We start from the raw sequence: 57,671 nt of genomic DNA, 5'->3' as shown, positions 1-57,671 counted from the left end.
ATATGACAAGCCGATGATCTACTATCCGCTGTCGACGCTGATGCTGGCAGGGATTCGTGACATCCTTGTGATTTCGACACCAGAGGACACCCCACGCTTTGCCGATATGCTCGGCGACGGCAGCAGATGGGGACTGAACCTGCAATACGCGGTGCAGCCGTCGCCGGACGGCCTTGCGCAAGCATTCATCATTGGGCGGAACTTTATTGGTAAAGATGCTTCGGCGCTAATTTTGGGCGACAACATTTTTCATGGCCACGATCTCGTCGGTCAGCTCGCGCGCGCCCGTGCAAAAGAAGGAGGCGCGACGGTCTTCGCGTATCACGTGCACGATCCCGAGCGTTACGGCGTAGTGGAATTCGACGAGAATTTCCGCGCTTTGTCGCTGGAGGAGAAGCCCAGGCAACCTCGATCGAACTATGCCGTGACGGGACTTTATTTCTACGACGACCAGGTGTGCGATATCGCCGCGGACATCAAGCCCTCCGCTCGTGGCGAGCTCGAAATTACCGACGTCAATAAGCGCTATCTCGAGAAAGAACAGCTCGAGGTCGAGATCATGGGTCGTGGATATGCTTGGCTTGATACCGGCACGCACGATTCCCTGCTGGAGGCAGCTAGCTTTATCGCCACGCTGCAAAGCCGCCAGGGCCTGATGGTGGCATGTCCTGAGGAAATAGCCTTCCGGAACAAGTGGATCTCGGCTGACCAGGTTGCGGAGTTGGCGCGCCCACTATCCAAGAACCGTTATGGTGCCTACTTGATGCAGATTATTTCGGAGTCGATCAAATGAGCCTCATCGCCGTGCGTACCGACATTCCAGATGTGTTGATTATCGAACCGAAGGTGTTCGGCGACGAGCGTGGGTTCTTTTTCGAGAGCTTCAACGCACGCCGGTTCGCCGAAGCTACTGGTGTAGACCGTCCCTTCGTACAGGACAACCATTCCCGCTCGAGTCGCGGCGTGCTGCGCGGTTTGCATTATCAGATCCACCATCCTCAGGGCAAACTAGTGCGGGTCGTTGTGGGTGAAGTATTTGACGTGGCGGTGGATATCCGCCAGGGGTCACCAACCTTCGGGAAATGGGTCGGTGTCATGCTGTCCGCCGAGAATAAGCGGCAGTTGTGGGTCCCGGAAGGGTTCGCTCATGGCTTCGTCGTAACGTCCGAATACGCTGAATTCCTGTACAAGACGACCGACTACTGGTTCGCCGAGCATGAGCGGTCCATCGCATGGAACGACCCTGCGCTTGCTATTTCTTGGCCGGATCATATCGAGCCAACGCTGTCGGCGAAGGATCGGGAAGGGGCAACGTTAGCGCATGCGGAGCTTTTCGACTTTGAAGCGCTGCAGCGGAGTGGGTTGGCCAATGCACAATGAAGCTGGTTACGGACCGCTCGGCCAAAGTTTGACTGCTGCTCCCCGCAATTTAGTCGGGTCGCTGGTGCGTAACCGCTACCTGATCTGGCAGCTTGCCCAGCGCGAGGTGGCAGGCCGCTATCGAGGTTCGATGTTTGGCTTGGTGTGGTCATTCATTCATCCGCTGATGATGCTGGGCATCTACACCTTCGTGTTCGGCACCGTGTTCAAGGCCCGATGGGGCACTTCACAATCCAGCCACGCGGAGTTCGCCCTCATGGTTTTTACAGGGATGATCGTCCATGCGTTCTTTAGCGAGTGCCTCAACCGCGCACCACAGCTGATCGTGTCGAACTCCAATTTCGTCAAGCGGGTTGTATTCCCGCTAGATGCACTCGCGTGGTCTACCGTCATGGCTGCGCTCTTTCACGCCATCATCAGCATCACCGTGCTCATGGGGTTCTCGGTGGTGGTGCAAGGCCAGTTGCATTGGACAGCGGTGCTGGTGCCGCTCGTGCTGTTGCCGCTGATCGTGCTGGTAGTCGGGGTAGTGTGGTTCCTTGCCGCACTAGGCGTGTTTCTACGTGACATCGCGCAAACCATGGCAATCATCAGCACTATGCTGATGTTTCTATCGCCGATGTTCTATCCAGTATCGGCTCTGCCTGAATCGATTCAGCCGGTAATGCGCTTAAATCCGCTCACCCTCATTATGGAGCAATTGCGAGCCGTGGTAATTGACGGGCAGTTGCCTGATTTCCAGGCCCTGTCCAGCTATTGCGGCGTCGCGCTGCTGGTAGCCCTGTTTGGCTATGTCTGGTTCAGTCGCATGCGAAAAGGATTTGCCGATGTCCTCTGACACCGTGATCGACGTCAACCGCGTCAGCAAATGCTACCGCATCTACTCGCGCCCTCAGGACCGACTCAAGCAAGCTCTCGTCCCTAAGTTGAGGAGGGCGTTGGGACCCCTGAACAGTAGCAACGGACGCGCTTATTTCCGTGAATTTTGGGCTATGCGGGAAGTTTCCCTGTCTATTCGGCGAGGGGAGACTATAGGCATAATCGGGCGCAATGGTGCGGGAAAATCAACTCTCCTGCAAATGATCGCCGGTACGCTGACGCCCACGGAAGGATCTGTGACTGTCACGGGCCGTGTCGCCGCTTTGCTGGAATTGGGTGCCGGTTTTAATCCCGAATTCAGTGGCCGCGAGAATATTTTTATGAATGCAGCCCTGATGGGCCTGTCCCGCGCCCAGACTGAAGAGCGTTTGGACCGGATCATCGAGTTCGCCGATATTGGAGACTTCGTCGAGCAACCGGTAAAGACCTACTCCAGCGGTATGTTCGCGCGCCTTGCATTTGCCGTGGCGATCAACGTATCACCCGATGTGCTCATTGTCGATGAGGCTCTTTCGGTAGGTGATTCCGGATTTCAGCTTAAATGCATGCTGAAGATGCGTGAACTGCAGGCGCAGGGCGTGACGATTCTCTTCGTCTCGCACGATATGCAATCCATCGTTCGCTTCTGTGACAGCGCGATCGTGCTGCATGGTGGACGCATCCATTACCAGTCCCGAGACGTGCTGCAGGCCGTCAAGGAATACGAGAAGCTCACCCGTGCCTCGGCGATCGTGGCGGAGGCCAAGCCGGCGGCTCGTCTTTCCGAGCGTCCGACCGACACCAGCTACCAGGAGGAGTTGGGCGGCATCAAGGAAGAGCGCTTTGGCAGTGGATTGGCCAAGTATATGACCGTGGAGCTGCGGTCCAGCACTGGCGAAACAACCAATCAGTTTTCACCTGGAGAGCGAGTCGAGATTCGGGCCACGGTCTGGTCGGAAGCTGCGATCGCCGATGTGGCGGCCGGCTTTTCGCTTCGCGACAAGCAGGGCACCGATATCACAGGCGATAACAGCATCTATGCCGGTGTGCCGATCATGCTGCCGGCCGGCCTGTCGGTGATTAAGTTTACATTCACACTGGGTATTGCGCCTGGAGACTATTTCCTTTATCTGGGCTTGGCGTCGCTTGGCGAGAACCGAACCGAGCTGGATCAGCGCTGGCCAGTCCGCAAGTTGACGGTACTAGGCACGCGGAAGGTGGTGGGCAGCGCGTTCTGCCCCGCTGAAATACAGCTTGCCTGAATTTACCGGGGCCGCTGTGGCGGTTCCTCCGCGTCGAAGAAGCAATCTATATGACAAAGAAGAACGTTGAACTTACCGCCGCCGGGTCGGCCCTGATCGCCGACTCAGCCAAGATCATTGCCGACGGCGGCGCACTGATTGTCGTCGGAGAAAGAGCGGAGATCCGCGACCATGCGGTATTGGAGGCGGTTGGCGGCGGCATGATTGAAGTAGGAGACCGGAGCATTGTCGGCTACAACAGCTGGATCCATGGATCAGGCGGCGTCCGCATCGGCCGTGACGTGATGATCGGGCCTTCCGTCGCTGTCACGTCATCTTCCCACCGCTACGACCTGAATACCCCGATGTATCAGCAGGGGCTGCGCTTTGCCCCAGTTGTAGTCGAAGACGATGTGTGGATCGGCGCCAACGCCACTATAGCGGCGGGCTCGCATATTGGCCGCGGCGCAATTATCTCGGCCGGCGCCCTGGTTAAGGGGCAGGTGCCTCCTTACACGATTGCGGCAGGTAATCCGGCAAGAGTCGTGTCAAGACGGGATGTCCGGACGGTGCTGTTCTACACGCTGCCTTTGGTGATTCGCGAGAATCCACTGCTGTTCAACTGCATATTCGACCGATACATCGAGCTAGCCAAGTCGTATGAGGCGTTGGGTTGGCGCTGCGTGTTCGCTGGCACCGATGAACTCGCGCAGGCGCTCCGTGAGCGCGCCGACTGGCGGTCGCCAGCAAGGCTTGAAGTGGATTATCCGCAAGGTAGCGACTGGATGTCCGCATGGAAAGCGATCCTGTTGGGCCAACCGTTGCCATTCCATCAGGCCTATCTCGAAAGGCTGCTGGAAGATGTGAAGCCAGACATCGTCTATTGCTGGAACTATGATGGTCTATTACGGGACGTGTGCAATTCCCGCGCCATCACGCTGTCGTTCAACGAATTGGGGCTGTCGCGTCTGCCTAACCCGGTCGTTTACTACAGTGACCCTGTCGGCGTTAATAGTACCGCATCGATGTCAGCTTTTTGGGCGCGTTACTGTGAAAAGGAGCGTCTAGGTGCTATCAAAGTCGACCGTTGCTTGAGGGCCGAACAAATCCGCCCAAATTACCTGGTCGGCCCGGCACGCAAGAAGAAACTGTGCAATAGGTTTGCTCCGCGAACGGGCAATTATGTGCTGGTCTTGCTACAGGTCTCTGACGATTCGAATATTGTCGCCGGCGGAACTTTCCCTTCGATGAACGCTTATGTCGATTATTGCGTTGCCGAGCTCGGCAACGTCATCGACATCGTGGTCAAGCCTCACCCTGCCGAGCCGTATGTCCCCGAAGGCCCGCGGGAGGGGGTGACGATTGCCGGCCAGGACGACAATACGTGTGAGTTGATTGGTGCTGCGGAAGCGATTGTCACGATCAACTCTTCAGCAGGCTTCGAAGCCGCGATGGCAGGCAAGACCGTTTATGTTTTGGGAAACGCACCGTACGCCGGGCTCGGCATCACCATTGACGTGGCAGGCAGCCTCCGGGACGAGTGGGCGCGTAACCAGGACCGAGCGCCTGCCGATCCGGATCTACTGGACCGCGTGGCCGATTTTGCGTATCACCATTACTTCCTGCAGGAGCCGGCGTTCTTCGATGCGGGTGCGCACCTCTCGCGCTTCGCCGAATGGAATGGCGAAGCCGAAGCCTTGGGGCCAGCCAAGCCCTATTTGAAGGAGCTTGAGATTGACCGCTACTTGGCGCAGATCCGCGATCTGCGGGGGAAATGCCAGCAATATGAAGAGTGGATTGCCGCCCTGCAGAAGACTGCCGAGGATGTTGAGAGGGTCTCAACATGGGCAACGCAACTGAAGGGGGACCTCGAGTCCTCCCAGGCCGAGCGCGATCAGTTGCTGCAGACCTTGACTACGGCCAATGCAGAAAGCGAATCGCTACGCGCGCGCGTCGCCGAGTTGAGCGAGGCCCTTGAGCGCTCGCGAGCAGAGTTCGAGCGGACATTGACTACGGCCAATGCAGAAGGCGAATCGCTCCGCGTGCGCGTCGCCGAATTGAGCGACGCCCTTGAGCGTTCACGAGCAGAGTTTGGGCGGACCTTGACTACGGCCAATGCAGAAGCCGAATTGCTACGCGCGCACGTCGCCGAGTTGAGCGACGCCCTTGAGCGCTCGCGAGCAGAGCTTGACCAAGCGCAGCAAGCGCTATCGGCGTCCAACGCTAATGGAGAGTCGCTGCGAGCTCGTATTCAGGAGCTCGCTGAGCCGATTGCGGTGGACAGCCAGCAGTCAATTGCAGCGCTGAACGAAGAAATCGGGCGCCTCAAAACGAAGATCGACGAGATTTATCGGTCGCGCTCTTGGCGTGCTTCCGCGCCGTTGCGCGCGCTAGCCCGCATGGCCCGGCATCCGTCCACTGCGCGCCTGCGCCTGGCCCATGCCGCGGTGCGGCGGCGGGGCGGCTATGTGCAGGTGTCGAGACTCGCATATAAATACTATCAGCGCCACGGCCTGGACGGCATTGTGCGGCGCCTGCGGCTGCACTTTGACGGACAGGTTGCAAACATTGCTGCTGCCTCGGCAGTGATCCAAACGGTAGAAGCGACGCAGTGTCCGGACCCCTCGGAACTGTTGCCGGCGCTGTCTCCCCCACGCAACGCAGATGTCCTCGTCTTTGGTGTCATCGACTGGCATTTCCGGTTCCAGCGCCCGCAACAGTTGTCCTTGGGATTCGCCAAACGCGGACACCGCGTTTTCTACATCAGTTCGGAGCTAATTCCCGCGGATCGCCCCGGCTTCTTAGTATCGCCAATTGAGGGGTACGATGGAGTGTTTCAGATCAAATTCCACCTGGTCGGTCTGCCAAACATCTATAGCAGCCCGGCACCGGAACGGCAGCGCCGTCAATTGCTGGCTGGCCTTGCCATGCTGGTGGAGTGGACCCAGGCGTCCGAATATCTAAGCATCGTCCACCATCCATTTTGGTTACCCTTGGCCAGAGCGTTGCCGCGCAATTCGCTCGTCTATGACTGCATGGACCACCACGAAGGCTTCGGCCACAGCGCACCGGAAATGATTTCAGCAGAGCGCGCGCTCATGAGCGAGGCGGACGCGCTTGTAGTGACATCGGGCTGGTTGTATGACGTGGCGCACCAGCGCAATGTCAATACGACGATCGTTCGCAATGCATGCGAGTTCGACCATTTCGCAAATACGCCGGCGCAGAGGTTTCAAGACAAGCATGGCCGTCGCGTGATCGGGTATTACGGCGCCATAGCAGAATGGTTCGATCTCGACTTGCTGGGGAAGGTGGCGGAGGCATTCCCGGACTGTCTGATTTTGTTGGTAGGCGCGGATACATGCGGTGCACAGCAGGCCCTCAAGGCATATCGCAACGTGGAGTTTGTCGGCGAAGTTCCCTACAGGGAGCTGCCGTTTTATCTGTATGGTTTCGATATCTGCTTGCTGCCGTTCCGGGTCATCGACCTTACGTTGGCCACCAATCCCGTCAAGGTGTACGAGTACCTGTGTTCGGGGAAGCCCGTGGTGTCGGTGGATCTGCCGGAATTGCGCCAGTTCGGTGACCTTGTCTACACGGCGGACAACGCCGACGGCTTTGTTTCGCAATGCCGGGCGGCGCTGGCATTCGACAATGATGCTCCCCTGCGTCAACGACGGATCGAGTTCGCGCGCCAGCAAACTTGGGAGCATCGCGCGCGCGAATTGGAGGAGGCACTAGCCGGCTCAGTACGGCCGCTAGTCAGCATTGTGGTCGTCACCTACAACAATCTGGACCTGACTCGCAAGTGCCTGGACAGTATTGAGCGCCATACCACCGGTGTCCGCTACGAAGTGGTTATTGTCGATAACGCCTCGCAGGACGGCACGCCGGAGTTCCTGCGCGACTATGCTGCAAGCCGTCCGTTCGTCCGCCTCCAGCTCAACAGCGACAATCTCGGTTTCTCCGCAGCGAACAATCAAGGTTTGGCGATGGGTAAGGGCGACTATCTTGTCATTCTGAACAATGACACGGTCGTCACCAGTGGTTGGGCAACCGGCTTTATCCGGCATCTGCGCCGTGATCCGACCATCGGTCTGATCGGCCCGGTGACAAACAATATCGGCAATGAGGCCAGGATTGAGACGACATACCAAAGCCTGGAAGAAATGCCGGCCGAAGCAGCTCGCTACACGGTCGGCCACATGGGTGAATCGTTCGATATCCACACGCTTGCGTTCTTCTGCGTGATGATGCCGCGGACAGTGTACGAACGCATCGGGGGGCTGGATGAAGCCTTTGGACTCGGATTCTTTGAGGACGACGACTATTGCCGGCGGGTACAGGAAATCGGCATGAAGTGCGTGTGCGCGGAGGACGTTTTCGTCCACCATAATTTATCGGCCTCATTTAACAAGCTTGGCGAAGAGCGTAAGCGGAAGCTGATGGAAAAAAACAAGCAAATCTACGAAGCCAAGTGGGGCGCTTGGGTGCCCCATCAGTACCGCCGTTAAGTGGTATACGAGAAGAGAACGACGAGGCAGCATGCCTCGTCCAGCTAATCTGGATGATCATATTGCATGGAAAAAAAAGCAAAACTGATGTGCGTCGTCGGCACGCGGCCTGAGGCCATTAAGATGGCACCGCTGATTACGCGACTGCGTAAGGAGCGCTGGGCCAATTGCCGCGTGCTTTCCACCGCCCAGCATCGTCAGATGCTGGATCAGGTGCTGGAAGTGTTCGATATCCAGCCGGATATCGATCTGAACATCATGCGCCCAAATCAGTCCCTGACGGAGTTGACCTCGCGGCTCCTGATCGATGTCGATGCCGTGCTTGAGAAGGAGCAGCCCGACGCAGTGATAGCGCAGGGCGATACCACCACGGTGATGACCGTTGCGTTGGCATGCTTCTATCGGCGTATTCCCTTTGGCCACGTCGAGGCGGGGTTGCGTACGGGGGACATGCTTAGTCCATTCCCCGAAGAAATGAACCGCGTAGTTGCGGGACGCATCGCGCGTTGGCATTTCGCACCCACGGCCTCGTCGAAGGAGAACCTGCTGCGTGAAGGTATTGCAAGTGAGGCCGTCACTCAGACCGGAAATACGGTGATCGATGCACTGATGGATGTTGTGGATCGTTGTGACGGTCTCACGCCCGTAGTCGGCGGAGGCCGGCGTCTGGTGCTTGTCACCTCGCACCGGCGAGAGAATTTCGGCGAGCCGTTCCGTGAGATTTGCGAGGCGATCCGCGACTTGGTCATGGCAAATGACGATATCGAGATCCTGTACCCGGTTCACCCGAACCCAAACGTTCGCGATACAGCGCATGCCATGCTGGGCGGCCTGCCTCGTGTGACACTTACCGAGCCGCTCGACTACCTGCCTTTCGTTGCCGCAATGAAGCGGGCTTATTTGATCCTTAGCGATTCAGGCGGTGTCCAAGAGGAAGCACCGGCGTTGGGTAAGCCAGTGCTGGTGTTACGCCGGGAAACGGAACGTCCAGAGGCCGTTGAAGCGGGGGTCGTCAAGCTCGTCGGCCCGGACCGCCGCCGTATTGTCGAGGAATCGCAGCGGTTGCTTGATGATCCGAACGCCTACGCGGCCATGGCGCGCGGTGTATCGCCTTATGGCGATGGGCGGGCGGCCGAGCGGATCATCGGCATCCTGCGGCAGCATTTTGCATGACCAACCTCGTCTACCTTTCGCCCGTTCCGTGGTCGTCCTTCTCACAGCGCTCCCACAAGTTTGTTGAGTGGTGGCATATGCGGCAGGGTGGGGCGGTGCTATGGGTCGAACCCTATCCGACCCGGCTGCCCAATCTCGGAGACGTGCGAAGGCTGCGCGGCAAGAATGGCGGAGGCGCGCAGCAGTTGGCCGTACCGGACTGGATCCATGTTGTCAGACCAAGCGCTTTGCCTATCGAGCCGTTACCGTTTTCCCGCTGGCTGAATCGGCCCTTGTGGCAGGCTTTGATGGCGGCGGTGGAGCAATTCTGCAAGCGGGGCCAGGCAGTCCTCGCCGTGGGAAAACCGTCGCAATTGGCGTTGGAATTGCTGTCACGTCCATGGTTTGGTGCGACGGTTTTTGACAGCATGGATCATTTTTCCGCCTTCTATCGCGGCCTGTCACGTCGTGTCATGGCGGGTCGGGAGCGCCAAGTGGTAATGACGGCCACCGCAGTAATGGCGTCCTCGAGTGCGTTGTGTAAACAATGGGCGCCGGTGAGCCGGGTAGTATTGCCAGTGTTCAACGCCTGTGATCCGGCCGTGCTGCCCCCTTGGCGAAATTGTGACGGCACTAGCCGCTCGCGAGCCGTGTTTGGCTACGTCGGTACATTGGGGCCCTGGTTCGACTGGCGTGCTGTGCTGGCACTGGCGCATGCTCGACCCGACGCGTTGGTCAGACTGATTGGCCCGGTGTTTGGCTCCGTCCCCCTAGTTTTGCCCAGTAACGTCGAGATGCTGCCCGCTTGTTCGCACGATCAGGCCATGCGCGCGGTCGCGGATTTTGACGTCGGTCTGATTCCGTTTTTGCGCAATACTTTGACGGAGTCGGTCGACCCCATCAAGTACTACGAGTACCGAGCGATGGGGCTACCTGTGCTTTCGACCGGTTTTGGCGAAATGCGCCAGCGGACCGGGGAACAGGGCGTGTTTCTTGCCGACTCTCCGGACCAAATCCGTCGTGCATCGGAACAGGCGTTGGATTGGAAGGAGCCCTGGGAAGCAGCATTGGATTTTCGCCAGCAGAACAGCTGGTCAGAGCGTTTCGATCGTAGCGGCGTCGCAGAACTACTTGGCGTCCCTTCACGGGTCTGACCATGCCCTGTTTCCCGACGCTCTCGCTTTCCGTTGTCAGCCACGGACACGACGCGCTGCTGGCCGCCCTAATGCGCGATCTGGGGAGTGCCAGTCGTGTTTTCCCCGATATTGAGGTCATCGTTACGGAGAACATCCCCGGTAATGCCAGCGCTCTGGCCGAGACGGCGGGGTTCCCATGCCGCGTGATTTGCAATCCTTCGCCGAAGGGGTTCGGTGCGAACCACAACGCGGCCTTCCAGCTGACGCGCGCCCAATATTTCGGTGTATTGAATCCAGACCTGCGAATTCCAGATGTCACGGTTTTCGCTCAATTGATTGAAGTGCTGCGATTGCGTCCTGGTGTGGCTGGACCCCGCGTCATGGGCCCAGAGGGAGCCATTGAAGATAGCGCACGCAGGGTGCCCACACCGCGGCGCATTTTCGAGCGTGCGGTGCTGGGCCGGCGCAGGCCAGATTATGCGTGGGCCTCGGAGGTCAGCATGGTGGATTGGCTCGCCGGCATGTGCCTGATGTTCGATCGAGAGACATACGAAATGCTTGGCGGATTCGACGAGCGCTATTTTCTGTATTGCGAAGATGTGGACATCTGCTTGCGTGCCCATCTAGCTGGCCGCTCGGTGTCGTGGGTTCAGGCAGCGTTCGTCGTGCACGATGCTCGCCGCAAGACACTGCGGAACAAGCAGCATTTCGCTTGGCACGTTGCCAGCCTGGGCAGGCTTATGACGTCCAGTGCCTATCGAAGGTATATGCAGCGTTCGCCTTAGGACGGCATCCCAACATCATGTTCGATTTCTTCTGGATCCCTCTTTTCACAGCGCTTATCGCCGCCACAGCGGTGCTGCTGCTGCGACCGCTAGCGCGCAAGGGTGACCTGCTGGACCGTCCCGGCGGGCGGAAGCGCCATGGTGACGACGTGCCGCTCGTGGGCGGCATTGCCGTGACATTTGCTGTCTGGGTGGGTGCGATCGCCTTCATGCGGGAGCAGGGCCACTACGCTGCCCTGCTTGTTGGTCTTACCGTGTTGGCTGGCGTCGGCGTAATTGATGATTCCCGCGGGATGTCTCCGATAACGAAGCTTGGGTTTCAGATCTTTGCCGCCATTCTGATGACGTCCTGGGGCGGTGTCTTTCTGATGTCGCTGGGCGACGTGCTCAGCAAGCGGGAAATTGTGTTGCAGAACTGGGGCATTCCGTTGACCCTCTTTGCTGCGGTGGCAGTGATCAACGCGATGAACATGATGGATGGGCTGGACGGACTGGCCGGCGGAATGGCCCTGATCATCTTCGCCTGGTTCGCATATCTATCTGGCGAAGTGCTCAATTTTTCCGCACAACGTCTATGCGTCGTCATGTGCGGCGCGCTTGCAGGCTTTCTCTACTTCAATTTGCCTCATCCGCTGCGCGGCCGCTACCGGGTCTTTTTGGGCGACGCCGGCAGTTTAATGTTGGGTTTTGCCATCGTCTGGTTCGCGGTGGAGCTGTCGCAACCACAATATAACGGTGGCAGGCACGTGCCGCCGGTAGTGATGTTGTGGGTCTGCGGCTTCCTATTGATCGATCTGCTGGCAGTGGTGTTGCGCCGGGCTTTGCTGGGGCGCAATCCGCTGTCGGCTGATCGCACACATTTGCACCATTTCCTCCTGCGCTTGAACATACGACCGCCATTGGCGGTTCTAACAATCCTGACGAGCAATGCTCTGCTTGGCTTGTGCGGCGTACTGGCGTGGCGCTACGGCGTACCGGAACACATCATGTTCCTCGCCTTCGTGCTTACCGCGGCGGTGCACTTGCTGGTGATGGGGAATGCCGCCAGATTTTTGCGGCGAATGCGGAAAGGCCTGCAGACCTTGCGCGGCCGAAAGGATTGAGCGGGACAGTTTGCATAGATCCGTATTGAGACGGAAGGCGATTCCACAAAAGAATTATCATTCTTGCTCTTCGCTATCCGACTTTGCACGGTCACAACATAGAGGCTTTGCAAGAGGATGATTCATGTGGCGCGGATTTACCCTGGCGATTGCTTCCTGGGCGAACCGCGCAGCTGCTGCCTTGTCCGGTATGTCGACAAAATGCTCCATGGAATCGATGCTGCAGCTGGCGCGAGTCTCTCTAATCTTGCCATGGTGTCGCGGATGGGGTGGAGGTCCACATGCTGACTTTCACAATCCTGGTCAAACTGTTCGACGCCCCGCCTTTTGTCGCCGGCTTTGTGTCATGTTATGCGAGTGTCACGTTCGTGTGGTGTGTATCGCTAAAGATGGTGTTTCGCCGTAGAGCCAGTGGGCGGAACGTATTTTTGCTGGAACCGCCGTGATTGGCAATGTAGCCGAGCGAGTTTTCTATCCGCGTTAGTTTGTATCTAAGCCGTGCCCGGCGTCCCCGCTATCGCCCCGCATCCAGCCCTGATCGAGCAGCCGTGGCGCGATAAACGTAAGCAAGGCGATGCCCAGCACCCGGGCCCACGATCGGTATAGCGGTCATGAGCTAGTGGAATTTGCTCTGGTTAAGCGGTTAATGAAAACGCCTCAGCCGGTGTCTTGATTCGAAGCGCTTGCTGCGGGCGCTGGTGTTCGTAAAAGCGCCCAATTACGCGGCTGGCATGCTGCAAAGTTTCGAAGCGGTGGCGATGAGCGCAGTTCTCATTGAGCGTGCGAATCGGCCGTTCGCATAGCCGCGTACTGATGCGGTAGCTGCGGCTAATGATTACCAAGCCATTGTGCGAGCGCAGTAGAAACACGCCGGCACCCGGCCCAGCGTACCGGCGGTCGGGGCGTGCTCCAAGGCTCTGCAAGCGGTGCAGCCATTGCCGCTGCGCGACAGATGCGAGCTCAGCAACTGTCGGCTATGGCAGTCAATCACGAGGGCCAACGTGGCCAAGCCATCGCGGCCCGCCCAGGTTCGGCACAGATCAGTCGACCAGCGTTCATAGGGCATCGTAGTCACCGTTGGCAGGGCCCCGATGCGACGCCTTAACCCTATGGGGCGTTTGCAAAGCTGCTAGCCCCATCAACTGGAACACCCGCTGCACCGCGTTCTCGGTGAACCCCAACAACTGGCAACCGTCCGGTACCCAGGCGACGGCGACTCATCGATCGTGGCCTTGACCGGCGCAGCGAACTTGGGATCGACCTTCGGCGCCCACTTCACCGGCTTGTAGCTCGGCGTACGCCTCTTGCAGGCCTTTCAGCTGGCGCTCGTACTGCTGCGTACACCGGGGATTGGCTCGCAAGGCGTTGTCCATACGCTGCTTGCCGTCATCGACTCACTGTTCTCCTCCGATGGCGACAGGTCGTAGTGAGGCTCGCATCCGCCACGGTGGTCTTGCCCTGAATTACGTCAAGCATGGGCGCGCCCTCGCGCTTGGCTGTCCAGCATTTGATGACTCCTTCCATCTTCGTGGTCAACGTCGCTTTCTTTATTGTGACTTGCGCAGCATTTCATTGGGCCGTTACATGGCGGCCTTCAGCTTCTCCAATCGAGCGGATCCAAGTGGACACACGCCTAAGCCAAAGTCGGTAGAAAGCCGACAGGTGCCCTGAGAACCCAACACCATCCCGACGCCTTTTGCTCATGTTCAGCATGCCGCACTCATTAGCGATAGAGTCGTCCTCACAAGCTCCTTAGCAGCTGATGGCAACCAGCCGTACTTGCACCGCCTCCGCAGTGATACCTAAGCCCCCCGAGGGCTAGACGATCATGCCTCGTCGGCTTAACGTTCGGGCGTGGTACGCCACCGGTCATCCGTATGATGGCCTAATGGAGCCGCGCCCGATATCGTGGGAGGAAATGGCCGATGTCCCAGCGCCACCGACCACAATCCACGTTGTCCGCCGGCAGCACACAATCGGCGTTGAACTATAACGGTCAAGAGCTCCGCGACGGGCCGCCGACGACACCTAAGAATGGAAACCTAAGCGCCCGTGGTCTGGCTCATGATCCGGGGCTTTCTGGAGAACGCGTTGCCACTCGCTTTTTGCTATCAACACACCCCCGCTGGGGAGACCGGCGGAAACGCGCCCTGGCTATCCCGCAGCATCCCGGCTCGCAAACATGGAGGCGCGAGATGAACCCGCACGTCTCGGTCGCTACTAGTCCGCTCCATCTCCTTGGCAGCCTCCATCGGAACCGCGATCTCATTATCCAGATGACAAAGCGCGAAGTCATCGGGCGCTACAAGGGATCCGTGATGGGTCTGGCGTGGTCATTCTTCAACCCCATTCTTATGCTGACGGTTTATACCTTTGTGTTCTCGGAGGTGTTCAATGCGCGTTGGGGGACATCGGCCGGAGCTCAGAGTAAAGGTGACTTCGCCATTATGCTTTTCGTTGGGATGATCGTGCACGGGCTGTTCGCGGAGTGCATCATGCGCTCGCCGACCGTCATCACAGGGAATGCCAACTACGTCAAAAAAGTGGTGTTTCCGTTGGAAATACTACCCTTGGTGGCATTCGGCGCATCGCTGCTTCATTCCGGTATCAGCCTACTCGTGCTGCTAGTCGCGCAGGTTGTGATCACCGGATCACTACCATGGACAGCCATCTACTATCCATTGGTCGTCGTGCCCCTTGCCCTCGGCTCAATGGGCTTCGCCTGGTTCCTCTCCTCGCTCGGAGTCTTTGTTCGGGATGTCGCTCAAGTCACAGGCATCGCCGCCACCGTCCTGCTTTTTCTGTCACCCGTCTTCTTCCCAGTCTCCGCGCTGCCCGCCCAATACCAGTTCTGGATGCAGCTCAATCCGCTGACGGCGATCATCGAAGAGAGTCGCAAGGTTTTGGTACTGGGGCAGTCCCCGGACTGGTCGGTCTTGTTCGTGTATGCCGCAGTTAGCATCGCTGTTGCTTGGTTCGGCTTTTGGTGGTTCCAGAAGACGCGCAAGGGGTTCGCCGATGTCCTCTAACGTCGAAGTGCTCGAGGCGATCGAGAGTCCGACGTCGCAGACTGTTGCGGCGGAAACCAGGCCTTTCGCTATTCGGGCGGCGGGCTTGGGGAAGCGCTATGAGATATACGAATCCGGGCGTGCCCGCTTGAAGCAGTTCATCCTGCCAAAGTTGAGGCGGCTGGTAGGCATGCGTGCCGTCGACTACTTCCGGGAGTTCTGGGCGCTTCACGATGTGTCGTTTGGAATTCGAAAGGGCGAAACCGTGGGTGTGATCGGGCGCAACGGGTCCGGGAAATCCACGCTGCTGCAGATCATCTGCGGGACGTTGACCCCAACATTGGGCACCGTGGAGACCCACGGGCGAGTCTCTGCGTTGCTCGAGCTGGGCGCGGGCTTCAATCCGGAGTTCACCGGGCGAGAGAACGTTTATCTCAACGGGGCAATCCAGGGCTTCACCCGGTCTGAAATGGACGCTCGCTTCGACGACATCGCCGCCTTCGCCGATATCGGCGGTTTCATCGAGCAGCCGGTCAAGACCTACTCAAGCGGCATGTATGTTCGCTTGGCCTTTGCGGTGGCGATCAGCGTCGACCCCGACATTTTGATTGTTGACGAAGCCTTGTCGGTTGGGGACGTGCGATTCCAAGCCAAGTGCATGAAGCGAATCAAAACCCTGCAGCAACAGGGAACGACCATTCTCTTTGTCAGCCACGACGTCGGCTCGGTGAGAACCTTGTGCGACAGGGCTATATGGTTGGATGAGGGAAGGCTACGCATGGATGGCGATGTGTTTCCGGTGACAGGGAGTTTCATGGGGCACCTTTTCGAGGGGGATATCGCAGAACTGGAAGAAGCGACGATGGGTGCGGCCGTTGGCTCGCCGCACGATCATTCCGAAAGCCAGAAGGGCTACGACACCAAGCCGGTTACGCACTGGGGCTCGCACATCGGCTGTATCCGGAACGCCGGCATTTACGGGGCGGACGGACAGCGGGCCGACGTCTTTGAGCTCGGCGAAGACATCGAAGTGCGTATCGAGTTCCGCCCGCCTCAAGTGTTGGAGAGAGAGGATCTCAGCGTGGCTTTCTCGATCAAGGACCTGAAGGGTAGCGACCTCATCGTCTCTTCCACCCACGATCAGAAACGCATGCGGTTCGATTCGGACAGCGGCTCGTATCGCGTTGCCTTTCGCTTTCGCAATCCGCTCGTCACGGGGCGCTATCTACTGGTCGCGGCGGTAGAGAACCGCGCAAGTCCCGCCATTCACTATTACGAGTACCTCGAGGGTGCGCATTACTTCTCGTCCTCGGCCGCGGCACGCCTGTTCGGCGTGTTTCAACCGGATATCACCCAGGAGGTGACCCGTGTACAAGGATGACATCGAGATCAACGACAAGCAGTACTGGGACCTGCGCTTTGAGACGGATTGGGATACCAAGAAAGGGCGGCAGCAATCCCGTTACTTCGCGCGGATGGCCATCCAGAATCTGCCCTCGTGGTTCCTGCAACTGGCCCGAGCTCAGCGCATGACGATATGCGACTGGGGCTGTGCGGAGGGTGATGGCACCGACGTCCTGGCGGACCATTTCGGCGCCGAATCTGTCACCGGCATCGACTTCTCCGATGCCGCTATCCGAAAGGCGGTCTCCTTTTACCCGCAGCTCACCTTCCTAGTGGAAGATTGGTTGATGGCCGCCACGCCGTCGCAACAGTACGACGTCGTGTTCTCGTCCAACACGCTGGAGCATTTCCGCGACCCGCAATCGACGCTGCAACGCCTGCTGTCGGCCTCAAGAAAATGCGTGATTCTGCTTTTGCCTTACCGGGAGTTTGAACGGCACCCGGAGCATCACCATACGTTCGAAGCATCGAACCTCGCCTTTGCGCCGTCGCCCGATTACGCGCTGGTCCATTCCACAGTGATCGACGCCAGCCGGCACCACCCGTGCTACTGGCCGGGCCTGCAAATCCTGCTTGTCTATGCACGTACCAGCTTTCTGGCTGATAGCGGGCTCGTTCTCAAAGACCTTAGCATCACCGATGAACATGCTACGGCGCTGCGCGACCGTCTCGTCGATACGGAGCAGGCGCTTGCGAATCGCGATGCCAGCATTGCGCAGCTGAACGATGCGATCGAAGAGCGTGAGGCCCGGATCAGCGCACTTGCGGGCGACCTTCGCGCCGAGAAGAAGCGATCGTCCCGGCTGTACGCGCAAGTCGCCGAGGGCAGGAACGAACTTCAGCGGATCCGCGACGTTCTGGCAACCCGCGACCAGGAACTTCAGGGAGTGGCACGGGAATTGGCGACGATCAAGGCCACCAGAGGATGGCGGTACCTGACGGTACTGCACCGGGTACGCAAGCGGGTCTTGCCGGAAGGGTCGCTGCGCTATCGCGGTGTCCGCACGCTGTTTCGCGGCGGACGGTTCCTGGCCCGCTGTGCGCGTAACGCCAACCGACGCAATCTCGGACTGTTCCTTAACTACATGCGGCTATACGGGCCGCGCGTGGCTCTGGATCGAACCCGAGCCTACCTGTCCAGGGCGCAGAGCTTTGCACCGGCCGAGCACGCGGTAATGCGCGTTGACGTACGGGCGAACGGACGCGCCGACGAGCTGCTGGCCTACCTGCGCGACAGGCAGTACGCGGGCGTCTTCGTCATGGGGTCATGCTGCATGGGATGGCATGAGGTCTTCAAGCAGCGGCCTCACCATATCGCCGATTACCTGATGTCTGCCGGTTATCTGGTGCTCTGCGCCATGAACCCGGTCTACCAGGAAGACTTCACGGACTGCATCAAGCGCGACAGTGAGCACCTCTTCCTGGTCAATTTCGACGATCGCGATATCTGGCGCCAGTTTATCGACCTGCTCGCGGTGGAGAGCAAGGCGCCGCTGTTCTATCACCTTGTCGGAACGGAGCCGGGCACCACGCTGCATGATATCGAGCGGTTGAAGCGGTTGGGCTACACCTTCATGTACGACTTCATCGACGAAATCTCGAAGGAAATCAATCCGGGGATTTCGGATTTCTGTCTGCTGCGTCATGAATATCTGTTGCGGGACGAGGACGTGCTGGTGGTGGCGTCGGCCGACAATCTCTATCGGCAGTGTTCGCGTTACCGCAAGCGGAACCTGATCTGCGCGCCGAACGGGGTGCGGCTGGAAGACTGGACGCTGGAAGACAACGCTCCGGTTCCGGAGGAGATTCAGCCAATCGTCGAGGAAGGCAAGCCAATCGTGGGTTACTACGGAAGCTTCGCCGCCTGGATGAACTACGACCTGATCAAGGCACTGTCCCGCGCTCGTCCCGATGTGAACATCGTCATGATCGGCTACGACTACGAATGGGGAAAGGGCGCCTTTGCCCAGAGCCGTATTTCCGAACTGCCCAACGTTCACATTCTGCCGGCGCAGAAATACCACCGTCTCAAGTACTTCTCGCGATTCTTCGATGCGGGGATCGTGCCGTTCCGCGAGTACGAGCTGACCAAGTCGGTTTCGCCATTGAAGATGTTCGAATACATGGCGCAGGGCATTCCGGTGGTGACCAGTGGCATGGACGAGTGCCGCAAGTACGAGTCGTGCCTGGTCGCCGAGGACGAGGAGGACTTTGTGGCCAAGGTCAGTCATGCGCTGACGCTGAAGAACGATCCGGAGCATCGCGAAAGGCTGCGCCGCGACGCGGAGGCCAATACTTGGGCATCGCGCGCCAGGGCCATCGAAACGGCAATGCTCTCCATGGTGAACACCACAGACGGCAAATTGCTGACGGTGGTGGTACCGACCTACAACATGGAGGCATTGCTGCCGCGCTGCATGGACAGCATGGTCGCGCCTTCTCAGCTCGGCCGGCTGGAGGTGATCGTGGTCAACGACGGGTCCAGGGACGGCTCCCTGGAGTTGGCGCGGGAATACGAGAAGAAGTATCCCGAAACCGTCAGGGTCATCGACAAGGAGAACGGCGGCCATGGCTCGTGCATCAACGTCGGCATTCGGGAGGCGACGGGCAAATACTTCAAGGTCGTCGATGCCGACGATTGGCTGGACCCGGTGGACCTGACGGAGCACCTGCACTATCTGCAAAAGGTGGACGCCGACATGGTGGTCACCAACTACCTGCGCAGCTTCGACGGCGGTCGCAGTGAACTGGTCTCTTATGCCGAACGGCTGGAGGAAAGGGACTATGCGGTGGCCGACTTCTACCGGCAGTTGATGGTCGACAACTCGAGCCTGTCCTATGCGCACATGCACGCCATCACCTACCGCACGAGTTTGCTGAAGGACAACGACATCCGCATCACGGAAAAGTCGTTCTATGTGGACCAGGAATACATCGCCTTCCCGCAGAAATTCATCGGCAAGGTCGCTTACGAAAATCTCGCGCTCTACCGCTACTACATAGGCAGACCGGGACAGTCGGTCGCGCCCGAGGTGGCACGAAAGCGCGCGCCGGACAACCACAGGATTCTGCGAAACATCATTTCGCTGTATGAGTCGTTGCCCGCGAGTTCGGAGCGTCGACCTTATCTGCTCAATATCGCGTTTCATCACGCCTGGTTCTACCTGACCTACAGCGATGACGACACCGCGAAGCGTGAATTGATGCAGTGGTGGCAACGGACCAACTGGGCGATCAGCAATGAGCTGAATCGGAACTTTCGCATCCTTTGAAAGGAGCGGCCATGAAGAGGATCGCTGTTGCGGGTGCGGGCCTGTCAGGCGCAGTGATCGCGCGAGAACTGGCGCTGACGGGGGAGTATGAGATCGACGTCTTCGAGGCACGGAGCCATGTCGCCGGCAATTGCCATGCGGTGCGCGATGCCGAGACCGGCATCCTGATCCACAAGTATGGCCCGCATATCTTCCATACGAGCAACGAACGGGTCTGGAACTACATTCAGCAGTTCGATGAATTCATGCCCTTTACGAACCGGGTGAAGGCCATCACGCAGGGGCGTGTCTTTTCGCTGCCGGTCAATCTGCTGACCATCAACCAGTTCTTTGGCAAGACGTTCTCGCCGGCGCAGGCGCAGGCGTTTCTGGAATCCCAGGCCGACACCTCCATCGTCGAGCCGAAGACCTTCGAGGAGCAGGCGCTGCGCTTTGTGGGGCGCGACCTGTATGAGGCCTTCTTCAAGGGATACACCATGAAGCAATGGGGCATGCATCCCTCGGAACTGCCGGCGAGCATTCTGAAACGGTTGCCTGTTCGCTTCAACTACGACGACAACTACTACGCCAGCACGTTCCAGGGCATGCCCCGAAACGGGTACACCTACATCGTGGAGAAGATGCTGGAACACCCGGCCATCACGGTGCACCTGAATACTGCCATGTCGCGCGATATGGCGGCCGGGTATGGCCACCTGTTCTACAGCGGTCCGATCGACGGCTGGTTCGGCTATTCGGACGGCCGGCTCGGATACCGAACGCTCGATTTCGCCGAAGAGCGCCATCAGGGCGATTACCAGGGCAATGCGGTGATCAACTACGGCGATATCGACGTGCCGTGGACTCGCATCTCGGAACACAAGCATTTTGCGCCGTGGGAAAGTCACGAGCCGACCGTGATCTTCAAGGAATACAGCCGGTTCTGCGAGGAAGGCGATACGCCTTACTACCCGATTCGTCTGGTCAACGAAAAGGCGCAGCTGGCGCGATACATCGACAGAGCGCGCGCGGAAACGCATGTGACGTTCGTCGGCCGGCTCGGCACCTATCGGTATCTGGACATGCACGTCACCATCGCCGAGGCGCTGGACGTGGTGGAGAAATATATCGCCGCGACTGCCGCGGGGGAAACGATGCCGGCGTTCGCGGTCGACCCCATCTGAGCCCGGCCGCTTGCGGTCCACTGTTCATCCCTGTCGTATCGGACCTGCCATGAAACGAAAGATCCTTTGTGCAGTGGGTACCCGTCCGGAAGCGATCAAGATGGCCCCTGTCATTCGTGCGCTGGCGCGGGAGCCCTGGGCCGAGGTACGGGTATTGGCCACCGCGCAACATCGCCACATGCTGGATCAGGTCCTGAAGATCTTCAATATCGAGCCGAATATCGATCTCGATATCATGCGGCCAAACCAGGCGCTGACCACGCTGACCGCCAGACTGCTGCTCGATCTGGACGATGCCCTGCAAGCCGAGAAGCCGGAGGCCGTGCTGGTGCAGGGCGATACCACGACCGTCATGGCGGTGGCGCTTACCTGTTTCTATCACCGGATTCCGATCGGGCATGTCGAAGCCGGGCTTCGCACCGGTGACATGGCGAATCCCTTTCCGGAGGAGATGAACCGGGTGGTGGCAGGGCGGCTTGCGCAATGGCATTTCTGCCCGACCACGAACTCGAGCGAGAACCTCAGAAGGGAAGGAATACCGGAGTCTGCCATCCACGTCACCGGCAACACGGTGATCGACGCGCTGCTCGACGTGTCCGCTCGCTGCGATAGCGCCATGCCGGCCGTCGGCGACGGGCGCCGCCTGATCCTGGTCACTTCCCATCGGCGCGAAAATTTCGGCGAGGCGATGAGACAAACGTTCTGTGCCGTGCGGGATATCGCCGACAGCAACCCGGACGTGGAGATTCTCTACCCGGTGCATCCGAATCCGAACGTTCATACGCTGGCGCACCAGATTCTCGGCGGGCATCCGCGCATCACGCTGTGCGAGCCGCTCGACTATCTGCCGTTTGTGGCGGCGATGAAGAAGGCGTATCTGATCCTGACGGACTCCGGCGGCGTTCAGGAGGAAGCGCCGGCCCTCGGCAAGCCGGTGCTGGTGATGCGCAGGGAGACCGAACGCCCGGAGGCCGTGGTGCAGGGCGTCGTCAGGCTGGTGGGCCCGGACTACGACGCGATCGTATCGAACACCCAGCGGCTGCTCGACGACCCCGCCGCGTATGCGGCGATGGCGCGCGGCGTCTCTCCATACGGCGACGGACGCGCGGCCGAGCGCATCGTCAACGTGCTGCGCGAGCGCTACGCCGGATAACATGCGTCTGCTCTATTTCGCTCCGGTGCCGATGGCCAGCTATTGGCAGCGCCCGCATTACTTCGTCCAGCATATGGTGACGAAGGCGGACGCCGAGGTGCTGTGGGTCGATCCTTATCCGACACGGTTGCCGCGGCTCGCCGATTTTTCGCTGTTGGCAAAAGGCTCCGTTGCGCGGCATGTTCCGGTGAGCCGCGTGACGACGCAGCGGACTGGCGCGCTGCCCATCGAGCCCCTCCCCGGTTCGGAGCTGATCAACCAATTCTTCTGGCGTGCGGCGTGGCGGCAATGCGAGCAGTTCTGTCTGCGTGGGCCGGCGGTCGTCGGTGTCGGTCGGCCATCGAAGCTCGCAGTGCGCGCCTTGCAAACGTTCGACGCGAAATGCCGTTTTCTGGATGCCATGGACGACTATCCGCTGTTCTACCAGGGGATATCGCGCCGAAGCATGTCCCGGGTGGAACGGCAGCTTGCCGACATGGTCGACGTCGTGATCTGCTCGGCGAACGGCCTGAAGCAGAAGTTTCTGAGGCTGACGGCGGGCAAAGCCGCGGTGGACGTGGTGCCGAACGGCTACGACATGAGCAGGCTGCCGCCGGTCGAGAGCTGTACGCGACGGACCGGCGCAGCGATCGGCTTTGTCGGGACGATGGGCGAGTGGTTCGACTGGGACCTGGTCGTGGAACTTGCGCGGGCACTGCCCGAACAGCAGGTCCAGCTGATCGGCCCGGTACGCAGCCAGGTACCGTCCTTGCCACCGAACATTCGGGTCGCTCCGGAATGCACGATGCAGGAGGCGATCGAACATTGTCGGACCTTCGCCGCCGGCTTGATCCCATTCAAGATCAACGCGCTCACCGCATCGGTCGATCCCATCAAGTTCTACGAGCTACGCGCGCTCGGCGTGCCGGTGTGGTCCTCGGCCTTTGGAGAAATGCGGCGTCGCATCGACGACGAGCAGGTAGAGCGCATCGAAAGGGGCATGGATTGGCGTTCGCTGTGGGCGCGGACCACCCGGCGCTCGCCCTCGACCAGCGACATCGCGCAGTTCCGCGAACAACACGATTGGCAAGGCCGCTTCAACCACGCCGTCACGCTGCTCAGATCGAGGACGCGGGCCTGACGGTTTCGCCGTTTCCTTCTGGCCCCGCCAGAAGCGTTTCCCATTGCCGGCCGATTGCCGGGGCTTCGTAGCGCGCGGCGAACGCTCGGCCCGCCTGCCCGATCGCCATGGCGCGATTCGGCTCACGAATCAGCGAGCAAATCGCGGTGCCGAACGCCGCAGCATCGTCCGGCGGGACGGCGATCGCCACATCGCGACCGGTCAGCAGCTCTCTGGGGCCGGTTTCGCAATCGGTCGACACGACCGGCAATCCGAACGCCATGGCCTCCAACAACACGAGCCCGAACCCTTCGTAACGCGACGGCAGGCAGAACAGGGACGCCTGCCGATACAGCGGTTCGAGCTCCTTTCGCGCCGGCAGCAAGCGAACGCAATGCTGCAGACCCAGTGCATCGCGCTGGTTCACCAGTTCATCGCGCAGCTCTCCATCGCCGACGATATCGAGCCGCCAATCGGGACACTGTCTATGGACGAGCGCCCATGCATGCAGCAGCACGTCGAAGCCTTTGGCATGGGTGAGTCGCCCGACCGCCAGCGCGATCTTCGATGTGACGGGCGCCGGCTCCACCGGCATCGCCAGCGGCAACGCGTTCGGGATGACGACGATGTTCCGGCACCGAAGGGCGGCTTCCCATTTCCGGCGGTCGCGGTCAGTCAGGACGACGACGTGTTCGCAGTTCCGTGCAGCAAGACGGCGGGCGATTCGCCGGGCGCGCCGTCCAAGATCCTGATCGAAGTTGCAATGTTCCCATGCGATCCGACGGATCGGTAACCCGACACAGGCGGGCAGGGTGAACAGCGTCAGCATGGTGTCCACCTCGATCAGCACATCGATCCGATGGCGCTTCACATACCGCCGAATGCCGAGCACCGTGTCGACATATCGCCGTTTGAACGAGGGGCGCTGCGCAAACAAGGCCTCGTGCCGGACGGTGGGTTCGAGTGCAAAGCAACTGGCCGCATCCCACAGGCTGACGATATGCACCGCGTAGCCGCGCCGAGCCAACTCGTTGGCAATCACCGCGGTCATGCGCTCGGCGCCCGCGAATGCATTCAGAGTGCCTGTCAGAAAACAGACCGTCGGTCTCCCCTGGCGACCAGTCATGCCACTCGCACTCGCGCCACCGGCCGGCATCGCCACCAGATCCCGAGCCCCACCAGTACCGCCGCGGCATTGCCCAGGGCATAACCGGCCACCGCCCCCCACGCGCCATACCGCGGCACCGCAACGAAATCGAACGCCAGTACCACGGCCAACGTGCCGGCCCACTTCGCTGCGATCCACTGCGGCTTTCTCAAATACACCGGCAGCAACGTCAGCGCCATATCGACAAACAGCAGCACGCTGGCAAACGCAGCGACGCCGAGCAGCGCGATGGCGGCCCCGAACCGCTCGCCGTAGAGCAGGTGGACGATCCAATGGGAGCTCGCGGCGATCACCGTGGCGCCGGCCAGCCCTACGCCGCCGAGCAGCAGGGCCAGCCATCCGATATTCCGCCGTGCGGCCTGCGCATCGGTTTTCGCGTAGACATAGACCGGCGCGACGCCCGCTGCAATGATCGTCGCCGCGGCCGCGTAGTTGTCCAGGATCTGCATGGTGGCGGCATAGGCGCTGAATGTCTCTGCCGACACCACGGGCTGCAGAATCAGCTGATCGACCCGCCGCACCGCCATCATGGTCATGAAGCTGACCCAGAACAGCATGCCGCCGCGCAGCAGTTGCCCTGCCATGCGCGTGTCGAACGGCACTCGCCGCAGCGGGACTTTCAGCAGGTAGTAGGCGCCGAGCAGGGCGGCCAGCACCACCGGCTCGGCGGCGAAGGCGATGGCAAATGCCGGGGCGGAAGCCGTACCGGCAATGAACAGGCCGGCCACCGCGGCGACTTTCAGGCTCAAGGACACCAGGCTGAAAACGGTGCCCGGCCGGTTATTGGTATGCGCCTGCATCCACGCGCTGACGACGCCGGCGGGTTCGCGCAGCAGGATGGCGACGCCGAGCAGCAGGGCGACGATCCAGACCTGCGGTGCCGCACCGACCAGGGCGAGATAGCCGCACATCAGCGCATAGCCCGCCGCGCCTGCCATCGCGCGCAGCACAAACGCGTGGCTCAGCAGCCGATGCTGCGCCGCCACGGCCGGCTCCCGCACCAGCCACGGCACGACGACTTCACCGCCGCAGATCAACGCCACCGACGCCGCGATCGTCACGACTGCCTGCGCATACTGGAAATGCGCGAATCCCTCGGGCCCCAGGCCACGCGCCAGCATCGCCACAATGCCGATGCCGGCCACCACCTGCAGCCCACGTTCGGCCAGCATCCAAAGCAGATTTCCCGCTACCCGCCGCCGCATCAGGCCAGCTCCGTGCGGGCATGGCGCGTGCCGGCGAGCCGTCCGTAGCAGGCCAGCCACTGCGCGCTGACGGCATCCAGTCCCAGGGTCGTATCGATATGCCGATGCCGCGCCGCCTCGTCGACGGCGGTGCCACGCCCGGTCTCGAGCGCCCCAACCATGGCGCGGGCGAGGGCAGGCGCGTCTGCGCGCGGCACGATGTGACCGTGATGGCCCAGCATCTGGGCCACGCCGGCGGCGTCCGTCGCGACGACCGGGCAGCCGCAGGCGAGGGCTTCGCCCACCACGAGCGGCATGCCCTCGATATCGGAAGACAGTACGAACAGGTCCGCGGCGTTGAGCAGACCCGGCACATCGTCCCGCGTACCTAGCAGTTGCACATGCCGAGTCAAGCCAAGGGCGGCGATGCGCGCGGCCAGGGCACTGCGCAATGGCCCGTCCCCGGCGATGCGCAACTGGACGTCGGCGTCGGCGCCGCCAAGCTGCACCACACGGGCGAAGGCGTCGAGCAGCAGCGCCTGGTTTTTCTCTTCCACCAGCCGCCCGACGTGCAATACCAGCCGTTGTCCTGGCGCGATGCCGAGCGCGGCGCGCGTGTCGGCGCGCAAGGCCGGGTCCGGGCGAAAGCGCCGCGTGTCGATGCCATTCGGCACGACCGTGATACGCGGCTCCGGCACGGCACCCAGCGCGATCATGCGCTGCCTGCCTTCGGCGCTGACGTGCGTGGTCAGCGCGGCCAGCCGGTCGGTCCAGCGATAGGCCAGCATGCGCGCCTTGCCGCCCTCCCGCACGCTGTGCGCGGTGCAGACCAGCGGGGGCATGCCGCCCAGCGCAACCAGAGCGCGAGCGAACAGGTTCGCGTGGACCATATGGCTGTGCAGGACATCAGGCTGCCATTGCCGCACCAGGCGCCGCGCGTGCAACAGGGCGGCGGCAATCGACCAGGGCGCCTTCGTCATGCCGAGCGATACGGTGGTGACGCCGGCGGGCAGCGCGACTTCGCGGCCGGCGGTAAGGCTGACGACCATCACGGCGTGACCCAGGGCCGCAAAGAGGCTGGCCAGTGCCGCAACCTGCTGCTCAGCGCCGCCCAACCGCAGTCCGGTCGTCAGCAACACGATGCGCATCGGTGCGGGGGACATGGCCGATCCCCGCATCACCGCGCCCCATATCCAGTCAACAACGTCCGCACCGTCTTCACCGCCACCAGTAAATCCAGCGCGAAGCTGCAATGCTTGACGTAATACAGGTCGTAGCTCAGCTTGGTCACGGTCTCTTCATGCGTGCCCGCATAGCCCTGCTGGACCTGCGCCCAGCCGGACAGTCCAGGCCGTACCAGATGCCGGTACGGGTAGTAGGGGATCGTGTCGGCAAAGCGCTCGACCAGCGGCACCTGTTCGGGACGCGGTCCGATCAAACTCATGTCCCCGGTCAGCACGTTCCACAACTGCGGAATCTCGTCGAGCCGGTATTTGCGGATGACGCGGCCGACGCGCGTCACGCGAGGATCGCGCCGGGCGGCGAAGCGGGCGGTCTCCTGCGGCGCGCTCTCCATGCTGCGGAACTTCAGCATCGTGAACGGCTTGCCCAGCAGGCCGACGCGTGTCTGCCGGAACAGCGCCGGGCCGGAGGAATCCATGCGGATGGCCACCGCCACGGCGAGCGCGGCGGGCAAGGCGAACGGCGCCAGGCACAGCACCGTGGCGACATCGATGAAGCGCTTCAGGTAGCCGTAGAAATAATGCGCGGCATGATCGTCGAGGAAGTTCTCGTCGATATGGTCGAGTCCCAGCCGGCCGGTCAGCATCTCCCCGACCCGCTCGACCGAGTAGATCCGCACGTGGCTCATCTTGTAGCGCGCCAGCAGCCGTGTGCGTTCCGGGTCCGCGGCGGCGCTGCGGTCGAGCATCAGGCCGTCGCAGTGCACCGCGTCCTCGATCGATGCGATCGGCTCGAAGCGTGTGCGGCCCGGCGGCAGCGCGCCCGGCATCGCCAGCAGCTGCTGCAATTGGGCCAGCGCCGCGGGATCGGTGTAGCCGAACACCGGCACGTAGTTCTGCACATAGCGCCGATAGCCGGCCCAGATCCACGCCAGCGTGGTCAGATAGCCGAGCAGCAGCGCGCCTCGCGAGTACGGAATCTGGAAGGCGGCGAAGGCGAACAGCAGCGCAACGAAGGGCAGGGTCGCCGCGAGCCCGACCAGGCTGTTGCCTTCCATCGCCGGCAGATGCAGCGAGCGGTGCAGCAGCACGAAGGCGAGCAGATACGGCGCGATCGACCACAGCAGCGTGCGCGGGAACACGTGGGTCACGTAGCCGGCCTGATGGGCGGCCTCGGCCAGTCCCATGTTGAGCGCGAACGGCAGCAGGCCGAGCAGGGCCCAGCCCAGCATGCGGCTGGCGCGGCGCATCGTTTCGGAGCCGCGGGCGCGGATGGTCAGAGCGGGACGGGCGCTGCCCGATGCCTTGTTCATGCGCATCCCCTCAGACCCTGTCCCGGGCCAGCGGCCCGGTAGCGCCCGCGGGGGCGGGCAGAAGCCGACTGTAGATCGACCAGGTCGCATCGGCCATCGCCGTCACGCCATAGTGAAGCGACCAGCGTTGGCGTGCGGCCGTCCCGAGCGACATCCGCAGCGTGGCGTCGCTGGCCAGCCGCGTCAGCGCATCGGCCAGCGCCGGTACGCTGTCCGGCTTGCACAGCAGTCCGCAGCGGCCGTCGTCGAGCTGTTCGCGGATACCGGGCAAATCGGTGGCGACGACCGGCAGGCCGGCGCGCATCGCTTCCAGAATCGACAGCGGAAAGCCCTCGTGGTCCGAGGCCAGCACGAAGGCCTGGGCCGATGCCAGCAGCGCGGGCACCGCCGCGACGTTGCCGGGGAGCACCACGCGGCCGGGGGCAAGCCGTTCGGCAAGCGCCCGCATGGCCGGCAGTTGCGGGCCATCGCCGGCGATCACCAGTTCGCAGCCGGCCAGCGCGGAACCGGCCAGTTGGGCGAAGGCGCGGATCAGCAGATCGGGCCGCTTCGGGGCGGCAAAGCGTGCAACCATCACGATGCGATGCATTGGGGCGCCAGCGTCCGCGCGCTCGGGGACATCGGCGATGCCGTTGTGGATCACGGCGATCCGCCGGGCCGGCAGGGGCAGGCGCCGCGCCAGTTCGCGCTCGGCCTGCGCCACGCAGATCAGCCGCGCGGTCAGCGGGGCCAGCAGCCATTCGGCTACGCGAGCCGCGAGCCGTTGCCGGCGCGGCGCGGCGGGCTTGAAGCCGAAGCCGTGCACGGTATAGACGACCGGGATGCCGAGCAGCCAACCGGCCAGTCGCCCCAGGGCACCCGCCTTGGCGCTGTGTGCATGGATCAGGTCCGGATCCGCCTCGCGCAAAGCCCGCATCAGTTCGTGCAGCGCAGCGGCCGCGCGCACGGGCGACAGCGCGTTGTCGAGCAGGGACAGGCGGATGGTCTGGGCGCCGAGCGCCTGGGCGACGGTCAGCAGCGGGCCGTCGCCCCCGGCCAGCACGATGGCTTGCACACGGTCGCCTAGCGCCTCCAGCAGCGTGGCCACGTGGGCCTGCGCGCCGCCGATCTCCGAATTGGTGATCAGGTAGGCGATGCGGGGCCGCCCGGCCTGTTGCATATCCGCGGGCAGGGCGGATGAAGGCAAGGGCTGGGGCTCGGACAAACGCGTGGACCGGCGCAGGGACCGGCGCGCCGGAAAATGGGGAAACGAGCGCGGCGACAAGGGCACGGTGGCAGGAGGGCGCGATATCGGAAATGGCGGCCAATTGGCGCCCAACTGGCGGCCAAAATTGCGGCGGGCGTTGCAGCAAATCATGCGTGCGATGGCGTGTGTCAGGACACCGAACTGCCCGGCCGAACCGATTATAACTGCCGTGCCTGATCGCAATCCGGCAAAATACAGGTTTTGGCGCGCCGTTTCGGGCACATGGCAGGGCATACGAACTGCCTGGTTGCCTGCCCTTGGCGGGCGCCCGCTCCCTTCACTTCCAGGAAGCTGCATGCAAATCGACCCCTCCATCTTCAAGGCTTACGACATCCGCGGCATCGTCGGCAAGACCCTGACTCGCGACGTCGCCCGTGCCATTGGCCTGTCCTTCGGTTCCGCTGCCGCCGAGGCCGGCGAGACCGCGGTCGTCGTCGGCCGCGACGGGCGCCTGTCCGGACCGGATCTGCTGTCGGCGCTGGTCGAGGGCCTGCGCGCCGCCGGCATGGACGTGATCGACCTCGGCATGGTCGCCACGCCGATGGTGTACTTCGGTACCAATATCGAACTCGCCGGCCGCCGCGCGACCTCCGGCATCATGGTCACCGGCAGCCATAACCCGCCCGATTACAACGGCTTCAAGATGGTGCTGGCCGGCAAGGCGATCTACGGCGAGCAGATCCAGGGCCTGCGCCAGCGCATCGTCGACGAGCGCTTTGCCAGCGGTGCGGGCGCCTACCAGCAGGTCGACATCCGCCAGCAGTATCTGGACCGCATCGCCAGCGACGTGAAGCTGGCGCGGCCGATGAAGATCGCGCTGGATGCGGGCAACGGCGTGGCCGGCGCCTTCGTCGGCGATCTGTTCCGTGCGCTGGGCTGCGAAGTGACCGAGCTGTTCTGCGACGTCGATGGCAACTTCCCCAACCACCATCCCGACCCGGCGCATCTGGAGAACCTGCAGGACCTGATGCGGTGCCTGCGTGAGACGGACAACGAGCTGGGCCTGGCCTTCGACGGCGACGGCGACCGGCTCGGCGTGGTCACCAAGGACGGCCAGGTCATCTTCCCCGATCGCCAGCTGATGCTGTTCGCGCAGGAGATCCTGTCGCACAATCCCGGCCAGCAGATCATCTACGACGTCAAGTGCACCGGCAAGCTGGCCCCGTGGATCCGCGAGCATGGGGGCGAGCCGCTGATGTGGAAGACCGGCCATTCGCTGGTCAAGGCCAAGCTGAAGGAAACCGGCGCGCCGATCGCCGGCGAGATGAGCGGCCACGTGTTCTTCAAGGATCGCTGGTACGGCTTCGACGACGGCCTCTACACCGGCGCGCGCCTGCTCGAAATCCTGTCGCGGCATGACGATCCCAGCGCGGTGCTCAACGCGCTGCCCAATTCCCTCTGCACGCCCGAGCTGCAGCTCAAGTGCGCCGAGGGCGAGCCCTTCACGCTGCTCGACAAGATCCGCGCCAATGCCAGGTTCGAAGGCGCGCGCGAGGTCATCACGATCGACGGCGTGCGGGTCGAATATCCCGACGGTTTCGGGCTGGCCCGTCCGTCGAACACCACGCCCGTGGTGGTGATGCGCTTCGAGGCCGATAACGACGCCGCGCTGGCCCGCATTCAGGCGGAGTTCAAGCGCGTGATCCTGGCCGAGAAGCCGGATGCCCAGCTGCCGTTCTGAGCGGATGCCGGTCGAACCGGCAGTTCCGTTGCAGGACAGCGCCGCCGCCGAAGCGATCGAGGTTGCCGGCATGCCGCGCCCGCTGGGCGTGCGCATGCCGGAGCGGCCGCGCATCCTGGTGGTCAAGGTGTCCTCGCTTGGCGACGTCGTGCACAACATGCCGTTGATCCACGATCTGCGCGCGCGCTGGCCCGGTTGCGAGATCGACTGGGTGGTCGAGGAGGGCTATGTCGAACTGGTGCGTCTGCTGCCGCAGGTGCGGCGCGTGATTCCATTCGCGCTGCGGCGCTGGCGCAAGGGGCTGTTCTCCGGCGCGGTGTGGGGCGAGTTGGCGGCTTTCCGTCGCGCGCTGCGCGAGGACGCCTACGACGCGGTGATCGAGACGCAGGGTCTGCTGAAGACCGCGGTGGTCTCTCGCATCGCACGCCGCCATGCGGGCGCACCGGTGATCGGCCTGGCCAATGCGACGCAGGGCTCGGGCTACGAACCGGCCTCGCGGCTGTTCTACACCGATCCGGTCCAGGTTCCGCTGCAGACCCATTCGGTGAGGCGCTCGCGCCTGCTCGGTGCCGCGCTGACCGGCGTGGCCCCGGCCGAGCCGCCGCGCTTCTTTGGCGACGAGGCGCGCCTGCTGCATGCCAACGATCCGCTGTGGTCGGACCTGCCGACGCGCTACGCGGTGTGCTTCCATGCGACCGCCGGCGCGAAGAAGCGCTGGCCGCTGGAACACTGGCATGAGCTTGGCCGGCGGCTGTTCGCCGAGGGGTTGGCGGTGATGCTGCCCTGGGGCAACGAGGCGGAGCGGCATGCCGCCGAGCGCATCGCCGCCGGTGTGCCCGGCTCGCGCGTGCTGCCGCGCTTCACGGTGATGCAGGGCTTCGGCCTGATCAATCGCGCCGAACTGGTGGTCGGTGTCGACACGGGCCTGGTGCATATCGCCGCGGCGCTGTGCCGGCCGACCGTGGAAATCTATACCGCGACCTGGCGCTGGAAGACCGAGGGCTATTGGTCGCCGCGCATCGCCAATGTCGGCGACGACGGCGAGGCGCCGACGGTCGAGGAGGTCCATGCCGCGGCGCGCCGCGTGCGCGGGCTTGGACGGGAAGGCTGATGCTGTTGCGTGTTCTGTACAACCTGGCCTGGGGTTTGATCCTGCCGGCCGCACTGGCACGGCTGGCGTGGCGCGCGCGCAAGGAGCCCGGCTATCTGCGGCACGTCGGCGAACGGCTCGGGCGCTACGATGGGCTGCCGACGCAGGGCCCGTGGATCTGGGTTCATGCGGTCTCCGTCGGCGAAACGCGCGCCGCGCAACCGCTGATCGCGCGGCTGCTGGCCGCCTATCCCGGCCATCGCATCGTGCTGACCCATATGACACCGACCGGCCGCCAGACCGGCGCCGAGTTGTTCGGCAAGGAGCCGCGGCTGGTGCAGTGCTACCTGCCGTACGACGTGCCGGCGCTGGTGCGGCGTTTCCTGGCGCATTTCCGGCCGGAGGCCGGCATGCTGATGGAGACCGAGGTCTGGCCGAACCTGGTGCGCGGTGCGCGCCTGGCTGGCGTGCCGCTGTATCTGGTCAATGCCCGGCTGTCGCCACGCAGCTTCCGCCGTACCGCGCGCTTCGGGCGCGCCGCGGCCGCGATGTATGCGGACTTTACCGAGGTGCTGGCGCAGACCCAGGGCGATGCGGAACGCTTTCGGGCGCTGGGCGTGGCGGCGGTGCGCGTGACCGGCAATCTGAAGTTCGACATGCAGCCATCGGCCGAACAGATCGAGCGCGGACGACGGCTGCGCCGGGCCTTCGGCACGCGGCCGGTGTTGGCCGCGGCGAGCACGCGCGAGGGCGAGGAAGCGATGTTGCTGGACGCGCTTTCGCGCTGGCGCAAGCTGTGCGGCGAGGTGTGGGGCAAGGGTTCGGGCGACCAGCGTCCGCCGGCGCTGCTGCTGGTGCCGCGCCACCCGCAGCGCTTCGATGCGGTGGCGGCGATGGTCACGCAGACCGGCTTCACGCTGCAGCGCCGCAGTGCGCTGAGCGAGGATCAGCTCGATCAGCCGATCGAGGCCGACGTGCTGCTGGGCGATTCGATGGGCGAGATGGCCATGTATTTCGCGGCATCGGATGTCGCCTTTATCGGCGGCAGCCTGCTGCCGCTGGGCGGTCAGAACCTGATCGAGGCCTGCGCCGTCGGCACGCCGGTGCTGATCGGCCCGCATACCTTCAATTTCGCCCAGGCCACCGACGACGCGATCGCCGCCGGTGCCTGCCTGCGGGTCGACAGTGCCGAGCAGCTGATGCATACCGCCGCGGTGCTGCTGTCCGATCGCGAGCGGCTGGCGCGCATGCAGACGCAGGCGCGCGCCTTTGCCGGCGAGCATCGCGGCGCGACTTCGCGCACGGTCGAGGCATTGGTGCCCGCGCTGCCCGCGCCCGCCAGGACCGGCGATGCCGGCGATGCAGCCGACGGGTCCGCGCCGGCCGCAAGCCCGGGCACTCGCTGATCCCGGCCACGTCAAAACGATTGCGTACACTTCGTACACTTGCCGGGCGTGTCCGGCATTCTCTTTGCTTCGGGATGCATGATCGTCTTCGATGCATCCCGCCAACCCGAGGAGCGAACCGATGTCCCTGTCCTTCCGCATGGGTACCGCCGCCGCGGCCGCAGCGCTGCTGGGCGCGGCGATGACCGGCTGCGCCACCGCGCCGGCCCCCGACTCGCCGTCGGCGACGCCGACCTTGAGCGAGACCCGACCCGGCGGTCCCAGCCGCTGGGAGCTGGTGCGCTGGCAGATGCCCGACGGCTCGCTGAAACAGATCCCGCACGGCGATAACGGCGAGCCGGTGCTGTTCGAGTTCAACGCCGGCATCGATGCGGCGCAAGGCACGGTGACTGGCAACACCGGTTGCAACCGCATGACCGGCAGCTACGGCAAGACCGACAGCGGCATGCGCTTCGATCGCGTCGCCACCACGCGCCGCGCTTGCCCCGCGCCGCTGATGGAGGTGGAAAACGGCCTGCTGAAGGCCATGCAGTCGCCGTTCACGACGGTCGGCACGCAGCCGTCCGCAGGCTCCACCGGTCGTCAGATCATCTGGAAGACCGCCGATGGCGATCTGCTGCATTTTGTCGAGCGCGAGGGCGTGGGCCGTCGCGGCGAGCGGCTCGACGACCAGCAGGCCAAGGCCGCGCCTGGCGTCGAGAAGATCGTCTATATCGACTCGCAGCGGGTCGAATGCACGGGCGTCGGCAAGCAGACCTGCTATCGCTTCCGCGAAGATCCCAATGGCGCCTGGCAGCTGTGGTACGGACCCATCGAAGGGCTCGACTTCGAACCCGGCATCGCCTACACGCTGCGCGTGCGCGAGTACCGCGTGCCCAATCCCCCGGCCGACGCATCGACGATCCGGTGGGAGCTGCTGGAGGTGCAGCGGCGTACGCGGGCCAATTGAAGCGAAGCTATCTTTACCGTGGGCGGTAGCGAACCACCCTTCTCACCGGCCTTGTCCCCCTGAGGGATGGACAGAGGGAGAGAGGGAGAGAGGGAGAGAGGGGGCACCCAACCGGCATCACGCTAGCCGCTGCTGATTCTCCCCTCTCCCGCTTGCGGGAGAGGGGCCGGGGGAGAGGGCAGCAGTGCCCCAATCTCCGCTAACGCGGCAACCAGCTCCACGCCGGCCGCTGCAGATCGCTGAGGCCCGCAACCTGCGTCTGCCCCAGCTGCTTCTCCAGCACGATCGACTGGCTGTCGGGCTGCTGCTCGAGCGCCGCGATCAGCCGGGCCGCATGCGAAACCACGATGACCTGCGAGCGTTGCGCGGCCTTGCCGATCATGCGGCCCAGCGCCGGCAGCAGATCGGCATGCAGGCTCGTCTCGGGTTCGTTGAGCACCAGCAGTTCCGGCGGGCGGGGCGTATGCAGGGCCGCCGCCAGCAGCAGATAGCGCAGCGTGCCGTCGGACAGCTCCGCGGCGCGCAGTGGCCGCAGCATGCCGGGCTGCCACAGCAGCAGCTCGAAACGGCCGTCCTGCGCGCCGATCTCGATGCGCGAGCCCGGAAACGCATCGTCGATGCATTCGTTCAAGGCCTCCCGATCGCCGATCTCGCGGATCGTCTGCAGCGCCGCGGCCAGATCGCGGCCATCGTCCGACAGCACCGGCGTATGCGTGCCGACCTGCGGCTGGCGTGCCAGCGCATCGGCATCGGTACGGAAATGATCGTAGAAACGCCATGAGCGGACCTGCTCGCGCACGGTCAGCATCTCAGGCGTGCTGCGGCGGTCCGCGTATTCGGTCAGCATGCTGTCGAAGCCGCGCAAGGGCAGCGGCAGGCTTTGCCACCGCCCCTTGTCGTCGCGCGCCCGCACGGCCGCGCCGCGCCGGTCGACCAGCAGCGAAGACGGATGCGGCGACTCGCCATGCCAGATGGATTCGCGCTTGATGTCCGGGTCCAGCGTGAATATCGAATCGATCGCCTGCCGCAGCCCGAGTTCGATCGCATAACCGAACTCGTCCGAGGCGAAGCCCAGTCGCAGCGCCACGGGATGCTGGCGCACCGTGCCCTGCACCGGCTGTTCGCCGCGCAGCATCGCCCGGGAGATCGTTTCGGGGCCGGCCCACAGCGTCGATTGCATGCCGCCTTCACGCGCCAGCGCCGCCACCACACCGCCTTGCGCAGTCGCGGCCAGCAGCCGCAGCGCACGATACAGATTCGACTTGCCGGTTCCGTTCTGGCCGCTGACCACATTGAGCCGCCCCAGCGGCATGACGAGCTCGCGGATGGAGCGGTAGTTGGCGATGGCGAGGGTGGTGATCATACCGGTGGCCTACGCTGCGTTGCGCTGCCGGACAGATCTGCTTAACCGCGCTTTGCCGTCCGCGCCGGTTTCGCCCCCGGCGCCGCCGCCTTCGGCGGCTCGGGCAGCTTGTACATCGAGCCCGGGGGCAAGGTCAGCAGCGTGTTGATCTGCACCAGGTCGTCTTCGCTGAGCGAGCCGGTGGCGGCCTTCAGGCGCAGGCCGTTCATGATGGTGTCGTAGCGCGCGCGGGCGAGGTCGCGGCGGGTCGAGAACAGCTGGGCCTCGGCGTTCAGCACGTCGATGTTGATGCGCACCCCCACCTCGTAGCCGAGCCGGTTCGATTCCACCGCGGTCTGCGCCGAGCGTTCCGCGGCCTCCAGCGCGCGCACCTGGGCCAGTCCGTTGGACACGCCGGAGAAGGTCTGCCGCGCGTTCTGCGCCGCGGTGCGGCGGGCGAATTCGAGGTCGCTGGCGGCGCGGTCTGCCAGCGCCAGCGTTTCGCGCGCACGGGACTGGATCTGGCCGCCGGCGTAGATCGGAATGGTCAGCTGCACGCCGATCTGCGCGCTGTTGTAGCGGCTGGCGACATTGACCTGCTGCTGTATCAGGCCGGATGAATCCTGATAGCCGTACGAGGCCACCAGATCGACCGAAGGCAGATGGCCGGCACGCGCCTTGTTGTATTCGCGCTGCGCCGTTTCGAGGTTGTAGCGGGCCAGGCTGACCTGCGGATTCGTCAGTTCGGCCTGCTGCGCCCACAGATTGACGTCGGCCGGCTGCGGGCCCGGGATATCGGCCGCCGGGCGCAGCCCCATCAATTCGTCGACCGGTCTGCCGGTGATCTGCTGCAGCGTCGCGCGCCGGACTTCGAGCTCGTTCTGCGCGGCGATCTCGGTCGAGACGGCAAGGTCATAGCGGGCCTGCGCGTCGTTGGTGTCGGTGATGGTGGCGGTGCCGACCTCGAAATTGCGCTTGGCTTGCTCGAGCTGCTCGGCGATCGCGCGCTTTTGCGCGCCGGCCAGATACAGGTTGTCCTGCGCGGCCAACACGTCGAAATAGGCCTGCGCGGTGCGCGTGATCAGGTCCAGTTGCGCCTGGCTGAAGGTGACTTCGCCTGCCAGCGCGGCCAGTTCGCCCTGCTTGTAGGTTTCCCAGCGGTCCCAGCGGAACAGCGGCTGGGTCAGCTGCAGCGCCCAGTTCTTGTTGTTGAGGAAGCGGTTGGCGTCGATCGGCGCGCTCTGGTCGATCTTGGTGCGCGTGACGCCGGCCACGCCATTGATCTGCGGCAGCAGGCCGGCACGGCCTTGCGGCAACCGTTCCTGCGAGGCGGCAAGCTGGGCGCGCGCGCTGGCGAACTGGGCGTCGTTGGACTGCGCTTCGCGATAGACCTGCAGCAGGTCGGCCGCGCCGGCCGGCAAGGGCAGCAGGGCGGCCAGGCACAGCGCCAAGGCGACGCCGGAGATGGCGCCCGGCAGGCCCTGTGGACGACGATCCCGCAGACCGTCCGACAGGCCCTCGGACACACCATTCGACGCAACAGCATGCGCGGCACTCCGCGCGGGACACAGCGCAAACCTCATGACGTCTCCAGCTTGTCGGACGCGGCGCGGCCGACGGTTAGCGTCCGCTCAGTACTTCGGCATCGCGGGATCGACCTGCTCGGCCCACGCATGCACGCCGCCGCTCAGGTTGTAGACCTTGCCGAAGCCGTGCTGCCGCTCCAGGAAGTTGGCCACCTGCATGCTGCGGCCGCCGTGATGGCAGACGCAGACGACTTCGGCGTCCGGGTCGAGCTCCGCCGCCCGCGCGACGATCTGGCCCATCGGGATATGCGTGATGCCGGGCAGCGCGCAGGTCTGGACTTCCCAGTCCTCGCGCACGTCGAGCAGCACCGGCTTGGCGCGGTTGGGGTCGCCCAGCCATTGGGACAACTCGGTGGCGGTAATTTGCTGCATGGTGGTTTCCGGCTCAGAACTGGAAGCGCGACGGCGCCTTGACGCCGGTCAGCGGGGCGACCGCGGTCTCGAACAGATTGACGGTCTGGTATTCGGTCTCGGACACGCGCGTGATCAGCTGCGCTTCCATCACGGGCAGCGTGCCGACGAAGGCGGCGATGCGCCCGCCGACCTTGATCTGCGACAGGATCGCTTCGGGCACCACCGGCAGCGAGCCCGAGATGCAGATCACGTCGTACGGGGCGCCGGCGGGCCAGCCTTCGGCGGCGTTGCCCTCGGCGACCTCGACATTGACGATGCCGGCCCTGGAGAGGTTCTCGCGGGCCAGCGCGGCCAGCTCGGGGCGGATGTCGACGGTCAGCACGTGGCGGGCGCGATGGGCCAGCAGCGCGGCCATGTAACCGGAACCCGCGCCGATCTCCAGCACGTTCTCGTGCTTGCGCACGCCCAGCTCCTGCAGCACGCGGGCCTCGACGCGCGGGGCCAGCATGTTCTGACCGCCCGGCAGCGGGATTTCCGTGTCGACGAAGGCCAGCGCCTGGTAGGCCGTGGGCACGAACTGCTCGCGCTTGACCACGGCCAGCAGGTCGAGGATTTCCTGATCCAGCACGTCCCAGGGCCGGATCTGCTGTTCGATCATGTTGAATCGGGCTTTTTCGAGGTCCATCTTGCCTTCCTTGCTATGCCAACCGCTATGTGTTTCGTGTTCCGGCCGCGCGGTGCCTCGGGCCGGGGAATTCCGTCAAACCCGACATTTTAACTCCCCGGCGTGACGCCGGGGCATCCGACCGGAGCGGGGGGGGGGCGGCATGCACGGCGCTGGTGCATCGGGCCGTCATTCCGCGCTCGCCGGCCGCCCGTGGGCCGGCGAGGCCGGGTCGGCGGCGGGGGCGTGGTCTGTTTCCGCGGCCGCTTCGGCCTCGCCCTGCGATGCCGGCGTTGCCGCCTCGCCACGCCAGCGCCGCGCCAGCCAGGCCCCCAGATCGTCCAGGTAGGTGTAGATCACCGGCACTACCACCAGCGTCAGGATCGACGACGTGATGATGCCGCCGATTACCGTCTGTCCCATCGGTGCGCGCTGCTCGGCGCCTTCGCCAAGGCTGAAGGCCAGCGGCACCATGCCGAAGATCATGGCCAGCGTGGTCATCAGGATCGGGCGCAGCCGCACGCGGGCGGCCTCGACCAGCGCGGCCTCGCGCGACAGCGGCGCCTTGCCATGCTCGCCGCGCCTGGCCTGGTTGGCGAAGTCCACCAGCAGGATCGCGTTCTTGGTGACCAGGCCCATCAGCATGATGAAGCCGATGATCGAGAACATGTTCAGCGTCGAGCCGAACAGCAGCAGCGCCGCGAACACGCCGATCAGCGTCAGCGGCAGCGACGTCATGATGGCGATCGGCTGGAAGAAGCTGGCGAACTGCGAGGCCAGGATCATGTAGATGAAGATCACCGCCAGCGCGAGCGCCGACACCGCGTAGCCGAACGATTCGTTCATCGACTTGGTCGAGCCGCCGAAGCGGTACTTGTAGCCGACCGGCCAGGTCATGCCGTCGAGCGCATGCTGGATGTCGCGCGCCACCTCGCCCTGCGACCGTCCGGCCGTATTCGCGGTCAGCTCCACCTCGCGATTGAGGTCGCGGCGGCTGATCTGGTTGGCGCCGGTGGTCGGCACCAGCTCGGCGATCTGGCGCAGCGGCACCATCCTGGGCGAGCCGTCGGGGTTGGTTTGCGTGCTGGCGATCATCAGCGCGGACAGGTCCGCCATGCCGGTGCGCGCGTCCTTCGGCAGCCGCACGCGCACGTCGTAGTTCTCGTCGTCCGGCGCGCGCCAGCTGCTGATCGCATCGCCCGCCAGCAGCGGCCGCAAGGCATTGCCGATCTGCGTGATGCCGATGCCCAGATCCGAGGCCAGCTCGCGACGGATGCGCACCTCCACCGTGGGGCGATCGTCCTTCATGCTCGAATCGAGATCGACCAGCCCCGGAATCGCCCGCATCCGGCGCGACGCCTCCTCCGACAGCCGCTTCAGTTCGCCGAGGTCGTCGCCCTGCAGCGAGACCTGGATCGCCTTCTGCCCCCCGGCGCCATCGGGCATGCCGACCATCGTCAGCGTGATGCCGGCGATGCGGTTCATCCGCTCGCGGATCAAGGGATTGAGCTCGGCGGTGGTCCGCTCGCGCTGCTTGCGGTCGACCAGCCGGACCGATACCAGCGCATTGTTGCGGCCCGACGTGTTGCCGGCATTGATGGTGGCGTAGGTGTAGGCGACCTCCGGGAATTCGCGCAGCGCGGCCTCGACCTGCCGCACCTTGGCCTCGGTGACCTCCAGCGCCGTGCCGACCGGCGTGGTAAAGCCGATCTGCGTCTCGCCCAGGTCGGCGTTCGGCACGAACTCGGTACCGATCAGCGGCACCAGCGCGAAGCTGCCGAAGAAGGTCGCCACGGCGATCAGCGCCGTCGCCAGCCGGTGCTTCAGCGCCCAGCCCAGCATCGCGCCGTAGCCGTGGCCGAGCGCGTCCATCCGCGCCGAGAACCAGTCCAGCAGCCGGCCGATGCTGCGTCCGTACCAGCTGCGCTTGTTGCCGGTGCCGTGCAGGTCCGGATCGTGCCAGACCGAGGACAGCATCGGGTCCAGCGTGAACGACACGAACATCGAGATCATCACCGCGGCGACCACGGTGATGCCGAACTGATGGAAGAAGCGGCCGATGATGCCGCCCATGAAGCCGACCGGCAGGAACACCGCGACGATCGAGAAGGTCGTCGCCAGCACCGCCAGGCCGATCTCCTCGGTGCCGTCGAGCGCCGCGGCGCGGTGGTTCTTGCCCATCAGGTTGTGCCGCACGATGTTCTCGCGCACCACGATGGCGTCGTCGATCAGCAGGCCGACGCACAGCGACAGCGCCATCAGCGTGATCACGTTCAGCGTGAAGCCGAACAGGTACATCACGCCGAAGGTGCCGATCAGCGCGATCGGCAGCGTCAGGCCGGTGATCACCGTGCTGCGCCACGAGCCGAGGAACAGGAAGACGATCGCCACCGTCAGGAAGGCGCCTTCGAGCAGCGTCGAGCGGACCTCGTCGACGCTGCGCCGGATGCCGCGCGCGCTGTCGTTGATCACGGTCAGCTGCACGCCGGCGGGCACCAGCTTGCGCACCTCGTCGGTCATGCGGATCAGGCCGTCGACCGTATCGACGGTGTTCTGCCCCTGCGCCTTGACCACCGACAGAAACAGCGCGCGCTTGCCGCCCAGCAGTGCCAGGCTCTCCTGTTCCTGCTCGCCGTCGCGCACCTCGGCAACCTGCTCGAGCGTGACCGGCTGATTGCCGCGACGCGCGACGATGATCTGCCTGAACGCGGCCGGATCGACCACGCGGCCCTTGATCTGCACCACGGTCTCGGTCGCCGACGAACGCAGCTCGCCCGCCGGCAGCTCCTGGTTCTCGTTGCGGATCGCGTTCATCACCTGATCGACGCCGATACCCAGCGCTTCGAGCTGGGCGGGGCGGATGCGGATCTCGATCTCGCGCTTGGTGCCGCCGACGATGCTGATCGCGCCGACGCCGCGCACCGTCTCCAGCCGCTTGCGCACGATCTGGTCGGCGATGGTGGTCAGCTCGCGCTGGCTGCGCGCGGAGCCGGGCGCGTTCGATACCGACAGATGGAAGATCGGCGCGTCCGACGGGTCGTAGCGCAGCACGCGCGGCTCTTCCACTTCGTCGCGAAATTGCGGGCGGATCAGCGCGATCTTGTCGCGCACGTCCTGCGCGGCCTGCGCCACGTCGACCGACAGGTCGAACTTGATCACGACCACCGAGGTGCCCTGGTACGAGTGCGAGAAGATCTCGTCGATGCCCGAGATCGTATTGACGATCTCCTCGACCTTGCGCGTGACGTCGGACTCGACCGATTCGGGCGGCGCGCCCGGGTATTCGGTCTGCACCACGACGATCGGGAAGGTGATGTCCGGAAACTGGTCGACCGGCAGCCGCTGATACGAGAACAGCCCGATCACGATGAAGGCCATCATCATCATGGTGGCCATCACCGGGTTGCGGATCGACAGACGCGTGAACCACATGATCGGGCGCTCCGCTCGTTCAGGCCTTGATCAGGCGAACCTGACTGCCGACCCGCAAGGTGCCGAGGTTGCTGCGCACGACCTGCGCGCCGCTGGCCAGGCCGCCGGCGATCTCGACCAGCCCGGTGCTGTCGTCGCGAATGCCCAGTTGCACCGGCCGCTCGGCCAGCACGCCGTTCTCGACCACATAGACGAAGGCGCGCTCGCCCTCGGTGCGCACCGCGGTGATCGGCACCGACACCACACCGGTACGCTGCCCCAGCACCAGGCCGCCCTGGGCGAACATGCCGGCGCGCAGCCGATGCTCGGGGTTGTCGACGCGGACATAGACCATGATGCTGCGCGTGCCCTGCGTGACCGCCGGATTGATGCGCACCAGCTTGCCTTCGAAGCGGCCCGCGCCCTCGACGTCCAGCTGCACCGGCTGGCCGATCGCCACGCGCCCGACATCGGCCATCGGCACCGGCGCTTCCAGTTCGAGCACGCGCAGGTCCACCACCTCGAGCAGTGCCGTGTCCGGCGACACCTTCTCGCCGGGCTGCACCGAGCGCACCGCGACCATGCCGTCCAGCGGCGACTTGACCACGGTATCGGCCAGCGCCTTCTGCGCGACCGCCAGCCCGCCCTCGGCCGCATCGAGATTGGCCTTGGCCACGTCGAGCTCGGACTGGAACTTGTCGAACGCGGTCTTCGAGATGAAGCCGCGCCCGACCAGGTCGCGATTGCGCTCGTACGTCTGCCGCGCATTCTCGTACTGGCCGCGCTGGGCCAGCATCTGTCCGCGCGCCTGCGTGACCTTGGCCTGGTATTCGGTCGGATCGATGCGCACGATGACCTGACCGGCGCGCACCGGCTCCCCCTCGCGCACCAGCACGTCGCGCACCTCGCCCGAGACCTTCGCCTTGACGGCAGCCTGGTTCAGCGCGCGCAGGCTGCCCGACAACGGCAGGGTCACGCGCAGATCGTGGGTGCCGGCGGCGACCACGTCGGTCTGCAGCAGCTCGACCACATTGGCTGCCGGAGCAGTGGCCGCCGCGGCCGGCGGCTGCTTGCTGCCGCTGGCCTTGCGCACCATGGCGCCGGCGCCGAGCAGCACGGCCAGGCCCAACACCGCGAGCAGCAGCTTGTTACGCGAGATCTTCATCGTCAGGGGGCACGGCCGGTGCGGCGGCGCTTCGGTTTCGGTTCGTTCGGTTCGGCAGAGACGGCCGGGGCCGGGCGGCCGTTGGCGTGCGCGGCGGAATCGGCCGGCGCGTCGCCTTGCGATCGGGCCTGGGCCTGCACCTGCTGCATCTCGTCGCGGATTTGTTCCCAGACATAGGGCCCGACCTGCGGCGGCAGCGGCGTATCGCGGGCGGCGCCCGCGGTCAGGCCGAACAGCAGCACCTGCAGCAGGTTGTCGAGAAACGCCTCGGGATCGATGTCCCGGTCGGAGCCGATGCTGAACGCGCGCTGCCACAGCATCAGAAACACCAGCGGGGCACAGATCAGCGTGGTGGTCGGATTGGCGGGCAACGCGCGGAATTCCCCGCGGGCGACGCCGCGTGCCAGCACGCGCGCGAACAGCTCGTCGCCTGGCACCATCACTTCTTCGTGGTAGAAGCGGGCGATATCGGGGAAGTTGGCGGATTCGGCCATGATCAGCTTGGTCAGGCCCGCCACCGGCGTCGCCCCGATCAGGCCCCACCAGCCGCGCAGCAGTTCGCGCAGCAGCTCCGGGGTGGAGCCCTCATAGGTGTCGACCAGATCGGTGCCGCGCACCAGCGCCGGCACCAGGTTTTCGCGCACGACGGTCTTGAACAGTTCCTGCTTGTTGGCGAAGTACAGATAGACCGTACCCTTCGACACGCCGGCCGCGGCGGCGACGTCCTCGAGCCGCGTGGCCGCGTAGCCGCGCTCGACAAACAGCTCGAGCGCGGCCGCCACCAGCTCCTGCGGACGGGCGGATTTGCGGCGCGACCAGCGTCGCGCTTCGGGCGCGCCGTGGATTTCGCTGGCGCTCGGGCTTTCTGCCGCGTCGGACGGCGTCGCGGCATCGAGGCGGTGGGCTTGGGGTGGGTTCACTGCAGGCGGGGCGCCGCGCCGAGGCGGGCGGCGAAGTTAATAACCGATGGGTCAGTAATGTAGTGTGCGGTCCGGGAGCGGTCAAGCGCGGCGCCGGCCGGCGGCCGGGCATGAGGACCGTGGGTGACCGGGGGCGACAGCGGATGTGGGCCGGAACACAGGCCCCGGCGATGCGCTGGTGCACAATGGCGGCTTTGGCGCCGGTCGGCGGAGTGAACGCGACCTCGGCCGGATTCCCGCCAAAGCGTTCTGAACCATTGCGATGCCCTGCCAGTCTGACGTTTCCTGCCGTGCCGGTTGCGGCGCTTGCTGTATCGCGCCGTCGATCGCCTCGCCCCTGCCGGGCATGCCCCACGGCAAGCCGGCCGGCGTGCCGTGCGCGCAATTGCTGCCCGATATGCGCTGCGCGGTGTTCGGCCGCCCCGAGCGGCCCGCCTTCTGCGGCGGCCTGCAGCCGTCGGCGGAGATGTGCGGCGAATCGCGCGAGGCGGCGCTGCACTGGCTGACGCAACTTGAGGTCGCGACCGCGCCGGCATCGGCCCGGGGCGCCTGACCCCAACCTGGAGACCTGTGGATGGCCACGATTTCTCGCCGGCGCTGGCTGGCGGCCTGCGGCACGGCCGCGCTGACCCTGACGGCCTGGCTGGCCGGCTGCGGCTGGGTCGGCAACGACTACACCTTCTCGCAGAGCCAGCTGCAGGCGGCGCTCGAGCGCAAATTCCCGTTCAGCCAGCGCTACATGCAGCTGTTCGACATCCAGCTTGCCAACCCGCAGCTGCTGCTCGATCCGCAGCGCAATCGCGTCAGCATCACGTTCGACGCCACGCTGGACAACCGGCTGTTCTTCCGCGAGGCGATGAAGGGCCGCTTCGCGCTCGACAGCGCGCTGCGCTACGACCCGGCGACCAAGTCCGTGGTGCTGCAGGATCCTGAGGTCAAGCAGTTCGACGTGGCCGGCCTGCCGCAGCAGTACTCGCGCCAGCTGAACGCGCTCGGCGGCATTCTGGCTGAGCAGCTGCTGCAGGACTATCCGCTTTATACGTTCAAGCCCGACGAGCTGAAGTTCGGCGGCTCGCGTGTCGAGCCCGGTACAATCACCGTGCTGCCGGATGGCATCAACGTCAAGATCAACCGGCAGTAACAGCAACAACAATATGCATGGCGAAGCCGGCGTTCGCACGGTCTTCGCAGGGCGGCATGGCCATGCCGCCACGGGTCGTCCCCTGGTATTACCGCGTGCTCGTGTGGCTGCGCCAATGCGCCGGCCGGCGAGCGCCTTGTCCCTGAATCGCTCCAATTGCCCGTTATCGCATGGATATCGCCATTGCCCTCAAAGCCCTGATCCTCGGCATCGTCGAAGGTCTGACCGAGTTTCTCCCGATCTCCAGCACCGGGCACCTGATCCTGGCCGGCGAGCTGCTGAACTTCAACGACGAGAAGGGCAAGATCTTCGAGATCGTGATCCAGTTCGGCGCGATCCTGGCGGTGTGCTGGGAGTTCCGCCGGCGCATCGTCGACGTGGTCGGCGGGCTTGCCACCGAGCCGCGCGCCCAGCGTTTCGCGATGAACGTGATCATCGCCACGGTGCCGGCGATCGCGCTGGCCTTTCTGCTCGGCCCATGGATCAAGGCCTATCTGTTCAACCCGATCACGGTGGCCACCGCCTTTATCGTCGGGGGGCTGGTGATCCTGCTGGCCGAATGGCGCGAGAGCCGGCGCGGGCAGGTCTCGCATCCGCAAGGCAATGCGCTGCTGGAAGCGGCCAAGGCCAGCGCGCCGCGCATCGAATCGGTCGACGACATGAACTGGCGCGATGCGCTGAAGGTCGGCATCGCACAGTGTTTCGCGCTGGTGCCGGGCACCTCGCGCTCGGGCGCAACCATCATCGGCGGCATGCTGTTCGGGCTGTCGCGCCAGGTCGCGACCGAATTCTCGTTCTTCCTGGCGATCCCGGTGATCTTCGGCGCCAGCGTCTATGAGCTATACAAGGCGCGCAACCTGCTGTCGGCCGATGACATCGGCGTGTTCGCGATCGGCTTCGTGTTCGCCTTCCTGTCCGCGTTCCTGTGCGTGCGCTGGCTGCTGCGTTTTGTCGCGACGCACGACTTCAAGCCGTTCGCCTGGTATCGGATCGTGTTCGGCGTTCTGGTGCTGGCCACCGCGCAGCTGGGCATCGTGGCCTGGCACGGTTGATTGGCGTTGAACTCTGCCCTGGGTTTGCTCCTCTCTCCCGCTCGCGGGAGAGGGAGAACACCGTCGGGCGCCTGAACGGTTCAGCGTTGGCTCATCCCCGCTTGCGGAACACCACATCCCACACACCGTGCCCCAGCCGTAGTCCGCGGCGCTCGAATTTGGTCACCGGCCGGTAATCGGGCCGCTCGGCAAAGCCGCCGGGCGCGTCGGAGGTATTGGCCAGCGCGGGCTCGCCCGACAGCACCTCGACCATCTGGTGCGCGTACTCCTCCCAGTCGGTCGCACAGTGCAGATAGCCGCCGGACTTCAAACGGCTCGCCAGCAGCTTGACCAGCGGCGGCTGCACCAGCCGGCGCTTGTTGTGGCGCTTCTTGTGCCACGGATCGGGGAAGAAGATATGGACGCCGTCCAGGCACTCCTCGGTCAACATGTGGGCGACCACTTCCACCGCGTCGTGCTGCAGGATCCGGATATTGTCGATACCGCGCTCGCCAATCAGCTTGAGCAGCGCGCCCACGCCGGGCTCGTGCACCTCGCAGCCCAGGAAGTTGTCCTGCGGCCGCAGCTGCGCGATATGCGCCGTGGTCTCCCCCATGCCGAAGCCGATCTCCAGGATCGACGGCGCCTCGCGCCCGAACGCTGCCTGCCAGTCCAGCGGCTGGCCGGTGTAGGGCAGCACGAAGCGGGGGCCGAGCTCCTCGATGGCGCGCTGCTGGCCCGTCGAGGTCCGTCCCGCCCGGCGCACGAAGGAGCGGATGCGGCGCGGATGGGCGACGTTGGCGGCGGGGTCTTCCGCGGGGCTGCTCGGGTCGCCGGCAGCACCGGACATCTCGTCGTCGGGCAGGGTAGGGGTCGATTCGTCGGGAAGCATGGCAACAAAAAGGCCGCCGGGCGATTCACCGAACAGGGCGAGAGCGGCGGCCAGAGGATACGTTCGTCAGGGCGCCATTTTACCGCAGGCGTACTGCTGCAATGACCGAGCGCCGCTGGCGCCCGGCAATGCTGCGGGTTAGCGGTGTGACTATCGCCTGACCCGGCGACAGGTCGAGCAATGGATCAACGCAGGCAGGCCTCGGTAGCGGCCGACCCGGGTGGCGAGGCTTCGGATCGCGCGGCGCGAGCGGTCAATACCGCCAGGATGGCGGCGATGACCAACAGCCCCGCGCTGGCCTCGAAGGTCGCGCGGTAGCCGCTCCAGTCGAACAGCACGCCGCCCACGGTCGCGCCCAGCATGATGGCGAGCTGGACGATCGCCACCATCAGGCCGCCGCCGGCTTCGGCGTCCCGCGGCAGCGTTCTTGCGAGCCAGGTCCACCAGCCGACCGGCGCGGCGGTGCCGAGCAGTCCCCAGAAGCCCAGCAGCACCGCCGTCGTGGCGACCGAGCTTCCCGCGGCAACGAGCGCCACGGCGATGATTGCCATCAAGGCGGGGATCGCGATCAGCGTCCGGTACAGGCCATCGTTCAGCAACGCGCCGATCACCGTGGTGCCGACGAAGCCGGCGACGCCGACGATCAGCAGCATCAGCGACAGCGTGGCGACGTCGACATGCGTCACGGTCTCCAGGAAGGGCCGCAGGTAGGTGAACAGTGCGAACTGCCCCATGAAGAAGAGGCTGACCGCCGCCATGCCCCATGCCACGGCGGGCCGCCTCAGCAGCCGGAAGACGTTGGTGGAGCCGTCGGTGCGCCGGCCCGCCATCGATGGCAGGCTCAGCAGCTTCCAGCCCAGCGCGATCATCGCCACCGGCACCACGGCGAAGAACGCCCACCGCCAGCCGACAATGGCGCCGAGAAAGCTGCCCAGCGGCGCGGCCAGCACCGTCGCCAACGCATTGCCGCCGTTCAGGATCGCCAGCGCGCGCGGCACATGCCGCTGCGGCACCAGCCGCATCGCCGTCGCGGCGGACATCGACCAGAAGCCGCCGATGGCCACGCCGATCAGCGCCCGGCCGGCCATGAAGATCGCGTAGTTGGGCGCCAGCGCGACGACCGTCCCCGATACCGCCATCAACAGCGTCAGCCCCACCAGCAGCACCTTGCGGTCCAGCCGGCCGGCCAGCGACGAAATGAACAGGCTCGTCAGCAGCGCGAAGGCGCCGGAGATCGAGATGGCCTGTCCGGCCTGTCCCTCGGTAATGTGCAGGTCGGCTGCGATCGGCGTCAGCAGGCTGACCGGCATGAATTCGGAGGCGACCAGCGCGAAGGCGCCCAGCGACATGGCCAGCACCGCGCCCCAGGCGGCGGGCTGGTCGCGGTGCGCGGCGTGATGGGCGGAAGGGCTTGGATTCATCGGTGAAAAAAATAAGGCTCCCCGGAACGAAGAACCGGTCCGGGAGAGCGGGCGACAAGACAGGGGGGTGGGCAGGAACGCGATCAGGCCAGCATCGAGCCAGCATCAAGCCAGCATCAAGCCAGCATCAAGCCAGCATCAAACGGCCAGCGTCGCGTTGTCGATCACGAAGCGGTACTTGACGTCGCCCTTGAGCATCCGCTCGTAGGAGGCGTTGATCTGGTCGGCGCGGATCAGTTCGATGTCGGCAACGATGCCGTGCTCGGCGCAGAAGTCCAGCATCTGCTGCGTCTCGGGGATGCCGCCGATCATCGAGCCTGCCAGCGAGCGGCGCTTGAAGATCAGGCTGAAGACCTCGGGCGACGGATGCGGCGAGGCCGGTGCGCCGACCAGTGTCAGCGTGCCATCGCGCTTGAGCAGCGCGAGGAAGGCATCGAGGTTGTGCGGCGCGGCCACGGTGTTGACGATCAGGTCGAAGCTCTTCGCATGCGCGGCCATTTCGTCGGCGTTGCGCGACACGACGACCTCGTCCGCGCCGAGGGCCCTGGCATCCTCGCGCTTCGATTCCGACGTGGTGAAGGCGACCACATGCGCGCCCATCGCATGGGCGAGCTTGATGCCCATGTGGCCCAGGCCGCCGATGCCGACGATGCCGACTTTCTTGCCGGGACCGGCATTCCAGTGGCGCAGCGGCGAATAGGTAGTGATACCCGCGCACAGCAGCGGAGCTACCGCGGCGAGCTGCGCCTGCGGATGGCGAATGCGCAGGACGTAGCGTTCGTGCACGACGATCTGCTGCGAGTAGCCGCCCAGCGTCCAACCGGGCGCGTCGGGCGTCGGCGAGTTGTAGGTGCCGACCATGCCGTCGCAGTAGTTCTCCAGACCGCTGTCGCATTCGGCGCAGTGCTGGCAGCTGTCGACGATGCAGCCGATGCCGACCAGATCGCCGGGCTGGAAGCCCGTCACGTGCGCACCAACGGCGGTGACGCGGCCCACGATCTCGTGACCCGGGACGCAGGGAAACTGCGTACCGGCCCATTCGGCGCGCACCTGATGCAGATCGGAGTGGCAGATGCCGCAGTACGCGATGTCGATCTGGACGTCATGGGGGCCGGGCGCGCGGCGGGTGATCTCCATCGGCTCGAGCGGCTTGTCGCCGGCGTAGGCGCCGTATGCTTTCACAGCCATCAGCGATTCTCCTTTCACAAATGCAATCGCCCCGAAGCCGGGGCGCGTACCGCTACTGTAGGGCGCTCGCGCGGATCGATTAAGGGGCATGGCCCGCATGCATCTATGCACCCCATCGATCAATCGATGCTTCAGCGAGCCGCCGTGGCGCGCGCCAGCGCCTGCGTCGCGCGCCGGGCAGCATCGGCATCCACACGTTCGTTCAGCACCTGCGCGAGCTGTCGCAACTGGCCCTGGGTGATGCCCACATTCATGCTGATCCGCATATGCGATTGCAGCTGCGACTCGGCGCCTGGCAGTGCCGACAACATGCTGACCGTCGCCAGCTCCCGGCTTTGCCAGTCGAGGTTGTCCCGCTCGAAGATGGCGCCGAACAGGTGCGACTTCAGATATTCGTCGATGGCGGGCGCGAACTCGAACACCGGGCTGCTGGCGGGCGCGCCGACCAGTCGGGTCTGATTGGCGGTGCCGGCCGCGTGCAACGCTTCACCGTCGGGTATGGGTTTGCTTGGCTCGCGGCCGGGTGCATCGCTCAGCCCGCGCTGCCGGCGCGACTCCAGCACCTTCATCAGTTCGGCCAGCGCATTCAGGCTGCGCGGGAAGCCGGCGTAGGCGTAGAGCTGCACCAGGATCTCCTTTGCGTCGCTGACGGTCAGCCCCGCGTCGAGGTCCTGCTCGAGCGCAGCGTTCAGTTTCGCGATGTCGCCGGCCGCGGCAAAGGCCGCGATCGGCACGATGGCCTGCTGGCGGGCGTCGAGCGTGTGGGATGCGGCTGGAGTTTGCTTCATGCCTGTGGACTGCTGCGGGATCGGCTGGGCGTGGGACGGTGCGGTGGCCGCGCAGAGCGCCACGGCCAGCACCACGGAGACGCCGGGGGACATGCGGCCGGACATGCGGCTGGCCATGCGGCCGATGCAGGCGTCAGCGCGCTTGATACTGGTCATCGCTGACTTTCTCCATCCATTCGACGTTCTTGCCGTCCCTGGTGCCGGTGACCGCCAGATGGGTCATCGCGGTCGTCGGCGCGGCGCCGTGCCAATGCTTGACGCCGGGCGGGCACCAGACCACGTCGCCGGGGCGGATCTGCTGCACCGGCTTGCCCCATTCCTGGGTCAGGCCGACTCCCGAGACCACCACCAGACGCTGCCCCGCCGGATGCGTGTGCCAGGCCGAGCGCGCACCGGGCTCGAAGGTCACCATCGCGCCCGAAGCATGGATATCTTCTCCGGCGGGCCACAGCGGGTCGACGCGTACGCGCCCGGTGAAGTATTCGGCCGGACCGGCGACCGAAGCCTGGCTGCCGACGCCGGTGATGCGCTGCCCTTCCGTCGCCTTCGGCTCCGCCGCGCCGGCGACAGCCGCCTGCAGCGCGGCGGCGCACAGGGCCGTTCGTGTCAGCGATGTCTTCATTGCGATGCTCCTTCGGTCATTGACTGACGGCCCGCCGCCGCTCGGGGGCCCGCCACTGTCTGGGGCGACTTTACGCGCCCGCCGTTGGCGGAAAAAGATGCTAGATTCGCACGCGGTTATAAGGAGGGCTTATCAATGCCGCGCACGACATTCGACGATCTGGCCGCCTTCATCGCGGTCGCGCGGGCGCGCAGCTTCACCCGCGCGGCGGCGCAGCTGGGTGTGTCGCAGTCGGCCTTGAGCCAGGCGGTACGAGGCCTGGAGGGCCGGCTCGGCGTCCGGCTGCTGACGCGCACGACGCGCAGCGTCTCCGCCACCGAGGCGGGAGCGCGCCTGCTGGCCACCGTGGCCCCCCGCCTCGAGGAGGTCGAGGCCGAACTTGGCGCCATCGCCGAGCTGCGCGACCAGCCGCGCGGGACCATTCGCATCACCGCCACCGAGCACGCCGCCAATTCGGTGCTGTGGCCGCGTCTGGGCGATTTCATGTGGACGTACCCCGATGTTCGCGTCGAGCTGATACTCGACAACGGGCTGTCGGACATCGCCGCCGATCGCTATGACATGGGCGTGCGATTGGGCGACCTCGTCGCGCAAGACATGGTCGCCGTGCGCATCGGTCCCGACGTGCGCTTCGCCGTCGTCGGGTCGCCGGCCTACCTTGCCGGGAAGCCACTCCCAGGACGCCGAAGGACTTGACGGGGCATCGCTGCATCAACCTGTATTTGCCTACCTACGGCGGGCTGTATGCGTGGGAGTTCAGGAAAGGCAAGCGCGAACTGAATATCCGCGTGGACGGGCAATTCGTGGCCAACGACAGCGACCAGATGGTGACCGCCGCCCTGGCCGGCATGGGACTGGCCTTCGTTCCCGAAAACATGGTGCTGGCCCATGTGGAGCGGGGCGACCTGGTGCCCTTGCTCGAGGACTGGTGCCCGGTCTTTCCTGGCTACCATCTCTACTACCCAAGCCGCCGGCACTCGTCGCGGGCGATGACCTTGCTGATCGAGGCGCTGCGTTATGCGGGGAAGCCGCCTGCGGACCGTAGCGCAAAACGAACGCGGCCTTGACCGTTCGCGTGCTTACGGACCGAGCTTGCAGGAGTGGGGATTGACTGCAGGGGAGGGGTGGAGCGGGCGATGGGAATCGAACCCACGTCTTTGGCTTGGGAAGCCAAGGTAATAGCCATTATACGACGCCCGCGTAAGGCGGCCATTTTATGCGCGATTCGGCCGGGCGCGCAAGGCGGCTACGCCAGCAGCAGCCGGCACACCGCCTCGGTCGTACCCCCGGGCGCGACCCATAGCGCTTCCCCCGTCCGATGAATCGCGTCGGGCAGACCTAGCCACGGTTCGACGCAATAGAAGTCCGAGTCGTCGCGTTCGCTCCACGTCGTTACGGCGTGCCAGCAAGCCGAGTCGTGCTCGCCGTCGAGGTGCAAGGTGATCGTGCGGCCGTTGCTGCCGTTACCGTCCGCCGCGGGAATGCGCATTTTGCAGGTGTTGCGGCCGACGCGATGCAGGCGATGGAAGGTGTCCTGCAGCCGCGGATCGTTCAGCGGGTAGATCGGCTCTCCCACCTCGGCGGCGGTCAGCTTGCCCTCGGGACGCTGCCGCAGCCTGTCGGCAGATGGCATCGTCAGCTGGCACTGGCCGCGCAGCGTGTGCGGCACGGCGAAATAGAAGTGGTGCCCGGCGTAAAAGGGCAGCGCCTCGGTGCCGACGTTGCGCACTGCCAGGCCGACCTCCAGCCCCTCGGGCAACAGCCGGTATCGGACCTCGAAGCGGAATGCGAACGGGTAGGCGTCGCGCGTCGCTTCGGAGTCGGTCAGCGCCATCGTGATCGACCGTGCCGGATCGCACTGCGCAATCTCGAACGGCAGGTCGCGCGCGAAGCCGTGCTGCGGCATTGGACGTACCACGCCGTTGCCATCGCGCCATTTGCCGGGTTCACCGTCGACGAAATGCCGACCGATAAATGGAAACAGCAGCGGATTGCCGCCACGGACCTTGGCCGGGCGCGACCAGTCGGCGTTGTCCGGCCAGTACAGGATATCGGTGCCGCGATGCAGCCAGCGCACCAGACGGCCGCCGGCCCACGGTGCAAGGAGCAGCGCGTTGTGTTCGTCGCCGATGCGGATCAGGTCCTGGTCCTGGAAACGAAACGTCGGAGTGCTGGGCATGGTGTCACCGAAGACGATCGAAGGGGATGCCGCATGATACCGGTGCGACATGCCCCCGCCCCGAAACCCTACGCCGTCGCGGCGCTGGTCTCGCGCAGATACTGCCGCGCGTAATCGAAGTACCAGTCCAGCGTGTCGGGATTGGCCATCGCATCGCGGTTGGCGATCTTGTCGGGGTCGTGGCCGAGCAGCAGCTTCTTGATCGGCACCTCCATCTTCTTGCCCGACAGCGTGCGCGGGATGCCGGGCACCTGCAGGATCGCGTTGGGCACGTGCCGCGACGACAGCGCCTCGCGGATGCGCGCGCGGATCGTGTCGACCAGCCTGTCGTCGAGCGCGATGCCTTCGCGCAGCACGACGAACAGTGGCATATACGAGTCGCGGCCGAGATATTCGAGGTCGACCACCATGCTGTCGAGCACCTCGGGCAGTTCCTCGACCACGCGATACAGCTCGCTGGTCCCCATGCGGATGCCGTGCCGATTGATGGTGGCATCCGAGCGGCCATAGATGATGGCGCCGCCGCGCGAGGTGATCCTGATCCAGTCGCCGTGGCGCCAGACGCCGGGGTAGGTATCGAAATAGCTGTCGCGGTAACGCTTGCCGTCGGTGTCGCCCCACAGGTAGAGCGGCATCGACGGCATCGGCTCGGTGCAGACGAGCTCACCGACCTCGTCGATCAACACATGGCCCGCCTCGTCGAAGGCTTCGACCTTGGCGCCGAGGCACCGGCATTGCATCTCGCCGGCGTAGACCGGCAGCAGCGGGCAGCCGGCGACGAAGGAACCGGCGAAGTCGGTGCCGCCGGACATCGGCGCCAGCCAGATATCGGCGCGCACGTTGCGGTAGATCCAGTCGTAGGCTTCGGCGGGCAGCGGCGAGCCGGTCGAGCCGATGCCGCGCAGGCGGCTCAGGTCGGCCTCGCGCGACGGCACCACGCCGGCCTTGATGCAGCCGGTGTAGAAGGCCGCACCGGCACCGAACACCGTGATGCCGGCCTGTTCGGCGAAGCGCCACAGCACGCCGGCATCCGGCCAGGCCGGATTGCCGTCGTAGATGGCGATGGTGCTGCCGAGCAGCAGCCCGGCCACCTGCGCATTCCACATGATCCAGCCGCTGCTGCTGTACCAGTGGAAGACGTCGTCGGGGCCGAGGTCGTTGTGGAACGCCATCAGCTTGAGCTGCTCGATCACGACGCCGCCGTGGCCATGGACGATCGGCTTGGGCATGCCGGTGGTGCCCGACGAATAGACGATCCACAGCGGGTGGTCGAACGGCACGCTGTCGATCTGCAGCGGTACCTGGTGGGCCAGGGTGTCGTGCCAGCGATGGCGGCGCAGGGCCGGGTTGTCCGACGCCGCAGGCGGCGTCGTATCGAGACCGCCTTCCGGCGTGCCAAGGAGCGGCACCACGATCAGGTCCGTCAGCGAGGGCAGCGCTTGCACCAGCTGCGCGACCACCGGCATGCGATCGTAGGTCTTGCCGCCGTAGCGATAGCCGTCGACGGCGATCAGCACCTTCGGCTCGATCTGGCGGAAGCGGTCGATCACCGCGACCTGCCCCATGTCCGGCGCGCAGCCGGACCAGACCGCGCCGACGCTGGCGGTGGCGAGGAAGGCAACGATGGTTTGCGGAATATTGGGCAGATAGCCCGCCACGCGGTCGCCGCGGCCGACGCCCAGTTGCCGCAGCGTATGTGCCAGCGCGGCGACCTGCGCTTCGAGCGCATCCCAGTTGAGCTCGGTCAGCGGCTGCGCTTCGCCCGCGTAGCGGATGGCGGCACGCTGCCGTTCGGCGCCTTCGCCGGCGTGGCGGAAGACCTGCTGCACGTAATTGAGGCTGGCGCCTTCGAACCAGCGCGCGCCCGGCATCTCGCGGCGGGCCAGCACCTGCCGGGCCGGCGTGTCGAAGCGGACATCGAAGTAGGCGCGGATCGCGTCCCAGAAGGCTTCGATTTCGGTGACCGACCAGCGCCACAGGCCGTCGTAGTCGTCGAAGGCAAGACCGCGCTCGTCGTGCAGCCACTGCATGAACCGCGTCAGCCGGGCGCGCTCGCGCACGGCCGGCGATGGCGTCCAGACCAGCTTGCCGTCTTCCAGTGTCGTCATGTCTCCTCCTTTGCCTTGTCTTTTGCGCCGGCTTGCCGATGGCAGCGCGGTCGGGGATGGCTTAAGGGATTGGGGCTGCGGCGGGCGCCGCCCGCGCCCGCCGTGCGGTCAGATGCCGCCGAGGCACAGGTACTTCAGCTCCAGGTATTCGTCGATGCCGTAGACCGAACCCTCGCGGCCCAGACCCGACTGCTTGACGCCGCCGAACGGCGCCACCTCGTTCGAGATCAGGCCGGTGTTGATGCCGACCATGCCGTATTCGAGCTGCTCGGCCACGCGCCAGACGCGGCCGATATCGCGGCTGTAGAAATACGAGGCGAGGCCGAACTCGCTGGCATTGGCCAGCGCGACCGCTTCCTGCTCGGCGCGGAACTTGAACACCGCGGCCACCGGGCCGAAGGTCTCTTCGCGCGAGATCAGCATCTCGGGGGTGGCGTCGGCCAGCACGGTCGGCGCGATGAAGCGGCTCGAGCCCAGGCCCTCGACCAGCTTGCCGCCGGTCAGCAGCCGGGCGCCGCGCGAGGTCGCGTCGTCGATATGCTGGCGCACCTTCTGCACCGCCTGATCGTCGATCAGCGGACCCTGGGCCACGCCGGCATCGAAGCCGTTGCCGACCCGCAGGCCCTCGGCCTGGCGCGCCAGCTTGGCGACGAACTCGTCGTAGATCGACTCGTGCGCATAGAAGCGGTTGGTGCAGACGCAGGTCTGGCCGGCATTGCGGTACTTGGACGCGATGGCGCCCTCGACCGCGGCATCGATGTCGGCATCGTCGAACACGATGAAGGGCGCGTGGCCGCCCAGTTCCAGCGCGATCTTCTTGACGGTCGGCGCGCATTGCTCCATCAGGATGCGGCCCACCGGCGTCGAACCGGTGAACGACAGGTGGCGCACCACCGGCGAGGCGCACAGCGTCTTGCCGATCGCGATCGATTGGTCGGCATCCCCCGTGACGATATTGATCACGCCGGCCGGGATGCCGGCGCGGTGCGCCAGTTCGGCCATTGCCAGCGCGCACAGCGGCGTCTGCTCGGCCGGCTTGACCACGATGGTGCAGCCGGCAGCCAGCGCCGGCGCGCACTTGCGCGTGATCATCGCGATCGGGAAGTTCCACGGGGTGATCGACGCGCACACGCCGATCGGCTGCTTCAGCACCACCATGCGCTTGTCGGCCCAGGTCGAGGCCGGCACGTCGCCGCTGACGCGCTTGGCTTCCTCGGCGAACCACTCGATAAAGGACGCGCCGTAGACGACTTCGCCCTTCGATTCGGCCAGCGGCTTGCCTTGTTCGGCGGTCATCAGCGCGGCCAGGTCGTCGGTGTGGGCGATCAGCAGGTCGAACCAGCGGCGCATCAGCGTGGCGCGCTCCTTGGCGGTCTTTGCGCGCCAGGCGGGCCAGGCCGCTTCGGCGGCGGCGATGGCGCGCTCGGTCTCCGTGGCGCCCAGGTTGGCGACCTGCAGCAGTTCCTGGTTGTTGGCGGGGTCGATCACCGGGAAGGTGGTGCCGTTGTCGGCGCCGACCCATTCGCCGTTGATGTAGGACTGGCTGCGGACCAGGGCACGGTCCTGGATTCGGTCTAGCGCATTGGCCATCGTGGTCTCCTGTAATCGGTTCTGGTTGCAGATGATAGCGGGGGATGGCGGAGGCCGCGTCCGGGCTGCCTGGGGCGCCGGACGCCGAGGGGTCTGGGATCCGGGCTCTCAGCCGCCGGTCGGCCGGTCGAACAGCGTCTCCCACATGCCGTCGACGCGGGTCTTGATCGCCGCGTCCATCTGGATCGGACGGCCCCATTCGCGCGTGGTTTCGCCCGGCCACTTGTCGGTGGCATCGATGCCCATCTTCGAGCCGAGGCCCGACACCGGCGAGGCGAAGTCGAGATAGTCGATCGGCGTATTGTCGACCAGCACCGTATCGCGCGTCGGGTCGACCCGCGTGGTGATCGCCCAGATCACCTCCTTCCAGTCGCGCACGTCGACATCGTCGTCGACCACCACGATGAACTTCGTATACATGAACTGCCGCAGGAAGCTCCAGACGCCGAACATCACGCGCTTGGCGTGGCCGGCGTACTGCTTCTTCATGCGGACCACGGCCATCCGGTAGCTGCACCCTTCCGGCGGCAGATAGAAGTCCGTGATCTCGGGAAACTGCTTCTGCAGCAGCGGCACGAACACCTCGTTCAGCGCGACGCCGAGCACGGCCGGCTCGTCGGGCGGCTTGCCGGTGTAGGTCGAGTGATAGATCGGATCGCGGCGCATCGTGATGCGGTCGATCGTGAAGACCGGGAACCAGTCCTGCTCGTTGTAGTAGCCGGTGTGGTCCCCGAACGGGCCTTCGAGCGCGTGCTGGAGGGTCATATCCAGCCCGCCCCAACC

At 64.7% G+C, this 57,671-nt stretch carries 44 protein-coding genes, 1 tRNA gene and 2 pseudogenes (1 of these 47 running past the window's edge); 24 read left to right on the top strand and 23 right to left on the bottom strand.

The features are described 5' to 3' along the window. The 10 genes from rfbA to HTY53_RS25030 all read left to right on the top strand — a co-directional run. Positions 1-793 carry the 3' portion of a glucose-1-phosphate thymidylyltransferase RfbA gene (gene rfbA, locus HTY53_RS11825; protein ID WP_174106775.1) on the top strand. The gene continues 86 nt to the left of window position 1, outside the view, so the window shows 793 of its 879 coding nt (coding positions 87-879); the start codon falls outside the window, past its left edge; the stop codon is at positions 791-793. Continuing rightward, entirely contained in the window at positions 790-1,380 is a 591-nt protein-coding gene (gene rfbC, locus HTY53_RS11820) for a dTDP-4-dehydrorhamnose 3,5-epimerase (RefSeq protein ID WP_174106774.1), read from the top strand. The genes rfbA and rfbC overlap by 4 nt, the downstream gene beginning before the upstream one ends. After that, complete coding sequence (locus tag HTY53_RS11815) at positions 1,370-2,218, top strand: ABC transporter permease (protein WP_174106773.1); 849 nt, start codon at positions 1,370-1,372, stop codon at positions 2,216-2,218. Before rfbC ends, HTY53_RS11815 begins: the two co-directional genes overlap by 11 nt. After that, on the top strand, positions 2,208-3,500 hold the full coding sequence (locus tag HTY53_RS11810; RefSeq protein WP_174106772.1) for an ABC transporter ATP-binding protein: 1,293 nt from the start codon (positions 2,208-2,210) through the stop codon (positions 3,498-3,500). Before HTY53_RS11815 ends, HTY53_RS11810 begins: the two co-directional genes overlap by 11 nt. Positions 3,501-3,550: 50 nt before the next feature. Then, a complete protein-coding gene (locus tag HTY53_RS11805) occupies positions 3,551-7,993 on the top strand; it encodes a glycosyltransferase (protein ID WP_174106771.1) in 4,443 nt (1,480 codons plus the stop codon). A 66-nt stretch (positions 7,994-8,059) separates the two neighbouring features. Next, positions 8,060-9,166: a non-hydrolyzing UDP-N-acetylglucosamine 2-epimerase gene (gene wecB / locus HTY53_RS11800; RefSeq protein ID WP_174106770.1), complete on the top strand. Its 1,107-nt coding sequence runs from the start codon at positions 8,060-8,062 to the stop codon at positions 9,164-9,166. Beyond that, positions 9,163-10,299 (top strand): glycosyl transferase, encoded by a 1,137-nt coding sequence (locus tag HTY53_RS11795; RefSeq protein WP_174106769.1) that lies wholly within the window; start codon positions 9,163-9,165, stop codon positions 10,297-10,299. The genes wecB (HTY53_RS11800) and HTY53_RS11795 overlap by 4 nt, the downstream gene beginning before the upstream one ends. A gap of 2 nt (positions 10,300-10,301) precedes the next feature. Further along, entirely contained in the window at positions 10,302-11,066 is a 765-nt protein-coding gene (locus tag HTY53_RS11790) for a glycosyltransferase (protein WP_174106768.1), read from the top strand. Positions 11,067-11,083: 17 nt separating this feature from the next. Next, positions 11,084-12,169, top strand: coding sequence for an MraY family glycosyltransferase (locus HTY53_RS11785; RefSeq protein ID WP_174106767.1), 1,086 nt, complete (start codon positions 11,084-11,086; stop codon positions 12,167-12,169). A gap of 281 nt (positions 12,170-12,450) precedes the next feature. Further along, complete coding sequence (locus HTY53_RS25030) at positions 12,451-12,615, top strand: hypothetical protein (protein WP_368040977.1); 165 nt, start codon at positions 12,451-12,453, stop codon at positions 12,613-12,615. A 771-nt stretch (positions 12,616-13,386) separates the two neighbouring features. On the opposite strand, the pseudogene HTY53_RS24770 reads toward HTY53_RS25030, so the two are convergent. Continuing rightward, positions 13,387-13,705 (bottom strand): annotated as a pseudogene (locus tag HTY53_RS24770) (DUF1153 domain-containing protein). Between the two features lie 659 nt (positions 13,706-14,364). On the opposite strand from HTY53_RS24770, the gene HTY53_RS11780 reads away from it, so the two are divergent. From HTY53_RS11780 to HTY53_RS11755, 6 genes are read left to right on the top strand one after another with little or no spacing between them, the layout of a single operon-like run. After that, complete coding sequence (locus tag HTY53_RS11780; RefSeq protein ID WP_174106877.1) at positions 14,365-15,198, top strand: ABC transporter permease; 834 nt, start codon at positions 14,365-14,367, stop codon at positions 15,196-15,198. Next, entirely contained in the window at positions 15,188-16,558 is a 1,371-nt protein-coding gene (locus HTY53_RS11775; RefSeq protein WP_174106766.1) for an ABC transporter ATP-binding protein, read from the top strand. The genes HTY53_RS11780 and HTY53_RS11775 overlap by 11 nt, the downstream gene beginning before the upstream one ends. After that, on the top strand, positions 16,545-19,853 hold the full coding sequence (locus tag HTY53_RS11770; RefSeq protein WP_174106765.1) for a glycosyltransferase: 3,309 nt from the start codon (positions 16,545-16,547) through the stop codon (positions 19,851-19,853). Before HTY53_RS11775 ends, HTY53_RS11770 begins: the two co-directional genes overlap by 14 nt. Positions 19,854-19,864: 11 nt before the next feature. Continuing rightward, positions 19,865-21,016, top strand: coding sequence for a UDP-galactopyranose mutase (gene glf / locus HTY53_RS11765; protein WP_174106876.1), 1,152 nt, complete (start codon positions 19,865-19,867; stop codon positions 21,014-21,016). A 49-nt stretch (positions 21,017-21,065) separates the two neighbouring features. After that, positions 21,066-22,169: a non-hydrolyzing UDP-N-acetylglucosamine 2-epimerase gene (gene wecB, locus HTY53_RS11760; RefSeq protein WP_174106764.1), complete on the top strand. Its 1,104-nt coding sequence runs from the start codon at positions 21,066-21,068 to the stop codon at positions 22,167-22,169. A gap of 1 nt (position 22,170) precedes the next feature. Continuing rightward, positions 22,171-23,289 (top strand): glycosyl transferase, encoded by a 1,119-nt coding sequence (locus HTY53_RS11755; protein WP_174106763.1) that lies wholly within the window; start codon positions 22,171-22,173, stop codon positions 23,287-23,289. Here HTY53_RS11755 and HTY53_RS11750 read toward each other — a convergent pair. From HTY53_RS11750 to HTY53_RS11730, 5 genes are all read right to left on the bottom strand, one after another. Continuing rightward, positions 23,267-24,319, bottom strand: coding sequence for a glycosyltransferase family 4 protein (locus HTY53_RS11750; protein ID WP_438820950.1), 1,053 nt, complete (start codon positions 24,317-24,319; stop codon positions 23,267-23,269). The two genes, HTY53_RS11755 and HTY53_RS11750, sit on opposite strands and share 23 nt — an antisense overlap. Positions 24,320-24,390: 71 nt before the next feature. Continuing rightward, on the bottom strand, positions 24,391-25,641 hold the full coding sequence (locus HTY53_RS11745; RefSeq protein ID WP_174106761.1) for a lipopolysaccharide biosynthesis protein: 1,251 nt from the start codon (positions 25,639-25,641) through the stop codon (positions 24,391-24,393). Beyond that, positions 25,641-26,783: a glycosyltransferase gene (locus HTY53_RS11740; protein ID WP_254599923.1), complete on the bottom strand. Its 1,143-nt coding sequence runs from the start codon at positions 26,781-26,783 to the stop codon at positions 25,641-25,643. The genes HTY53_RS11745 and HTY53_RS11740 overlap by 1 nt, the downstream gene beginning before the upstream one ends. 14 nt (positions 26,784-26,797) lie before the next feature. After that, on the bottom strand, positions 26,798-28,114 hold the full coding sequence (locus tag HTY53_RS11735) for an exopolysaccharide biosynthesis polyprenyl glycosylphosphotransferase (RefSeq protein WP_174106760.1): 1,317 nt from the start codon (positions 28,112-28,114) through the stop codon (positions 26,798-26,800). A 10-nt stretch (positions 28,115-28,124) separates the two neighbouring features. Continuing rightward, complete coding sequence (locus HTY53_RS11730; protein WP_254599929.1) at positions 28,125-29,273, bottom strand: glycosyltransferase family 4 protein; 1,149 nt, start codon at positions 29,271-29,273, stop codon at positions 28,125-28,127. A 382-nt stretch (positions 29,274-29,655) separates the two neighbouring features. Between HTY53_RS11730 and HTY53_RS11725 the strand changes: the two genes are divergently transcribed. From HTY53_RS11725 to HTY53_RS11710, 4 genes are all read left to right on the top strand, one after another. Then, positions 29,656-31,041 carry a phosphomannomutase/phosphoglucomutase gene (locus HTY53_RS11725; RefSeq protein ID WP_174106758.1) on the top strand — a complete coding sequence of 462 codons (1,386 nt, stop codon included), beginning with the start codon at positions 29,656-29,658 and terminating at the stop codon, positions 31,039-31,041. Continuing rightward, positions 31,022-32,152, top strand: coding sequence for a lipopolysaccharide heptosyltransferase I (waaC, locus tag HTY53_RS11720; protein WP_174106757.1), 1,131 nt, complete (start codon positions 31,022-31,024; stop codon positions 32,150-32,152). Before HTY53_RS11725 ends, waaC begins: the two co-directional genes overlap by 20 nt. A gap of 2 nt (positions 32,153-32,154) precedes the next feature. Next, positions 32,155-33,537: a lipid IV(A) 3-deoxy-D-manno-octulosonic acid transferase gene (waaA, locus tag HTY53_RS11715; RefSeq protein ID WP_174106874.1), complete on the top strand. Its 1,383-nt coding sequence runs from the start codon at positions 32,155-32,157 to the stop codon at positions 33,535-33,537. 121 nt (positions 33,538-33,658) lie between these two features. Continuing rightward, positions 33,659-34,486, top strand: a complete 828-nt coding sequence (locus HTY53_RS11710) for an META and DUF4377 domain-containing protein (RefSeq protein WP_254599922.1) — start codon at positions 33,659-33,661, stop codon at positions 34,484-34,486. A gap of 199 nt (positions 34,487-34,685) precedes the next feature. Here the strand turns inward: HTY53_RS11710 and HTY53_RS11705 are convergent, their stop codons facing one another. The 7 genes from HTY53_RS11705 to HTY53_RS11675 all read right to left on the bottom strand — a co-directional run bounded on the left by HTY53_RS11705 (position 34,686) and on the right by HTY53_RS11675 (position 43,928). Next, a complete protein-coding gene (locus tag HTY53_RS11705) occupies positions 34,686-35,849 on the bottom strand; it encodes an AAA family ATPase (RefSeq protein WP_174106756.1) in 1,164 nt (387 codons plus the stop codon). A 41-nt stretch (positions 35,850-35,890) separates the two neighbouring features. Then, the gene (locus HTY53_RS11700; protein ID WP_254599921.1) at positions 35,891-37,411 is read right to left on the bottom strand and encodes a TolC family outer membrane protein; all 1,521 of its coding nucleotides are present in this window, start codon (positions 37,409-37,411) and stop codon (positions 35,891-35,893) included. Between the two features lie 48 nt (positions 37,412-37,459). Beyond that, a complete protein-coding gene (locus HTY53_RS11695) occupies positions 37,460-37,786 on the bottom strand; it encodes a rhodanese-like domain-containing protein (RefSeq protein ID WP_174106755.1) in 327 nt (108 codons plus the stop codon). Positions 37,787-37,799: 13 nt separating this feature from the next. Then, entirely contained in the window at positions 37,800-38,453 is a 654-nt protein-coding gene (locus HTY53_RS11690) for a protein-L-isoaspartate O-methyltransferase family protein (RefSeq protein WP_174106754.1), read from the bottom strand. Between the two features lie 168 nt (positions 38,454-38,621). Further along, positions 38,622-41,864, bottom strand: a complete 3,243-nt coding sequence (locus tag HTY53_RS11685; RefSeq protein WP_174106753.1) for an efflux RND transporter permease subunit — start codon at positions 41,862-41,864, stop codon at positions 38,622-38,624. 19 nt (positions 41,865-41,883) lie between these two features. Then, entirely contained in the window at positions 41,884-43,002 is a 1,119-nt protein-coding gene (locus HTY53_RS11680; RefSeq protein WP_438820951.1) for an efflux RND transporter periplasmic adaptor subunit, read from the bottom strand. Positions 43,003-43,010: 8 nt separating this feature from the next. Continuing rightward, a complete protein-coding gene (locus HTY53_RS11675; protein ID WP_438820949.1) occupies positions 43,011-43,928 on the bottom strand; it encodes a TetR/AcrR family transcriptional regulator in 918 nt (305 codons plus the stop codon). 262 nt (positions 43,929-44,190) lie between these two features. Here HTY53_RS11675 and HTY53_RS11670 point away from each other — a divergent pair, with 262 nt between their 5' ends. The 3 genes from HTY53_RS11670 to HTY53_RS11660 all read left to right on the top strand — a co-directional run bounded on the left by HTY53_RS11670 (position 44,191) and on the right by HTY53_RS11660 (position 46,121). Then, a complete protein-coding gene (locus HTY53_RS11670; RefSeq protein WP_174106751.1) occupies positions 44,191-44,481 on the top strand; it encodes a YkgJ family cysteine cluster protein in 291 nt (96 codons plus the stop codon). Positions 44,482-44,502: 21 nt separating this feature from the next. Beyond that, positions 44,503-45,069 carry a DUF1439 domain-containing protein gene (locus tag HTY53_RS11665; protein ID WP_174106750.1) on the top strand — a complete coding sequence of 189 codons (567 nt, stop codon included), beginning with the start codon at positions 44,503-44,505 and terminating at the stop codon, positions 45,067-45,069. A gap of 170 nt (positions 45,070-45,239) precedes the next feature. Beyond that, the gene (locus tag HTY53_RS11660; RefSeq protein WP_174106749.1) at positions 45,240-46,121 is read left to right on the top strand and encodes an undecaprenyl-diphosphate phosphatase; all 882 of its coding nucleotides are present in this window, start codon (positions 45,240-45,242) and stop codon (positions 46,119-46,121) included. Positions 46,122-46,212: 91 nt separating this feature from the next. Here HTY53_RS11660 and trmB read toward each other — a convergent pair whose 3' ends face one another. The 5 genes from trmB to HTY53_RS11635 form a co-directional block, all read right to left on the bottom strand. After that, positions 46,213-46,992 carry a tRNA (guanosine(46)-N7)-methyltransferase TrmB gene (gene trmB, locus HTY53_RS11655; RefSeq protein ID WP_174106748.1) on the bottom strand — a complete coding sequence of 260 codons (780 nt, stop codon included), beginning with the start codon at positions 46,990-46,992 and terminating at the stop codon, positions 46,213-46,215. Positions 46,993-47,177: 185 nt separating this feature from the next. Next, on the bottom strand, positions 47,178-48,413 hold the full coding sequence (locus tag HTY53_RS11650) for an MFS transporter (RefSeq protein ID WP_174106747.1): 1,236 nt from the start codon (positions 48,411-48,413) through the stop codon (positions 47,178-47,180). A 138-nt stretch (positions 48,414-48,551) separates the two neighbouring features. Continuing rightward, positions 48,552-49,601, bottom strand: a complete 1,050-nt coding sequence (locus tag HTY53_RS11645) for an NAD(P)-dependent alcohol dehydrogenase (RefSeq protein ID WP_174106746.1) — start codon at positions 49,599-49,601, stop codon at positions 48,552-48,554. A gap of 131 nt (positions 49,602-49,732) precedes the next feature. Continuing rightward, positions 49,733-50,389, bottom strand: a complete 657-nt coding sequence (locus HTY53_RS11640) for a carboxymuconolactone decarboxylase family protein (protein WP_254599928.1) — start codon at positions 50,387-50,389, stop codon at positions 49,733-49,735. Positions 50,390-50,522: 133 nt separating this feature from the next. Beyond that, on the bottom strand, positions 50,523-51,011 hold the full coding sequence (locus HTY53_RS11635; RefSeq protein ID WP_174106745.1) for a (R)-mandelonitrile lyase: 489 nt from the start codon (positions 51,009-51,011) through the stop codon (positions 50,523-50,525). Positions 51,012-51,146: 135 nt separating this feature from the next. Between HTY53_RS11635 and HTY53_RS11630 the strand changes: the two are divergent. Further along, positions 51,147-52,078, top strand: a pseudogene (locus HTY53_RS11630) (LysR family transcriptional regulator). Between the two features lie 58 nt (positions 52,079-52,136). On the opposite strand, the gene HTY53_RS11625 reads toward HTY53_RS11630, so the two are convergent. From HTY53_RS11625 to HTY53_RS11605, 5 genes are all read right to left on the bottom strand, one after another. Then, positions 52,137-52,211 (bottom strand) — tRNA-Gly (locus HTY53_RS11625). A 46-nt stretch (positions 52,212-52,257) separates the two neighbouring features. Continuing rightward, on the bottom strand, positions 52,258-53,190 hold the full coding sequence (locus tag HTY53_RS11620; protein ID WP_174106744.1) for an aldose epimerase: 933 nt from the start codon (positions 53,188-53,190) through the stop codon (positions 52,258-52,260). 68 nt (positions 53,191-53,258) lie between these two features. Further along, on the bottom strand, positions 53,259-55,298 hold the full coding sequence (locus HTY53_RS11615; protein ID WP_174106743.1) for an acetoacetate--CoA ligase: 2,040 nt from the start codon (positions 55,296-55,298) through the stop codon (positions 53,259-53,261). A gap of 108 nt (positions 55,299-55,406) precedes the next feature. Then, entirely contained in the window at positions 55,407-56,888 is a 1,482-nt protein-coding gene (locus HTY53_RS11610; RefSeq protein WP_174106742.1) for an NAD-dependent succinate-semialdehyde dehydrogenase, read from the bottom strand. A 108-nt stretch (positions 56,889-56,996) separates the two neighbouring features. After that, positions 56,997-57,671, bottom strand: a 675-nt coding sequence (locus HTY53_RS11605; protein WP_174106741.1) for a UbiD family decarboxylase, incomplete at its 5' end; no start/stop codon positions are given.

Origin of the sequence: Cupriavidus gilardii (assembly GCF_013314895.1) — a bacterium.
In the GTDB taxonomy this organism is placed as follows: Bacteria; Pseudomonadota; Gammaproteobacteria; order Burkholderiales; family Burkholderiaceae; genus Cupriavidus; species Cupriavidus gilardii_C.
This window is presented reverse-complemented; position numbering and strand designations above follow the sequence as displayed.

Coding starts and splice junctions, on each gene's coding strand:
- HTY53_RS11710 (WP_254599922.1), top strand. CDS start 33,659: ATGTCCCTGTCCTTCCGCATGGGTACCGCCGCCGCGGCCGCAGCGCTG.
- HTY53_RS11775 (WP_174106766.1), top strand. CDS start 15,188: ATGTCCTCTAACGTCGAAGTGCTCGAGGCGATCGAGAGTCCGACGTCG.
- HTY53_RS11685 (WP_174106753.1), bottom strand. CDS start 41,864: ATGTGGTTCACGCGTCTGTCGATCCGCAACCCGGTGATGGCCACCATG.
- HTY53_RS11810 (WP_174106772.1), top strand. CDS start 2,208: ATGTCCTCTGACACCGTGATCGACGTCAACCGCGTCAGCAAATGCTAC.
- HTY53_RS11795 (WP_174106769.1), top strand. CDS start 9,163: ATGACCAACCTCGTCTACCTTTCGCCCGTTCCGTGGTCGTCCTTCTCA.
- HTY53_RS11755 (WP_174106763.1), top strand. CDS start 22,171: ATGCGTCTGCTCTATTTCGCTCCGGTGCCGATGGCCAGCTATTGGCAG.
- HTY53_RS11615 (WP_174106743.1), bottom strand. CDS start 55,298: ATGACGACACTGGAAGACGGCAAGCTGGTCTGGACGCCATCGCCGGCC.
- HTY53_RS25030 (WP_368040977.1), top strand. CDS start 12,451: ATGCTGACTTTCACAATCCTGGTCAAACTGTTCGACGCCCCGCCTTTT.
- HTY53_RS11735 (WP_174106760.1), bottom strand. CDS start 28,114: ATGAACAAGGCATCGGGCAGCGCCCGTCCCGCTCTGACCATCCGCGCC.
- HTY53_RS11620 (WP_174106744.1), bottom strand. CDS start 53,190: ATGCCCAGCACTCCGACGTTTCGTTTCCAGGACCAGGACCTGATCCGC.
- HTY53_RS11750 (WP_438820950.1), bottom strand. CDS start 24,319: ATGACCGCGGTGATTGCCAACGAGTTGGCTCGGCGCGGCTACGCGGTG.
- HTY53_RS11730 (WP_254599929.1), bottom strand. CDS start 29,273: ATGCAACAGGCCGGGCGGCCCCGCATCGCCTACCTGATCACCAATTCG.
- glf (WP_174106876.1), top strand. CDS start 19,865: ATGAAGAGGATCGCTGTTGCGGGTGCGGGCCTGTCAGGCGCAGTGATC.
- HTY53_RS11650 (WP_174106747.1), bottom strand. CDS start 48,413: ATGAATCCAAGCCCTTCCGCCCATCACGCCGCGCACCGCGACCAGCCC.
- trmB (WP_174106748.1), bottom strand. CDS start 46,992: ATGCTTCCCGACGAATCGACCCCTACCCTGCCCGACGACGAGATGTCC.
- HTY53_RS11790 (WP_174106768.1), top strand. CDS start 10,302: ATGCCCTGTTTCCCGACGCTCTCGCTTTCCGTTGTCAGCCACGGACAC.
- HTY53_RS11670 (WP_174106751.1), top strand. CDS start 44,191: ATGCCCTGCCAGTCTGACGTTTCCTGCCGTGCCGGTTGCGGCGCTTGC.
- HTY53_RS11610 (WP_174106742.1), bottom strand. CDS start 56,888: ATGGCCAATGCGCTAGACCGAATCCAGGACCGTGCCCTGGTCCGCAGC.
- HTY53_RS11640 (WP_254599928.1), bottom strand. CDS start 50,389: ATGAAGCAAACTCCAGCCGCATCCCACACGCTCGACGCCCGCCAGCAG.
- HTY53_RS11745 (WP_174106761.1), bottom strand. CDS start 25,641: ATGCGGCGGCGGGTAGCGGGAAATCTGCTTTGGATGCTGGCCGAACGT.
- HTY53_RS11805 (WP_174106771.1), top strand. CDS start 3,551: ATGACAAAGAAGAACGTTGAACTTACCGCCGCCGGGTCGGCCCTGATC.
- HTY53_RS11700 (WP_254599921.1), bottom strand. CDS start 37,411: ATGAGGTTTGCGCTGTGTCCCGCGCGGAGTGCCGCGCATGCTGTTGCG.
- rfbC (WP_174106774.1), top strand. CDS start 790: ATGAGCCTCATCGCCGTGCGTACCGACATTCCAGATGTGTTGATTATC.
- HTY53_RS11740 (WP_254599923.1), bottom strand. CDS start 26,783: ATGTCCCCCGCACCGATGCGCATCGTGTTGCTGACGACCGGACTGCGG.
- HTY53_RS11705 (WP_174106756.1), bottom strand. CDS start 35,849: ATGATCACCACCCTCGCCATCGCCAACTACCGCTCCATCCGCGAGCTC.
- HTY53_RS11660 (WP_174106749.1), top strand. CDS start 45,240: ATGGATATCGCCATTGCCCTCAAAGCCCTGATCCTCGGCATCGTCGAA.
- HTY53_RS11695 (WP_174106755.1), bottom strand. CDS start 37,786: ATGCAGCAAATTACCGCCACCGAGTTGTCCCAATGGCTGGGCGACCCC.
- HTY53_RS11725 (WP_174106758.1), top strand. CDS start 29,656: ATGCAAATCGACCCCTCCATCTTCAAGGCTTACGACATCCGCGGCATC.
- HTY53_RS11780 (WP_174106877.1), top strand. CDS start 14,365: ATGAACCCGCACGTCTCGGTCGCTACTAGTCCGCTCCATCTCCTTGGC.
- HTY53_RS11665 (WP_174106750.1), top strand. CDS start 44,503: ATGGCCACGATTTCTCGCCGGCGCTGGCTGGCGGCCTGCGGCACGGCC.
- HTY53_RS11645 (WP_174106746.1), bottom strand. CDS start 49,601: ATGGCTGTGAAAGCATACGGCGCCTACGCCGGCGACAAGCCGCTCGAG.
- HTY53_RS11690 (WP_174106754.1), bottom strand. CDS start 38,453: ATGGACCTCGAAAAAGCCCGATTCAACATGATCGAACAGCAGATCCGG.
- HTY53_RS11635 (WP_174106745.1), bottom strand. CDS start 51,011: ATGAAGACATCGCTGACACGAACGGCCCTGTGCGCCGCCGCGCTGCAG.
- wecB (WP_174106764.1), top strand. CDS start 21,066: ATGAAACGAAAGATCCTTTGTGCAGTGGGTACCCGTCCGGAAGCGATC.
- HTY53_RS11815 (WP_174106773.1), top strand. CDS start 1,370: ATGCACAATGAAGCTGGTTACGGACCGCTCGGCCAAAGTTTGACTGCT.
- HTY53_RS11785 (WP_174106767.1), top strand. CDS start 11,084: ATGTTCGATTTCTTCTGGATCCCTCTTTTCACAGCGCTTATCGCCGCC.
- waaC (WP_174106757.1), top strand. CDS start 31,022: ATGCCCAGCTGCCGTTCTGAGCGGATGCCGGTCGAACCGGCAGTTCCG.
- wecB (WP_174106770.1), top strand. CDS start 8,060: ATGGAAAAAAAAGCAAAACTGATGTGCGTCGTCGGCACGCGGCCTGAG.